The sequence below is a fragment of the Escherichia sp. 10290 genome (assembly GCF_030295155.1).
GTDB classification, from domain to species: Bacteria; Pseudomonadota; Gammaproteobacteria; order Enterobacterales; family Enterobacteriaceae; genus Escherichia; species Escherichia coli_F.
The window spans coordinates 346029-402378 of the sequence record NZ_AP025741.1 but is presented as its reverse complement, the minus strand read 5'-3'; the positions used below and the strand labels follow the sequence as shown (position 1 = coordinate 402378).

The following is a 56350-nucleotide window of genomic DNA, read 5'->3' as shown; positions in this document are numbered from 1 at the left end:
TGAAACCGTAACCGACACTGCTCATCCCGTTGAGGATGATGTCCTCCATATCCGGGATACCGTGCAGCCACTCATCCACGGCGGCGGCCAGCGCCTTTTCTGCCTTCGAGGCATTGCGGGGCGGCTCCACCGACCAGTCCAGCGTCAGCAACGCTTTTTTGCGCTTTTCCATCTCGGCGAACAAATGGCCATCACGTTCTTCCATATCCGCAAACAGCATCGCCTGCGCCGGAAGATAACCGCGTTCGGCAGCTTCCAGAATGCGCGGCAGTTTTCTGATGTTCAGACCACGGGACGGGTGGTCGGGATAAATGCGCAGCCGTTCCGCCACTCTGACCGACTGCGTGGTTTTGAGTGCCTCACGTTTCAGTGGGCGTCCATAAATATCAACAAGCTGTGCCATTAATTACCATCCTCCTGAACCAAAACGCCCGCCACGGTCACGCCCGCTGCTGCGTGGGGTGTGTATCTGAAATTTTGCGCTGCGCGATACCGCCAGCGTCCACAGCATGTGCAGACAGTCCGGGCCATCATCGTGGTCGGCTTTGGGGTAGTGGCGCAGCTGGTCAATCAGTGTCTGATGTGTGTGACTGATACGAATCAGACCGTTGGCCATATGCGGCTGAAGGGATTCAATACGCAGCGCCTTATCCTCCAGCGGGATGACCGGCAGCGCCGGAACCGGCACCCCCAGCGCCGCCGAACGCTCAACCAGCACGGTACGCAGAAACTCCTGAAACTGGACGGACTCAAACGACCAGCACAGGCAGTGATATTCCCGCTGATACTTAATCACGTCTTCGATAAGTTTATTCGGCAGACGTCGGCGGATATCGGCTTCAACCACATCCAGAATGCCGGTAAAACGGTTAAAGCCCCCCACGAGAATGGCCGACGGGTCGCGGTTTTTATTCTTCTTCCCGAGGCTGGGGTCAACCGCACCGTAGAACACCCATTCATCAAGACGGTTAACCCAGAAGTGAATGCAGCCCGCAAACAGCGCATCTTCACCGCTGACCGGGTCGTTCTGGTATTCAGAATCAAAGGTGTCATGGCCGTCACGGACACGAATTTTCATCAGCGCCAGCAGGGGACGCGCCGCCCATGACACCACCGACCCGGCGAGCATGTCGGCTTCGTTCTGCCGGTAAAGTGCCTCCGCTGCTTCCGGCTGTTTGTTGCGGATGAGTTCTTCCCACTCGTCCCACAGCTTCATATTGGCAGGCCACTGAATAACGGCCTTAAAGCGGGCTGTTTTCCACATCGGGTTATTGAGTGTGCGCGACAGTACGGAGTCGTAATGCAGGATGGTCCCGATATAAATAATATCGGTTTTACCGCCAGCCTCACCCAGCGGCATCACGGTTTTGGTGAGCCAGTCATGCAGCTTGTCGCGCTGCTCCGGGTTACGCACCATCTCGTCGTTCTCGATGTCGTCGAGGATAACCAGGTCAGGACGGTACGGACCGTGGCGCAGACCACGCAGTTTTTTACCACTACCGGCAACGGTCACCTTGATATTGTTGGCCGTGACGATGGTCCCCATACGCCAGACACGCCCCTGTCCGCACACCTCCGGGAAATCGTTTTTTAAACGGGGGTTAAATTCCAGTTCAGCCTTGATGGCTTCCAGCATCGGATAAGCCTGGTCGATACTGTCCATAATGATGACCGGGTAATGTTTAATGGCCCGGATAATGGTCCACAGGGTAAACAGCTGCGTCACCAGCGTGGATTTTGCTTCACCACGGGGCGCGGCGATGGCGTCGTTCTCCGGGTCCGGGCTTGCCACAACCTGTGGCAGACGGCTGAACAGGTATTTATGCAGCTCGCTTTTTGCCGGGTTGCGGACGTAGTGCGGGAAATAGTTTTCGACAAAATAATCGTAGCCCGTCACCGGGTCACAGACTGCCGCCCGGCGGGCCTGTGTGGCCTGCGGGTTAACATCGAACCCCAGACATTCAGCCTCAATGGTCTGGCGGAGGTTGGCGATGTACTCCTGTAAGCTTCTCTGAAACTCTTTAATGGAAAGTTTACGTTTTGCCACGTCACACCTGGTATACAAATATCAGACGGCCCGGAAAACCGGGCCGCTGTGGTTAACTGAAATTATCCTCAAGCTCTTTAGCGAAGCCTTCGAGCACCTCAAGAAACGGGGCATACTGTGCCGGATGACGCTCCTTGATGAACGCGCCGAGCCGCTGCACCACTTCCAGTGCCGTGGCGAGCCGGTCGGTTTCCGGCAGGATTTTTTTACTGCTGGCCACCGCCTTACTGAGACTGTCAGACAGACTCGCCAGCAGTTCGACGGACTCCTGCGGCGGGATGTCCGGGTTCTGGTTCAGCCGTTCAAGCGTCGTCTGACACTTCACCACCAGACTGATAAGCACGGTGCGGGCGACACTTTCCAGCCCGTCACCGGCGAGCGCGTGAGCGGCCCGCAGCTTGTCCCAGTCGTCACCGTTCTTCATCGCCTGCGTTTTCCAGCGCCGCGCGGTATCGTGCGGCACGGCGTACTTCATGGCGACGATATCCAGCGGAAGCTGGTCAAAGATGTACCCGTTACGGACTTTGTCCCTGATATCCTGTGACCACGCCATTAAGTGTCCTTCTGAGCCTGTTCAATCCTGCGCTGAACTTCGTCGGGATTTTCAAGAACGAACACGTTTTTCCCGGTATCCAGTTCAATGACAGTGCCATCATGTGTACCGTGCTGACGGTAAAAATGGGTGATGCGTTCAGCGAGCACCATGACAGCGCCTGCACCTCCTGAACCTGTGTATTCTGTAAATCTGATAACGCTCACTGTGCCAGACCTTCAAAAAATCAGTTCTGCGAACACTGCCGGATACCGTCGATAATCCGGCAGACCTGTGCCGCCGCGTCAAACAGCTGGCCCGCTCTGTTAATGTCAGTGCATCCCACCGGAAGCAACATCACCAGAAACAGGGCCAGAACACAGCGCACGGCTTTACGTGGCGTTCTGTGGGGCCAGTGACTTCTGTTCATAATCCCTCCCGCATCAGCGTTTTAACTGGAAATGAGGCCCGTCTTTCAGCGTTTTCCAGTCTCCGCCCCATTCGATGGCGACACCCAGCTCTGCGGCAGCCTGTTTAAAGGCTCGGGCGATTTTTTCGTATAACGGCCAGTCCCATGAAATGGTGCCACCAACGTAAGCCACGACATCAACAGCATCGCCAGTAAGGTGACGGCTGTTCATGGTCTGGCTCTTGCCTTCAGCGACAAGTTGTTTCTGACGTTCTTTCGTGCGTAAACCTTCGGTAATACCAAAATCGACGTCCGACAACGCCAGCGCACGGCGTACAACCGCCACCAGTTGTGGTTTTACGCCAGCCAGATTTTTCTCGCTACGTTGACTGAAACGGAATTTTTCCGACATATTCACCTCCGCAGTAACGAAAGGATTTTTGACAAATTCCCGTGCGCCCACACGATAAGCGCACAGAACACCAGATTCAGCGCCACAACCAGCCAGCTGGAGTGTGTGTATGTACCTGACAGCCAGCGGAACGGGATGATGATGTAGCCGAGCATCAGCCAGTACGCCAGCCAGGTAATCATCGGTTTATGCGCCGCACCGTGACGGCGATACACAAACAACCCCAGCACAATGGCGAGACACAGCCAGACATTCACGATACCGGCAAGGCTACTTTCCATTTCCACCCCCTCCGCCGCGCAGTCTGGAAAACAGGCCGAACAGCGATGAAATTTCCTGTTGATAAAGAAAGGTCAGTATCTTGATGGATAACGCCGAGACACCGACCGCACACAATGCATCGAGCGGCTTGTCGTTGTAGTGGGTCAGCCACTGCATCAGTGACGCAGCCACGCCAGCCCCCAGAACGCCAACCACAAACGCGACGAGCAGGTGGATGGCCATTCGCCACACCGGGATTTCTTTCTGTTGCGTGACAACAAAAAGCGCCCCGGCAAACGCGCCCACCACGACGCCAAAATCGGTATTGGTGAGAAGACCAAACACACTGGCACCACCGATGGTGACTGCCACAGCTCCGCCGCCTGATAAGGGTTCAGACATGAGTTTCTCCTGTAAATCTGAGCCACTGACGGCCCGTAAATAACACCCGGTCAAAGGCACAGAATGACTTTTGCCGGGCGCTATCCCTTAAGGTGCCTTGTGGTCTGAGTGGAGAGGGTAAACGGTCTGGTGTGGTGGGTACTGCTGGGGGAGTTCAGCACCCCGCCGCGGCGGGGTGCTAAATCAGAAGCGGGAAAGAGAATCCGGCGTAATAAGAGGTTTATTACAAAGCGGAGCAGAGGCGTTCGCCTTTTCCATCGCTGCGCGCATCTCGTTTTCGCTGGCGATGATGTCAGCAATGGCACACTGCAACGCTTCTTCCTGAACAACCATATCCGGTTGTTCGGCCATTCGGTTTAGCTGGCTGGCCAGATTTTTCATATAAGCGAAGCGGCGTCCGGCAGCATCCCGGGCCTGCTCTGAGTAGGCCGTATACTCGCCTGGTGCCGTATAGTTGGTCATAAGTGTCTCCTTTTTCTGAGGCCTGTTAATCAAAAAGCCCCACCTGGGTGGGGCTTTTCAGCGAAGTCTGTTTTTGTCGTCGGTGTATCAGTTGCCATGCGTACCGGTCTGAAATCCCGTAACGGGGACAGAGTAGTGCCAGCGCCTGCCGGTGTGAGCATCCGTCTTTTACATGCTGCTGTAAATCAGCCATAAAACGGGTGTTACGCAGGGCACGTAACGCATGATCGCAACGAGGAATGTAAAACGGTGCACCGCCAAGAAAGCGGATCAATTTGTTGATTTCGTCTTCGGTCAGCACGTCATGTAACAGGGCATGGACACCGCCGGTGCGTCCGGCGTGTGCGCCGGTTTTACCGCTTAACGTCACGCCACCAAAAGAACGGATTAACCGGGTCAGGGCGGGGAAGCCAATCACGCTAATCAGTTGCTGTACGGAATCGGGCAGCAGTACCTGCGCATCGCGAAGATCTGTTTCACTGAAGGTCTGCATGATGGCGTCTCCGGTAGTAACTTACTGTTATTATAGCCATACATGATCGCCTGTACAGTTCATAAAAAACCTCCGCGTTTGCGGAGGTTCCTGTTTATTCATCCCAGACATTAACAATGGCAAGGTCTTTTCTGGCCTCTATACGTTCTTTACCAAAGACGAATTGATCAAAGCAATCCATGCGATCCTGTATAAACAAACTTCTGGAACGCTCGAGAAACTGTTTGTTGTTGCCGAGGACGTTAGACCAGTAATCCTGTAGTTGAATCCCCATATTTACACAGGAACTATAAACAGGATCGAAGCCATTACCGCCAATTTTCTCTATTTGTTTATCGAATTCCTTCAGGCCTGTTATGACCTTACGCCATTTTTCAGGGTTACCGTTATTATATTCTGATGCAGCGTCTGGCATGTCATAATAGAGTTTCAGGCTTTCCCTCAGAAGTTGCTCAACCTGTGGTTTCATATCCTGATAACGTTTCAGTTCCTTTTGCGCCTGTTCCTCTGTCTGAGCCAACGCAGAACAAGAGAAAATAACCCCTACTAAACAAAACAACCATTTTTTCATCATTGATTTCTCCTTCTTGAATCTTTAACCAGCGCCACCATTACCCCAAAAAGCTGTTCATCCGTCAGCCATTCGATCACATGTTGCTTATACATGTGAGATGCCAGCCCTTCTGCATATGCCCAGGAACGACCGGCATCAGCCAGCAACGCTTCAATTTTGGATAATACTGATTTTCTGCTCATTGCAACACGGGGGCGGCGACCTTTACCGGCGGGTGCTTTGCGCGGAAATCCCTGTTCGTGCATGTATTCCCGGATGATGCGCAGTTCATCGAGGTTGCAGCGTGTGGTGCTGGTTTTACCGGTCAGGCGGGCCAGCGTCTGGCGATAAAGGACATCATCCCACCCCAGATACGCCTGACCGGCTTTAATGGCTCCGATCATCTTTTTCAGCATGTTTGTTATCCTCAAAACGCACGGTAAAACGTGAAACGCCAATCCCTGACAGGAACGCGGCGGCACGGTCAAGAGACAGCCACGTCTTGTAATCGCCACGGCGTTCCTGTAGAAAATAAGACACACCAGCGCGGCGATTCACAGCGAAGAGGTGATACACACCACCGAACCTCTGCACGACGAACTCATCCACGCCACCGCTTTCAGCCTGCTGCCGGAAGGCTGCCATTCCGATTTGTTCAATCTTCATAATGACCAAAACATCGCTTTTGGCAGACCAAAACATATATTTTGGTCTGCTATTGGTTATTATTTAATTACTTTGCGTTAGTGTGATTCTTCCAGCGGTTTTGCGCCGCGCTGGGCTTTTTGCAACAACTGTGCCCCATCACACCACGACACCCCGTCAACCTCACTCGTCTGTTACTAATCCTCAACCATCGCCAGACCCCAACACCGTTTCTGCGAGCTAACAGAATTTTTGCCTTACGGTTTTTCATCTGATTATTCCCCTGAAACCAGTTCTGAATAAATGACTGTTGTTGCAATACGCTCCCGTAATTGCTGCGTTCCGTGGTATTTGATTGCCACATCTCGTAACTGATTAACCAGCTCTCTGACCTGATGCTCCTTTACTCTCAGCGTCACTGGAATGATTCCAGCACTCCGGCGTTCCTGAAGTTCAACCAGGGACTGCCGTAAAAGCATCCACCACTCTCTGTCTACAATCGGTCCGCGCATATCAAGCATTTTGTCAGCATCGGCAATCAGTCTGGTCAGGCTCTTATCGCTTATTCTGGTTTGCTGGTTCACTGCGCCGCCTCCTGTTCATTTTTTTCACTCCGGTATACCAAAATCACGACATCTCCCTGGGTAATTACGCGTGCCGGGTCTCCCTGTTGCATACGGTCAATATCAAAAGCGTCATTAAACGCATTTAGTGCCTTCACGCGCTTGTCTTTGCGGCAACGTTTTTCACATTGCTTAAAGAACGAAGAAATCAACCACCTGAATGACATAAAAGTGATATAGCCATAACCGATAAGCGCCAGACCTGTATTCATGGCTACATCGATCGTTATCGTTTTATCAATGACCATTGCAAGCCTCCTGTTTTGCCACTTTAAACGCCCGTAACATCGGGACCGTTTTACCGGTGATGACGGTTTTCATTAAAAGGCCACCGCCACTCTGGTGGCGCACTTCAGGAGCCACAAACAACGCCGCATCCACAACCCGGCAATAGCGACGGAACTCCCAGAACCAGCAGGTAACAATGATTTTTGAGGTGACTCCGTAGTCATAAAATTCAATATTCATTTGCAGTTAAACCTTCTTTTGTGACGTTCTACAGCGGCTTTCATGGCGTTGTGCACGGTTCTTTTAATAATCCGGCGTCCCGCACTGTCATAGAACCGCCACCGGGAAGCCCCCGGATATTTGGGAAACTCAACCGCCGCGCTACCGTCATTCATCCTGTATTCGTGGCGTTCTCCGGGCGGCTGGTATATTGCTTCGGTGACACTGAGAAGTTTAAAAGCCATCGTTATCCCCTCCCAGCGCCAGCGGCCTGTTGCTCTGACCATTAACCCCCTGATGCAACCTGGCATTTTTCCCGGCGATAAAACCAGCAGTAGCGGCAAACTCTGCACCCCGACACGCTTTAGCTGTGCGCATATCCCCGTCGCGCCGCACTTTAGTCCTGTGCAGGTTTTCTCTGTAAAGCTCAAGGCGGCTTTTTTCTTCCGGGGAGACGTCATACACCGCAATGACATCACGGGCACCAAAGACCCAGCCTTCGCAGAACTGGTCGCCACGGGCCACCCGCGTGGATGGTTTGCAACGCTTACAGTGTTTATCCTGATATTGATTACGCTCTGCCATCATCTGACGGGAAAGCACATCAAACGCGTAGGCCGCAATTTCCGGGCGGCTGTCAGGACCATAAAAACGAACGTAACGTTTGAGTGAACCAGAAGCCCGGTATTCACCGGAGATGTAACACTCGACACCGAAGGCTTTACATACCAGGTCACACAGGATGTGCATATAACGCGGCGGCGTACTGGCATCACTCGGCGCACCCGCGCTGGCAGCTTCCTGAATGTCGAACAATTCAGCGTCGTTTTCGCTGATGCCATGCTGGCGCATATAAGCCTGGGCTTTTGCAATAGCGTTAGCGGCTTCTTCCGGGCTTGATGTCCCTCTGGCAAGGCGTAACAGTTTTTTGATTTTGGCAATGTATTTATCTTTCATAGTCGTCTGAATCTCAGCATCCTGAATTCTGAATTACGCAACTTCCGGTACGGCCTTCAGGAACGTGGGGAGTTCGTTCTGGCTGCGGCGCTGGATGAACATCTGCTGTCGACTGAGAACTGGTCGCAAGACGATTAAAACAAACGATTGTCAGATTAATTTCGCGGGCGAATTTTTTTTGCTTGGCGATATTCATAAATAAACTTCCTCAGATTCAGGCGTAAGCCAGCCCCGGCGGGTTTACGCCATATACAAATAAAATTAAAAACAGACTTATTAACTACGACGTTCAGCTTTCCGGTAATGACGGTCAACAGACTTTACGAACGCCTTCACATCACGGGAAATCGAATCCAGCGGATAATATTCATCCAGTAGTTCCATTCCACTGAATCGAATCTGAAAAAAATCAGGCTTATCTTTATATGACTCCATCAGGTCAATAAACCGCAGCTGACGCGGGAGGGATTCCTGCACGCCTGAAATAGTGAGCAAATCATCTTCAAGGATGTATGCGAGGTCTTCCATATCCTTACAGTCAGACAGCATGGATATTCTTGTCAGTATGTTCCGTGTGGCGATATACAGCGCGGCTGTGTCATTCGCCATCATGGCGAACAAATCCCCCTGAATATAAGCCCCCTTACTGGCCATAGCATTCCCGGCAATCTGCGCATCAAGTACCACATGCATAAAATCGGCAGGTGCTCCCAGATGGCCCAGCAATGATGACGCCCATAACGTTACATTGGTTAACTTCTCAGATGAACGGGTAGCAAAACCTTCAGGAGTAACAATAAAATCCCAGACTTTATCTTTCATATACAAATCCCCTTAATTCAGGCGTAAGCCAGCCCGGCGGGTTTACGCCTGTTTTAAATAACAATTAAAAACAAATTAAATTAATGCGGTGCTTTCAGTGTTTCGACTTTAACGAAATAAGGCTCGACATTAATTTCAACCACACAGCCACATTTAAAATCTCTGGCCGGTGCAACAGTTTTTACCACCCGCCCACCACGCACTGCCCGGTGTGCAATGTGCATGAAACGAGTACCTGGCGGATATAGCTGATTAAAGCGTTTCGCGTTCATGAGGCGGCTTCCATCCTTTCAGGTGAGCGTTAGCGCAGAACTCCGCACGATGTTCAGCCCAGATGCGGCGCAGGGTGCTACACGGGCTTTGCGCTGCCTTACGCCACAGCTTTTCAGCCTCAGCATAATCGCCGCGCTGTTCTGCTCTGGACGCGCCCAGCGAATACGCCGCGCAACTATTTCCGGCTCTGTACTCTTTGATATCCTGATGCATGTTAAACCCCTGCAATATCAAGCGGGATTGCGCGGTATTCAGCAGAATCACCGACGCGCTCATACACGCGGATATAGCTTCTGCTGCCAACCACCTGGACGGCTTCACCAATCAGTTTCATGGCGTTATCCCAGCGTTCCTCCGTAATATCGAGACGACGCAGAGCCAGAACGCGCCCGGTGTTAATGTTGCCTTCCTTGTCCGTGCTGAATGCCTCGCTGATGATGGCTTTAATTTCAGGGCGTGCACCTTCCGTCCAGTCAGCCAGACAGTCATCAATCAGCGCCTTCGCGGTCTGAATGCGTTCATCAAGCGCGATACGGTCCTGCATGGCGCGCTGAATCTTGTAACGCCCGTCAAAGCTGTAAAGCGTGATATTGCCTTTTTTGCCGCCTTTCACAGCGCCGTATTTCTCCGCCGACAGGTCAATAAATGCCTGAATATCACCAAACGCACGCAGTTTCAGTTCCCGCAGTGAGGCGGAGGCAGCAATCACCATCTCCACAAGCTCACCGACCAGCTGCTCGCGGTCGCGGTCGATATCTTTGATAAGGCTTTCAGGTGTCATTACGCCACGGGCATCCACCCAGTAACCTTCAGGCGCTTGAGTTTTCGTGTATTGCTTAACTTTATTTTCAGTCGTCATAATTAAATTACCTTAGTGATATTTACAGATTAATGTGTGTTATGTGCGCGAGGCGCAACGTTTTCAGAAAAAATATTCACGCCGTTGTAGTCATTTCTCAGTGCTTCCTTGATAACATCATGTAATCCTGTTGCCACCTGAAACTCCCTTTCGGAAGTGCCGTCCTTCGAATAACTCCCTGTAATCTGGGTTAAAGTCGCGCCTTTTTCATCGGTATAGATAATTACTTCTAACTTAACCCCCATGTTTTTCTCCTTTGAAATCAAACGATTTAAAAATAATTTCGTTCATAAAACAGTGAGTTTTTCTGATAATGTCGGAAACCTGCTCTCCCGTGACATCAGGCGGCAACTGATACGTCGCGACGACTTTCTCCGGTTTACCTGGCCTGTCCAGGCTGAAAGTTAATTCAAGCTCTAATGACATTTTTCAGCCCTCAATGCATTTGTGTTTCTTGAGGAATATACGGACATCCCTGTGCCAGTTGTTTCACGTAGTCATGGTAGATTTGCAGATCAAGCCGTTCATTTCCGTGTTTCTCCTTCAGAACCGTACAAATAGCGCCGACAGTCCCCAGAGTTCTTGCCGCTTCTTCGAGTGTGGCATTGTCGCCATTTTCCACCCGAATAAGGTTATGGCACTGGTTATTACCCAGGTCGGTAAATACTATTGTTAATTTCACGCTCACTTTTAATTCCTCGTTTTATTGCCATACGACGGTGCAGCCGTCGATACAGGACGTTTTAACCACGCGGCGCAGGCCGCTGAATGTCTGAACGATTTCCGTTACCGGCCATACAGGACCACCCACGGGCGGGCAGGCATAAACCACAGGTAAACGGTGATGCTGTCCCGTTACGCGACCACCGGTGGTGTGGATGGCCACACGGGCACGGGAACGGACGGCGTTAATGGTCTGCTTGTCCATCGTCTTGTTCTCCATCAGTGAATTAACATTTCTGCGAATTTATCAATGGCCTGCACACTGACCGGTGCATCGCTGATATCACAAATCCGGTACACACCGCGCGCCAGTTTGAACAGGCGGCGGGCATTACCCAGTGAGCGTGCGTAGAGCGCCTCGCTGATTTCCGGTTCTGCTGCTTCCGGCATCAGCCCGGTAGCTATCTGGTTAAAATCTTCCTGCGACAGCGTATCGCCCAGGTTAAGCGCCAGCGCCACACGGCTGTATAACTGGGCGAACTCACCGCGACGTCCCTTGAGGTTAATCAGAAGGCGTGGCATACCCGCCAGGACAATCCCGATACCCGCTTTGTCATGCAGACGGCGCAGAACCTCCAGTGCGCGATAGGGGAGCAGTTCAGCCTCGTCCACCATCAGCAGGCGACCGGAATCACGCAGTTCTCGCACACATGCATCAATCAGTTCGTGGATATTGCCGCGAACTTTTACCCCCAGCTGGCGGCACAGCTCCTCAAGCAGTGTTCTGGCTGTATAGCCCGGGTCGGCTTCAATCAGGACCGCATCCCGGTTTCTGGCGGCGTATTCACGCAGAATCATTGTTTTGCCAAGACCTGCTGCGCCATACAGCACACAGATTTCACATTCCAGGTGAGCGTAGGCCAGCACCTCCAGTCCTTTGGCAGCCATACCGGTGGTCACAAACTTTGCTTTAATACGGCGGCTGTTTTCTTTTTCCCGCTCACGGGTCACAAAGGCAGAAATGCGTTCTTCAATATCAGACATATCGCCCTGATATTTACCCTGCAAATACTGGCTGATAACGGCGCTGCTACGACCAATAGCACGGGCGACGTGGGTCTGCGTATAGCCGCGACGGGCCATTACGTCATTTAATTGCGTAATTAAACTCATAATTAAATACCTTTTAAATTAATGGTTGTTTGTGCCGTTTTTCTTTAAATTGCGCTCGCGTTCAGATGCGAATAAATAAAGTTCTTCTTTTTCCTTTTTCTCCGGGCGTTCCAGTCCATATCCCAGATTAAAGTCAGGCTTCTGCGTAATAGCCGGGGTAAGCTCGCGTTTAGCCTCTTCGATTTTCTGCGTGGCCCGTGCAATGCGGCCCCTGACGCGTTTCTCCAGTTTTTGTTCGATAACTGGTTTAGCGAAGGCATCAACCTTGTTACCGTTCCAGATGGCATCGCAGATATAAGAGCCATCAGCCCGCCGGACAATGACGCTGTTTGCATCATGAATATCGTAACTGACCCTGACTTCATTCCCGTGCTCTGCGGCCAGCTCATATGAGTAATAAATATTGTTGAATAACTGAATTTCCCCGCGAAATGTTTTGCGCGTCACTTCCGGTCTGAACATTTCATGCAGTTCTTCCGGCGACAGGAAATCAATTTCAACATTCTGCTCTTTTATCAGTTTCCGGCGATACGCTGCCGGGCTGTAATATTCGCCATCCTCTTTGCGGGGTAGGCTGCTGTGTGGCCGGTTGTTATAGCGTCTGACCTCCAGCTCTATGGCTGCCAGCAGTTGCTCAAAGGTGGGGATTTCATCCCTCGCCTTAACCTGCCGTTTTGTCAGTTCTTTCCCTTTGTGGGTGGCCTTAATGGCTGACTGCATAATCCGTTGCTGCATCATTACGGTTTCCTTGTCTGCATCCCTTGCGCAGTACGTCTGGAAACTCAGAGCCACGTCTTTGGGTATTCCTTTGTTTGCCCGTTCAATCACCCCGCGCCCCTGCGGGTTACCTGGTATCCCCGTGTGATGTTCCACACCCAGCCGGGGCAGAATCCCGGTAATATCGGCATCAAGCACCCGGTTTTTTTCACCGCCCCCGTTATCGGAGTAATAAATCAGCGGTATCCCGTGCTGCGCCATGCCGTAACGTAACGCATCAGCAACGGCTATCACGTTCTCCGACAGGGATAGTGACCAGCCCACAACAAAGCGTTGACCCGCATCCATAACCAGCGTCACTTCTGGCCGGAAAATATTGCCGGTCAGTGGGTTAAACGCAGTCATTTTCATACAGTGACCATCCCCGACCCATACCGCATTAACCGGTAATGTGCTCCAGTCGCGCCGCACAAAAGGATTGAGCGAACGCCAGGCTGAACCGGTGGAGCGGAAACGCTCCTTAACAATCACCGGGACGTTGCTTAACACCCGTCTTACTGCGTGAACTGAAGGCAGTGCCGCCAGCATTCCCGCATCATTCGCGTGTTTCTCATGCCACCAGGCTGAAAACTCGCGATAAGCGTATTCAACGGTCGGGCGCTTCCATGAGCGATAGAACATAAAGAAATCGCTCAACCACCAGACCTGCTCCCACGGTGTTCCCTTATGATGACCGGGAGCCAGTAACGCCAGTAACTGATTGGCATCACCGCGCGCCATCACCCAGCTGGAGTACCAGCTATCCAGGCTGCCGGTGCTGACACCGGTTCGCTTTCCCTGACGTGCATTTGCAGTATTCGCTGCTTCGATAATGCGGTCAGGCAACGCCCCCATGCGCACACCATCAACGATGTGCTTTAACGCGGCCTTCCTGGTCATTCCGGCGTATTCACGCAGTTTATGCACTTCAGTAGCCAGCAATATCCGCGCATCAGCAATGGCCTTTTGCTTGTCGGTCAGTGCCTGGACTTCGCGTAATGCCAGTTCCGGGCATTTGACCATCACTTCCAGTTCATCGCGAACGGCGACGTTTTTAACTGCTTTCTGCTCAACCACGGCGGGCAGTTGTGCATCTTCCAGGACCTGATTGGTCAGGCGCTTACGTAAAACTTTCTGCGCTTCAGCGGGCAGGCAGTCGATGTGATACTCGAATGCTTTGGTGCCTTCACGCTTGCGCTTCCATTCCGGGTTATTTTCAGCAAGACGATCCAGACGTGCCCGGATGTTTTTTTCTGCTGATGGAAAACCGGATAATCCCAGGCAATCCCGCACTACAAACCACACGATTCCACCTTACACCGCTATTTGCGATGTCTCATGCAAATAGCGACTTGGCCAAATCACATCAGGCGTTACGCCAACAGCCTGGGCAATTACCTGTTCGTATTTGGAGCACGGTCGATAAAACACATTCCGCATGGAACCGGGTTTCAATCCTTGTGCTTTTTCCAGCGAGGGTAAATCAATCCCTTTATTTTTTAACGCTGTTTGAATCGCCATTGCTGACCAGTCATGACCGCGACGAACAAACAGGTCGGTTAGATCTTGTCTCAACAACTGCATTGTGTGATCCTCTCACGTTTATCGAATTCGATAATCAAATTCGATTATCGAATGTGATAAAAGATATGCGATCAAAAGTACGCGGTCAATAACTTTTTGCGTATTTTTAGTCGCGCAAGCACAAAAGTACGCACATGCTTGTAACCTGTTAATTTATATGGTGAATTATGGAAAAGAACGGAAATGCGCCAATTAACGATAAACGTACTTTTTCTTATGATGGAATAGTACGCTTTAACGAACGTCTGAGAATCGCCATGGGAGATATGAGTAATCACGCTCTTGCACGGCAAAGCGGCTTATCCGAGGCATCTATAAGAAAGTATGTAAAAGGTGATAGCTATCCAACTATTGATAATGCAGCAAAAGTTGCTGATGCGTGTGGAGTATCTCTTGCATGGCTGTTAACTGGTGAGGATTGCGGTACTGATGATAATCACAAACGACCAGGTGCGAACAAAAAGACGCAAAAGAAAGCGTTAACTGATGCGTACAATGATGCGCAGAACGGATTACAACTTATATTGGCTAATCTTCTACCTGAAGATGCTGAAATGTTATTCTCGACGCTATGCAAAGTAGGTATTAACGGTGTGTTGGCACGATTACACGCAACAGGCGACCATGTTTTAAGTGCTGACCCAGAAACGGTCATCCGAAGCCTGAACATCAGAGAATCGCTCAAAGATGCCATTAGTGTGGCATTGGCTGGCAACGAAGAAACTGACAAAGAGATTTTGCAACGCGCCAAATCCTGTATCCGAGCAGGAACACCAGGTGATCGCGTTCCCGTCACACCGGAGCAAAAAACTAAGCCTATAAACAAGAAATCAGCATAAGCGCCTCGTTTTGGCGGGGCGTGTGCTGTTAGCTAATCAGCAATAACCACAACAAAACCGAACACAACAGATGAGAACAACTTGAGGAAAACGGGCAAGGATAAAACACTTTTTAAAAGCATTTAAAACCCGTTAAGTTTGTAGCAGAACCAGATCAAAAGCGCCCAGAATAAAGCGTAAAAAAAGGCACTTTTGGTCATTTCTCACAAATCCGCCCAGAATCACACTGAATCACCACACCCCGCGCCACGCAAGGCTTGCAGGTTCTACCAGGCTGCACGAACTCCACCCAGAATTGATCGCTACCCCACAATCGTTGTGTCGCTCATGTTGTCCTCGTCATTGTTATCATTTGTAGGGTCGAGAATGTTGTCGGATGCGACGCTATGCGTCTTATCCGACCTACAGTTCAGTTCATCCCGTAGGCCTGATAAGCCGCGTCAGCGGCGCATCAGGCATCGGTTGTCGAATACAACCAACGGGCGTTTGTTTTATTTCGTCTGGCTACGGGCAAACAGGTCGTCGAGCTTTTCTTCGTACTGGTAGTAGTTAATGCTTTCATACAGCTCGTTGCGGGTCTGCATGGTGTCGATGACGCTTTTCTGCGTGCCTTCCTGGCGCAGGACATTGTAGACATGTTCAGCGGCGCGGTTCATTGCGCGGAAAGCAGAAAGGGGATACAGCGCCATTGCGACATGGGCGCTGCGTAATTCGTCGGTGGTAAACAGCGGCGTGGCACCAAATTCAGTAATGTTGGCAAGGATCGGCACCTGCACCGCATCGGCAAACTGGCGGTACATGGCGAGTTCGGTAATTGCTTCCGGGAACAACATCTCGGCACCCGCTTCAACATAGGCCTGCGCACGCTCGAGCGCCGCATCCAGCCCTTCAACCGCCAGCGCATCGGTGCGCGCCATGATCACAAAATCAGGATCGGTTTTCGCATCCACCGCCGCGCGGATCCGATCCACCATTTCTTCTTTTGAAACGATCGCTTTGTTCGGACGATGTCCGCAGCGTTTTGCTCCAACCTGATCTTCAATATGTAAGCCCGCCGCACCGGCTTTAATCATCGATTTCACGGTGCGGGCAACGTTAAAGGCCGAAGAGCCAAAACCGATATCCGCATCCACCAGCAGCGGCAGCGAGCAGACGTCGGTGATACGACGAATATCAGTCAGCACATCATCAAGAGTAGAAATACCGAGATCCGGCAACCCCAGCGAACCTGCCGCCACACCACCGCCGGAGAGATAAATCGCCTGATATCCGGCACGCTGCGCCAGCAGCGCATGGTTGGCGTTAATGGTGCCGACAATCTGCAATGGATTTTCTTTAGACAGTGCAGCGCGAAACGCTTTACCTGGAGAGTGTAGAGACATAGCCCATCCTTTGTTATCAACTTGTTATTTACGTTGATAAACTCAGAGCAAGGGGTGTGCCACAATTACCTGGATGAAATTAAATGTTTTATTTCAATTTGTTATAGATAAAGCCATGAAGTAATCCGCAAATATGCGTTTCAGTTAACGTTTCAGGCAATGTTTCACTGCGTTTCATTGCAACAATTATGAAACAAGACTAAACCCATTATTCGGTTTCTTAACTTTGCGGTGCGCTATGGCACATCCACCACGGCTGAATGACGACAAACCGGTTATCTGGACGGTATCTGTAACGCGGCTGTTCGAGCTATTTCGCGATATCAGCCTCGAGTTTGATCACCTGGCAAACATTACTCCTATCCAGCTTGGCTTTGAAAAAGCAGTGACCTACATCCGCAAAAAACTGGCCAGCGAACGCTGCGACGCCATCATTGCCGCTGGCTCTAACGGTGCGTACCTGAAAAGCCGCCTGTCGGTACCGGTGATTCTGATAAAACCGAGTGGCTATGATGTGTTACAGGCACTGGCAAAAGCTGGAAAACTCACCTCTTCTATCGGCGTTGTCACCTATCAGGAAACCATTCCGGCACTGGTAGCGTTTCAAAAAACCTTTAATTTGCGCCTCGACCAACGTAGCTACATTACCGAAGAAGACGCACGTGGGCAGATTAACGAGCTAAAAGCCAACGGCACCGAAGCGGTGGTCGGCGCGGGGCTGATTACCGATCTGGCAGAAGAAGCCGGAATGACCGGAATTTTTATCTATTCTGCCGCCACCGTGCGCCAGGCATTTAGCGATGCGCTGGATATGACGCGCATGTCGTTACGCCATAATACTCACGATGCCACCCGCAACGCCCTGCGTACTCGTTACGTGCTGGGCGATATGCTCGGTCAATCACCACAGATGGAACAGGTACGGCAGACTATTTTGCTGTATGCCCGCTCCAGTGCGGCGGTGTTGATTGAAGGGGAAACGGGGACGGGCAAAGAGCTGGCGGCCCAGGCGATTCATCGGGAATATTTTGCCCGCCACGATGCGCGACAGGGCAAAAAGTCACATCCGTTTGTTGCCGTCAACTGCGGGGCGATTGCTGAATCTCTGCTGGAAGCGGAGCTGTTTGGCTATGAGGAAGGGGCGTTTACCGGCTCGCGACGCGGAGGACGCGCCGGGCTGTTTGAAATCGCCCACGGTGGCACGCTGTTTCTTGACGAGATAGGCGAAATGCCGCTGCCGTTGCAGACCCGGCTGCTGCGGGTGCTGGAAGAAAAAGAGGTCACCCGCGTCGGCGGGCATCAGCCTGTTCCGGTGGATGTGCGGGTTATTAGCGCCACTCACTGCAATCTCGAAGAGGATATGCAGCAAGGGCGTTTTCGCCGTGATCTGTTTTATCGACTGAGTATTTTGCGTCTGCAATTGCCGCCGCTACGCGAGCGGGTGGCGGATATTCTGCCGCTGGCGGAAAGCTTTTTGAAAGTGTCACTGGCGGCACTTACTGCGCCGTTTTCTTCCGCGTTACGTCAGGGATTACAGGCAAGTGAAACTGTGCTGTTGCGCTACAACTGGCCGGGAAATATTCGTGAACTGCGCAATATGATGGAACGACTGGCGCTATTTTTAAGTGTGGAACCGACGCCGGATTTAACGCCGCAATTTTTGCAGTTGCTACTGCCGGAACTGGCGCGCGAGTCGGCGGAAACTCCCGGTCCATGCTTACTGACGCCACAACAGGCACTGGAGAAATTTAATGGCGATAAAACAGCCGCGGCGAATTATTTAGGTATCAGCCGAACGACATTCTGGCGGCGGCTGAAAAACTGAAATGCCGAATCCAGCGCGAACGCCTTATCCGGCATAAATTTCAATAGATGATCACCGATAAACTTACGCATCGGGCATGTTTACATGGGGTGCAGAATTATTTCTTCTTATAAATATTTGCCGTGCCGTGGATCTTATTGTCAGTTTGACCAGAGGTCAGCACCAACACATCTGCCCCTTTTTCATCCGCTTTTTTGATCAGATCTTCTTTCGCATCTGCAGTCGACATTTCATTACTGGTTGAAATATCACCTATTTTTTCATATTGCGATGCAACTTTTTCAAATTCTGCTTTGGTCATTAATTCTGCGGCATAAACGTTGGTAACGGCAAACGCTAACGCACCGATTAACATTTTAGAGATTATTTTCATATTACGGCTCCAGAGTTGTTATCAAACTATCACCCCCCCATATTATTGGGCTGATTAATAATTAGTTCAGTCAGGGCATAAACGCCAGTAACCGGAAATAAGACACTTTGTGATCTCTCTCGCATCCGATTACTTTTTGTAGAAATATGATGAAGTTACTTCACTTATTTATGGATGAAATCACATGGATCCCTTGCACGCCGTTTACCTGACCGTAGGACTGTTCGTGATGACTTTTTTTAATCCGGGAGCCAATCTTTTTGTGGTGGTACAAACCAGCCTGGCTTCCGGTCGACGCGCAGGAGTGCTGACCGGGTTGGGCGTGGCACTGGGCGATGCGTTTTATTCCGGGTTGGGTTTGTATGGTCTTGCGACACTCATTACGCAGTGTGAGGAGATTTTTTCGCTTATTAGAATCGTCGGCGGCGCTTATCTCTTATGGTTTGCGTGGTGCAGCATGCGCCGCCAGTCAACACCGCAAATAAGCACACTACAACAACCGATTAGCGCCCCCTGGTATGTCTTTTTTCGCCGTGGATTAATTACCGATCTCTCTAATCCACAGACCGTTTTATTTTTTATCAGTATTTTCTCAGTAACGTTAAATGCTGAAACACCAACTTGGGCACGTTTAATGGCCTGGGCGGGAATTGTGTTCGCATCAATTATCTGGCGAGTCTTTCTTAGTCAGGCGTTTTCTTTGCCCGCTGTGCGTCGTGCTTATGGGCGTATGCAACGCGTTGCCAGTCGGGTTATTGGTGCAATTATTGGTGTATTCGCGCTACGCCTGATTTACGAAGGAGTAACGCAGCGGTGAGCAGATAATTTACTCTCTACGTAATCAACCTGATTTGCCGAATCCCGCTCATCGGCGATGATATCCCCCGTAATGCGTGGTCCTTATTTCCGATAAGTTTACTTGAGTCTTTAGCTTCCCATTTCAGCCCACTCTCCCCTGTGTGGGCTTTTTTCATTTGTCTGCTTCAGTGAGTAGCTGGCAATGCTCCATCCACTCTGCAAGGATGATAATAAGAGGATCTGATTCAGAAGAGTTTTGAAAAATTGGACCGCCATCGAGGCCTCGAACCCCGTACCATACAACAATCCTGGTTGTCGTCTGCTCTTCCTGATGAGCTAATGGCGGTTTGTGATATGAGCCTTACAGCATATTGTCTGTCAGGCTTGAGTGCGATGCGTAAGATACAGAAAAGACCCCACACAAACATGATGGAATTATGAATTTTTTCATATGAATGTCAACCAACACATTCATAAAACATTCGCACAAGTTCACTTTTTAAGCAACATGACGCCGATCACAACAAAATATCGGCGAAAAAGGAGGGTAAATGCCATTTGACGTAGAGATAAGCAGATGAAATGATTACCCGCTTTGCGATTCACTCTCTGATGGAATAACAAATTGGAGAGGGAAAAGTTTCTAAACTAAAGAGTGTAGCGTATTTTAACGTGCTTATTTACAGGATAATATTTGTCACCTAATTCCTGCACTCTATTAGATACCCATTGATTTAATCGTGCATCATCTCTGTATGTTTTCACGTTCAGAACGGAGAGCAATAACATCACTAGCGATTCAGGAAAAACAGGGTAAAAATTTTTTAAGTGCAATAATAATTCATACGCAAGCGCCTGCTTAATAGGTGCGTCTGCGTCCGGAATGCGCGACATTTCGCGAAGCCATTTTTCTACATGCTCACATTCTTTCCCTTCACGGAAAAGTCTCAACAAAGGCATATGGTGCTCAAGAAGAATGCATTTGCAATCTGTTCGTACTGAATCGATAAACTGCACTAATTTCTTAAGTCCGGTGAAGCGTCCGGCATGGATATTCTCTTTAATATCAAGAAACACGTCATCCTGATCATATACCCAAACGGTCCCTTTTTGATTTTCAAGTATCCGAAAAACAAACTTAATCGGGTAATCAGGGTAATCCACCCAGTCATAAACTCCAGGGAAATCATTAAACTGCACATTTATGGTAAGCGCATTGTCGGCTGCCCACTCGCAATCTCGTACGGCAGCCATGAGATAAATGAGTTTATCATCATCGACTAAATCATCACGACAATCATAAGGATAATCATAGTATTGTTTAATCAAAACCTTGAATATATCGACACAAGAAACCAGTGTACTTCTGATATCTTCAGGTAACTGATTGTTTTTAACCGTATTGTGTACGCTTTGTTTCGTATATAGCAACAAATTATTGTGCGGCGCTTTTAATGATATCATTGCGATCTCTCTTAAATAAAAATAAACGTCGCAGATAATAAAGCCCTGATTAAACCAGGCACTATCAGAAATCGCTCATAACTAATATATGCAGCATTGTGTACTGGAGGGAATTAATTTAACAATTTGAATTTACGTTATAGATTTTACTGCTACTTAGATAGTATTTCGCCCTTCTTAACTAAAAAGTTAAGTGGAGGGCGAAATTAATATGTTAAATCATAGAGCATTTATTAATTTTTTCAGTCTGTTAGTGTGCGATTATCGATAACAAAACGATATTTCACATCACCACGTAGCATTCGCTCATAGGCTTCATTAATTTGATCGGCCCGAATCATCTCTATATCAGCCACGATGCCATGTTCGGCGCAAAAATCGAGCATCTCCTGTGTTTCTGGAATGCCGCCAATCATAGAGCCGGCTATCGCGCGGCGTTTCATGATCAGGTTGAAAACTTCCGGCGATTTATGCGGTGTCGCAGGCGCACCAACCAGCGTCATGGTGCCATCGCGCTTCAGCAAGGTGGTAAAATCGTCGAGATTATGTGGCGCAGCTACGGTATTCAAAATGAAATCGAAACTCTTCAGATGAGCCGCCATCTCATCGGCATTGCGTGAGTTAACAACTTCATCGGCCCCCAGGGCTTTTGCCGCTTCGCGTTTTGACTCAGAAGTGGTAAATGCCACCACATGTGCCCCCATCGCGTGGGCCAGCTTAATCCCCATATGTCCCAGACCGCCGATGCCAACCACGCCCACTTTTTTACCCGGCCCGGCCTGCCAGTGACGTAGCGGCGAGTATGTGGTGATCCCTGCACACAACAAAGGAGCCACCGCCGCCAGCTGCGCTTGCGGGTGACGAATACGCAGAACATATCGCTCATGAACGACGATCTGTTGTGAGTAGCCGCCCAGCGTATGGCCCGGTTCGTCCGGCGTCGGCGAGTTATAGGTGCCGGTCATGTGATCACAGTAGTTTTCCAGCCCATCTTCACACTCTTCGCAATGTTTACAACTGTCGACAATGCAGCCGACACCGACCAGATCGCCCGGCGCATATTTTTCTACCTGATCACCAACGGCTACCACGCGCCCTACAATTTCATGGCCCGGCACGCAGGGATAAACCGTCCCCGCCCACTCGGAACGCACCTGGTGGATATCGGAATGGCACACGCCACAGTAAGCGATTTCAATTTTGACATCATGCGGTCCCGGTTCACGCCGGGTGATATCCATCGGTTCAAGTGGTTGTTTAGCGGAATATGCACCAACAGCTTTGATCTTCATTGTGTTTACTCCTGATTAGCTATATGTATTTGGCGATGACTGAAATGCCATCGCAGCAAAACGCGTCCATTGAATATAGCCAATATTTAAACCACCCGATCCAGCCCCAACATGCCGCGAGCCTGAATGAAACAGAGCAGCAACGTTCCCCATAAGGCCATCGTCAGGTAGGGGCTTATCCCGAGAATATTGAAGCCGCTTTCAATAATTTGCAGAAGAAACAGCGCCAGCACCATACCAATTATCCGCCCGCTGCCGCCGTCCGGATTAACCCCGCCGAGTACTGCCGCGAGGATTGACACCAGCAAGTACGATTCGCCATAAGAGGCCTTAGCCGAGTTGAGTTTCGACATCATCAAAAATGCCGCTACCGCACAAAGCAAGGCGGAAATGACATACACCCATATCAGCACCCGACGCGTGTTAATACCGGAGTAAAGTGTTGCTCGTTCATTAGAACCAATCAGATAAATGGATTTACCGAGCGGTGTTTTCTCCAGCAATATCCACAACCCCAGCGCCACTGCGGTAAACAACCACATCGGTAGCGGAATACCGAACCACTGTGCATGATTCAACCACAGCACCCATGAGGGATAATTAGCAATGGCGCTACCGCCTGTCACCAGAATATTTACTCCTTTGAGCAACGTCATCATCCCAAGCGTTGCAAGAATTGGCGACACTCGAATACCGGCAATCAATACGCCATTACATAAACCAATTATCACCGCCGCGCCAGCGCCCGCCAGCAGCGTAGCGACAACCGTAGCAATACCCGGTGGATACTGAGTCGCCACCCACGCCATCACCAGTGAACAGGCGTTAGCAGTGGCAATAATTGACAAGTTAATGCCACCGCAAAGCATGGTCACCGCCATAGCCAACGCCAGAATGCCCAGCACGGGCATTTGCGAAGCGACGGACTGGAAATTACTTATCGACCAGAAAATCTCCGGCATAGTAATGCTGAAGGCGGCAACAGTTAGCACCAGCAGGCCGATCAAGTAAAACTCAACGTTATTACGCCACGATTTTTTCATAGCAGACTCCGGTTCTGATGCTGACTCCACGCCGTGGCGCTAATGCTGGCAACGATGATGATGCCTGTGATCAATGTTTGCCAGTAAGACGAGACTCCCAATAAATTTAGCCCGTTTTGCATCACTGCCAACAACACCACGCCGAGCAAAGTACCGGTTAACGTGCCGCGCCCGCCGAGCAAACTAGTGCCGCCAAGCACCACCGCAGCCAGTACTGTCAGCTCATAACCCAGAAGAGAATCGGGGGCGACAGTCATCACCGTCCACGACTGCACTACACCCGCAGCACCAGACATCAATCCCATATAGCCGTAAACGAAAAGTTGCAGTTTCAGCACGCTAAAGCCGATGCGACTGGCTGATTCACGGTTCCCACCAAGGGCATAGATTTTGCGCCCCACACTGGTGAAATTCATGATAAATGCTGTTAGCAGCACCACCGTAATCATGGCGATCAGCGGCAGACCAAGGCCATAGTCATAGCCGTCAGCATCGGTGTACTTGAACAACATTACCCCCTGCTCAAACCACGGCGGAAAGTCGTACAGCCACACACCTTTACTCAACCATAACAGCAGGCCATAGAAAATATTCAGCGTCGAAATGGTGATGATGATAGAAGGCACCCGTAGGCGATTAACCAGTAAGGCGTTTATTAAGCCAAGTAAAATGCCGATGCCGCCCGCCAGGGCAAACGCGACAGCAAAGTTGCCACCCATTTTTTGTAGCAACAGCACCATGCCGTATTGCGCAATGATGGTCATTGCTGGAAACGAAATATCAATTCCACCGGAAATTAACACCACAAACAAACCACAGGCGAGAATAGTCAACATGGCATAGTTATTGGCGAGATCGTACAAATTACCGAATGTCAGAAACTCGTCGCTGCGCCAGGCAAGGCCGACAAACAGCCCCACAATCAGTAATGCCAGCCAGAATTCATGACGTTTTTTCAGTTCAGCCATTTACCACCTCCGCAATCCTGGCCTGAGAACTGCTGTCAGGCAGGAAGCTATGGGTGATCTGACCTTTTTGCATTACCAAAATCCGGTGGCTTTGATACCACGCTTCTTCAATTTCATCGCAGATCATCAATACCGCAATGCCATGAGCCGCCAGATCGCTGATAATGCCGTATATTCCTGCTTTGTTGGCGATATCAACACCGACAGTCGGGCTATCGAGAATCAACAGTCGTGGCCCAATCGCCAGCCATTTGGCGATCGATACTCGCTGCGCGTTACCCCCGGAAAGCGTATTCACCGGGAGATGTGGGTCAGAGACTTTGATGGTCAATGCCTTAATTAGCCTATCCACCAGGTCACGCACTTTAGCTTCACTCAGAAAGCCGAAGCGATCTTTTACCTTGTGAAAAACAGTGCTAATGATGTTGTCTTCAATAGATTGCGCCATCACCAAACCGCGCGACATGCGATCTTCCGAAACATAACCAATACCGTGGCGGATGGCGTCCTGGTTACTATGCAGTGTTACCGGCTGACCGTTGATGAGGATCTCACCAGCATCCGGTCGGGTCATACCAAACAGACTCAGACATAATTCCGTGCGCCCCGCACCAAGCAGGCCAACAATCGACACCACTTCGCCCGCTTCCACCCGCAAGTTAATATTTTGATATTCCCCATGACGACTTAAATTACGCACCTCCAGCACTGGGGTGCTGGATTTTCCCTGCCACAACTCTCGCACCTGATATTCAAACTCCTGGCCGGTCATCAGGAAACCGAGTTGTTTTGTGGTCATCTCTGCAGCCGGAAAGGTCCCGACCAGCTCACCATCTTTCAACACTGAAATACGGTCGGAAACTTCCATCACCTCTTCCAGACGATGACTGACGAAGACCACGCAAATCCCGCGTTCCCGCAATTGATGCACCACCTGCAATAACCCTTGCACTTCCTGATGGGTCAGCGAAGCGGTTGGTTCATCCATCACGATCAACCGTGCGTCCTGCGCCAGTGCACGGCAAATTGCCACCAGCTGACAGCGGGCAATTGAAAGCTCAGAAACGAGCGTATCCAGTGGCAATGTGACGTTAATACTGGTCATTGCCGCCTGCGCCACCTCACGCAGACGACGTCGGTTAACAAACAGACCGTGGTGATAGTGATTCACGGCGATATTCTCCCAGACACTCAGGTTAGGAAATAAAGAGAGGTCCTGATAAATCACCTGAATCCCCTGCGCCACCGAAGCGGCGGGTGTCAGCTTTGACCAGTTTTTCCCACCAAGCGTAATTTCCGCCCCCTCATCCGGGCGATAAACACCGGACATAATTTTAATCAACGTCGATTTACCACAGCCGTTTTGCCCGGCAAGGCAGTGCACCTCACCCGACATAAAGTCGAGAGAAACATCGCGCAGCGCTCGCGTGGCATGAAACGTTTTGTTGATATGACGAAGGGAAAGGAAGGTTTCCATAGCATCCCCTGGCAATAAGAATCGGGGCTTTCGCCCCGAAGAAATGGATTAATAAAGTGAGTCAATATTGTCTTTGTTGACCAGTAATACCTTATGGAAACGGATAATTCGCTTATCCATATCTACGTCGGCCTTACCGAGATTCTCCATTTCTAATCCAGGTTTGATCTCTTCACCCTTCAGCAACGTGCTGGCGACGGCCGCGAGTGCGTAACCTGCAGAGGCCGGATCGTAAGTAATCCCTTCGGTGATATCACCACTTTTAATCAGTGATGCCGCCTGTGAAGGGATCATCATGCCATAGACTGCGACTTTATTTTTCGCCCGTTTCTCTTTCACTGCACGTCCCGCGCCAATCGGACCGTTTGAACCAAAGGAGACAACCGCTTTCAAGTCAGGATAGGTTTTCATCAGGTCCAGTGTGGTACGACGTGAGTCATCCACACTCTCGGCAACCGGCATGCGGCGGGTAACTTCATGCATATCCGGGTAATGCTCTTTCTGGTATTTCACCAGCAAGTCAGCCCATAAGTTATGCTGCGGCACGGTCAAACTACCCACGTAAATCACGTAGCCGCCCTTGCCACCCATGCGTTTCGCCATATGTTCAACATATTCAGCGGCAAATTTTTCGTTATCAATGATTTCGATATCCCAGTTAGCACTTGGCTGACCGGGGGATTCGTTGGTCAGAACCACAATTCCGGCATCTCGCGCTTTTTTGAATACCGGTTCCAGCACGTTGGCATCGTTTGGCACAATTGTAATTGCATTAACCTTACGGGCGATTAAATCCTCAATGATTTTAACCTGTTGCGGTGCATCAGTACTTGAAGGCCCCACCTGTGACGCATTAACACCAAAGGCTTTACCCGCCTCGACCACACCTTCGCCCATGCGATTAAACCACGGCATACCATCGACTTTAGAGATATTCACCACGACTTTTTCCGCGGCCTGGAGCGGCGCAGAAATTAGCGCAGCGCCTAATAACAGCGAAGACACCATATTGATAACAAAACGTTTATTCATCATTTCAGCCTCATTGCAGGGTAGTCAGGAAGTGTTCGCCCAAATTAGCGCGCTGGAGAGAATAAGAATTTTCGAATATTTTTATGCAGAATAAACAGCCCTATTTCAGGCAGCTATTAAAAATTTGGTTGTAAATATGGACAAAACGGGCAGTAACAATAAGTGTGACAATCATCACGTAAAAAATAGCAAAATAAACAAAATTAGCGACACTTTATGTTTGTGAGCTTATTTCGCGTAGAAAAATAGTTATCTACACAACGTCAATAAGGGCATATTCTTCAAAGATAACGTCCATTTCGGGTGAATAGCATCCTTCTGCCTGGAAAAAACGACGGTGTTCATTACGCCAATATTCAAGACTGAGGTCACCTTCACCTTCCTTACGGGCAAGCTCCGCGGTGACATCAGAAAAGCGCAGTAAATGCAGGCCAATAACTCTGATAACACACACAGGCTCACCACGGCTATTTTCTACAATCTTATACTCGCCAATCATCGGAAATGCGTTGTCTTCAATACATCCCGCCAGCGAACCACAGGAAGCTGTTTTAACACCAGTCGCAATCAACGTTGCGAGGTAATCGGCCAACGCTGCTGAATCGCCAAAAGTACAAAAGGAAGCATGGGGATATTTTTGTGAGATTTTTTCTTTTATGGTCATGGCAATATTTTCGCGATAACAGAACAACAAATTACATCTTAATTACTGTCGATAACTATCAGCAAGAGGATCATTGGTTTTTCTATGTTTAATCTTTTTTATCCGAAGCAGGTCACATTTATGACTTGATAAATACCTTTGTTAAAACTCACTTTTGTGTATTTCTCTCAAATAATCCCCTGGAAATTATGCCGGGAGATTATAAAGTTCAGGATCATTCATTAACAAACCATTCCCGCCCCACTCCCTGGGGCTTAAATCTCTTACTATTCACCGTTGCAGGCGTTTCAAATTCGTATCAACCTGCCACACTCCCCCACACCAGTTGCCCTTTATGGAACGTTGCGGTTCTCGGCGAGATACGCGCCACCGCCTCGGCGGAACAGGAGGCGTCCACCAGCACAAAGCTGGCGTCATCCTGCGCTTTGGGCCAGACGCGCTCGCCTTTTTCGTTGAGCGGCAATACATCACCAGTGGCTAAAAACAGCGAGCGGGAGAGGTTCTGTTCGTTAGGACGAATATAGAGTTGCGCATACAGATTGGCTTTTTCCAGCATGTCACCCAGGCCGTAAGGCGACCAGTGGTCGATAACGCTGTCGGTGCCAGTCATGACTTTTACACCTTTGTCGTGCAGCTGTTTGAGTGGCATATGCAACGTGCCAATCGGTACCGTCGAGGCAATAGAAATTTGCTGCGCCGCCATCCGGTGCGCCAGTTCATCTACCTGTTGCTCATTGAGCGTTGCCAGCGCAAAGGCGTGGCTGATGGTCAGTTTGCCCTTCAGTTGCGGCGTTTTCTCCACCATTTCAACCATATAATTGATGGCCGCCACGCCTGCCGGAGTGGTTTCATGCAGATGAATATCGACGCCTTTGTCGTAGTCCAGCGCAATCTGGAACATGGTGTCGAGGGATTTTTCCATCGCGCCATCAACACTGGTCGGGTCCAGCCCGCCGACGTAATGCGCCCCTGCCTGCATCGCTTCACGCATCAAGGGTTCCGATTTCGACAGCAGCAAACCGTGCTGCGGGAAGGCGACGATTTCACACTCGAAGCCCGCCTGACGTCGCGCCAGCACCGCCTGCAAATTTTGCAGATTTTTCAGGCCGGAAACCGGTTCGATATTGCAGTGGCTGCGGGCAATGGTGGTGCCTTTCGACTGCAATAAATCGATCAGTTTTTCTGCCCGCTCCTGAGTGTAGGGTTGCAGTTCCGGCAGCATTTTCTGCTCAAGTTTGATCATGTCCTGGATAGTGGTGCCTGCAGGGCGATTGAGTGAGCGCCACGGTCCGCCGTAAAAGGTTTTGTCAAGATGAATATGCATGTCGCGAGTAGTGGGCAACATAAGCTTACCGCCAGCGTCATAGTGCGGTAGCGTGGCGTCCGGATGCTGCTTGTTCTCATGTAGCGCAACAATTTTACCGTCCTGAATCTCCACGGTCTGGCGCGCCGTGCGGGTCTGTACTGCCACACCGTTTTCGTAGTCAAAACCGGTTTCCAGCAGCACGTTGTCGAGATAGTAGTGCGGGTCAGTGATTTTCATTGTGTTATTCGCGTCGCAGTGGGTTGTGCCAGAGACCTCCGCATGGGCGAATGGCACAGAGGTACCAAACAGCGCGGCGGCGGTGACCATCTTACCGCTCTGGCTCAAAAACTCACGACGGCTATTGTTTTCTTTCATCTTACGTCCTTACGTTTTAATAATATGGGTGCCCGTCTCGCCACGCAGCGCCGCGGGCAGGCATTCCGGCGTGGTGATAATCACTTCTTTACCGCCCTGTTCCAGGAACGTCAGGCTGGCGATGATTTTTGGCAACATGCTGCCTGGCGGGAAATGCCCTTCCTGCATATAGCGGGTCATGGTGGCAATATCCACCCGATCCAGCGCCTGCTGCTGCGGTTTGCCAAAATGAATACACACTTTTTCGACGCCGGTGGTGATCACCAGAATGTCGGCGTGAATTTCGCGGGCCAGCAGCGCGGTGGAGAGATCTTTGTCGATAACCGCGTCCACGCTTTGGTAATCTCCCGCGTCAGTACGCACCACCGGAATTCCGCCACCGCCCGCACCAATCACCACAAACCCTTGTTGGATCAGCGCTTTAATGGCAGGTGCTTCAACAATACGTTTCGGTTCCGGCGAGGCGACCACGCGGCGATAGCCGCGTCCGGCATCTTCAACAAAACGCCAGTCAGGGTTTGCCTTTTGAAATTCGTTACGCTGGCTTTCACTGAAGAATGCGCCAATGGGCTTGGTGGGGTGAGCAAATCCCGGATCGTTTTTATCCACTTCCACCTGAGTCACCACGGTGACGGCTTTTTTCTCGCCGTGGCGCGCCAGCCGATTGTTCAGCGCCTGTTGGATCAAGTAGCCAATGCCGCCTTGCGTATCCGCCACACAGTTCGCCAGCGGCGTTAAGGGCAGCCCTTCGCGCTCGTGGGCAATCTCCGCGCGGCGTAAATCCAGCCCGACCTGCGGCCCGTTGCCGTGGGTCAGCACAATGTCGTAATCGGAAGCCAGCATTTCCAGCACCGTATCGGCGACGGCCTTCACCGCCTCCGCCTGATGCTCAATCGACTGGCTGGCGTTATCTTTGATAATGCTGTTGCCACCAATGGCAACGACCACAAGTTCTTTCATGTTGTTATGTCCGCTACAGAGGGTGATGGGGTTATGACCAACGCCAAATTGCCTGATGCGCTACGCTTATCAGGCCTACAGATTCTTGCGCCACTCGTAGGCCGGATAAGGCGTTCACGCCGCATCCGGCAGAGACAACGCGCACTTTGCAGGTCAGACGCCGTAACGTTCGCACCAGCCAAGAATGGCTTTTTCGAAGCAGGCGAATGGTGGATGCACAATGCCCGCGCCAATCATGCCGACGCCCGCATCTTTATGGGCAATGGCGGTGTTGATCACCGGCAGAATGCCACTGCTACCCACGCGGGTGATGTCGATTGCCGTCGGCACACCCATAAAACCGAGCAGCGGAATGGTCACGTTGGGGTTTTCGCCGAGGGTGATTTCGCGCATCTGACGGGAGAAATCGATAGCCTCTTCCACCGTACCGCCCACCAGCGCGACGATTGCAGGCGCGGTCGCCATAGCAAATCCACCAATGCCGTAGGTTTCGGTGATGGCGCTGTCGCCAATATCCAGCCCCGAATCTTCCGGCTTATAACCGGCAAACATCGGGCCGATGACCTGTTGCGCCGGGCCGGTAAACCACTGCCCCGGCAGGCCGCTGACTCGCAGGCCGAACTCGACACCGTTACGCGCCATGGTGGTCACCACGGTGCTGTATTCAATGCCGTGCGCCGCATCCATCGCTGCTTTACACATTGCCATCCACGTCGGGCCGGAGAAGTAATCGCTGCTGGCGACAAACTCAAACACTTCGCGCTGTTGCTCGACGGAATAACCCGCCTGAATAATCCCCGGCGTCAGCGCCTGAATCAGCAGCGTCGTCCCGGCGTTATTGCGGTTATGGCATTCATCGCCCATATGCAGCGCCTGCGCCAGCATTAAGCGCAGATCAATCTCACCGAGAATCTTCATTGCGTCGCGCAGCATGGGCCCCTGCACATCGCGCATCCAGTTCAGGCGGTCAATCACGCTCTGATCGTTAGCGCCCATACGCAAAATCTTCGCCATCTGCTCGCTCATGTTGGTGTAAGCGATGTTGCCGTAGGTTTTGTTTTTCACGATGTGTATAAACATCGAGGCCGAGGTAACACCCGCCATCGAACCCACGCAGTCGTGTTCGTGGCACGGCGAGAAAGTGATCTCCCCGGAGGCCGCCAGTTCAGCCGCCTCGTCAAGATCTTTCGCCAGTCCTTCGAACACCAGCGCCCCGGTGACCGCGCCTTTCATCGCGCCGCACATTTTTTCCCAGGTCACTGGTGGCCCGGCGTGAAGAATGGTTTTCGGCGTCATACCCGGCACCACGTTAATCGCCTGATCAAAACCAATCAGCACCGGATGCGACTGGATAATCCGCTCCAGCGCCTGCTGGTTAGCGGCGGCGATTTTGTCTGCCAGCGGCGAATCGGCAATGTTATCCAGCGCCTGCACCACCTGCATATTGCCCTGCCCCGGCGGCGTCCAGTCGAGTTGGGTCACTTCTACATGCTGCTTTTTCAGATCATCGCTAAACATAGCGATGCCGACATTAATAACGTTCAACGGTTGGCTAAACAGTGACTGGCTCATCAGGCTTCCTCCCCTTTGCAAATAAATTCACGCGCCAGCAATCCGGTATTGGTGCTGCTGCTGGCCAGAATCACCCCGGCATCAAGCAGCATCTGGCTTTGTTGTGCTAACGATGGCGTATCGAGATCGGTACCCAGCACATAGGCGAGAATGATCAACTCGCGGCCTTCGGCGGCAGCGATCGCTTTCGCTTCTTTGATCGCCTCGATGGTGGAACCGACCGGATCTTCATGCGATCCAAATCCGAGCACAAAATCCATCACGATCACCGCCACTTCTGGATCACGCGCTTCTTCGATCAAGCGACTGATGCGATTGGTGGGGTCAATCATTGGATGCGGCTTGCCGTTGGTGAAGTCGTCATCACCAAAGTCGAGGAAGGTGTGTTTGATGCTGCGGTTGATATCTTGCAGGCGGAATTCAGGATCGGGCTGGATGTTGCTGTAGACATCGCCGTGTTTTTCCATCACCGCGAACATGGTTTCGTCACACAGCGTGCCGCCGCAGAACAGGCCACGAATGTATTTCTGCCGCGGTTGCAGACGCGCCCGCACATCCGCAATCAACGGCTGGTTCAGCGTATGCAGCTCGAGATGTTCTTGTTTCACGCCGGAGAGCATCACCGCTTTCAATGCCGCCTCTTTGCTGCCGCGAGCAAACTGTAGCCCCTGCTCATCCACTGGCGTTTCGCCACGACCGAGGAAGCAGACCACCACCGGCTTGCGGCAGGCGCGTGCGCGTTCCAGCACTTTGCGGGCCACCGCAGGCGCAGGCGGTTTGGAGATAAGTACAATGATTTCAGTTTGCGGATCGTTTTCCAGCATCCCGATAGCGTCGAGCATCATCAGGCCGCCGATTTTCTCGCTCAGGTCGCGCCCGCCGGTGCCAATCAGTTGCGAAATGCCGCCACCAAATTCATGAATGCGGACGCTCAGCTCCTGGCTACCGGTGCCGGATGCGCCAACAATACCGATGTTGCCGCGACGCACAGCGTTACCAAAGCAGAGCGCCGCGCCGTTGATAATCGCCGTGCCGCAGTCTGGCCCCATCATCAGCAGCCCTTTTTCGTGGGCCAGTTGCTTGAGCGCCAGTTCATCTTCAACTGAGACATTATCGGAAAACAGCATCACGTTAAGATCGTTTTGCAGCGCCTGACGCGCTTCGCGAGCGGCAAACAGACCGTTGACCGAAATCACTGCCAGGTTACTTTCCGGGATATGCTTTTTGGCGCTGGCAATAGTGGCATAACGCGCCTCGTGCGAGCCGCTTTGCGCTTTGCTGTTGAACAGTTCTTCAATCTCCACCAGCAACTGCTCGTTGTCTGCGCCCGCTTTGCCGTTGATGACAATCATCAGGTCGCCGTTTTTCGCCTGCTCCAGCTCCGGCGTCAGCAGCCCTAAATTCTTCAGAACGCCTTTGTTCATTTCGGTCGCCATCGCCACAAATGCCTGCTCGACGCCGTCGAGTTTATTTGCACGCGTGGAGATAGACATCAGCGAGACAGAATCAAAATAGGTATTCGGTTTAATGACTATTTTAACTGACATAATTCCCTCCGTAGGTTTGGCTCAGCGCACAACCATCGGCCATGCCATACAGCATGTCGCAGCCGGAACTGGAGCCAATATGTTTAATTTTTTCTATTGCCTGAGTTGCGTTCCCAGGTATGTCATAAATAATGTTATGAATAAAACGATGAATATTTTCCCGGCAGCGTTGTTGTAATGCGGCTTCCAGCGTTATGGCACTTAATAACGTGGTATTATTTCTGCCGCGTTGCAGACCGAGATAAAATTCCTCTTTGTATTTTTCCGCCGGATGCCCGGGAATAAATGAAATAAGCGCCAGACCTGTTAAATAATCATCGGCTGATGGTGTAAGGCCAATCCCTAACCCCATCATACTGACGACCGCTGAGGCGATATTTTGTTTATCGTTTACGGCCTGAATAACTGCCCGTCGTTTAATATGTAATTCTTTTTTTAATGCCTGATAGAACGGGTTATCGCCACAATAATTAAACAGGGTTTCATTTTCCCCCAGGTGTTGATGAATAATGTCGTGCCACTGTTGCCAGGCGATAAGGTGAAAATTTTCAGCGGTCATTTGCAAAGCTGGGGACAGCCAACGCTGGCAATGACTCATCTCTATATGAAGATGTTGACCAACCGTAATACCTTGATCATCAAACTGAACCTTATCACCATGACGGAACAGACCATCAAAGTGAGTGAGTGCCAACCGACAACTGTTTGGCGCATTGTCGTACTCTTCACAAAGCAGTGTCAGCAACTGCTGGCGGGCCGGAAGTGCGATATTTACCGCTCTGGCAAAGACCTGTTCAACCTGTCCTTGCCCCCGCTGCGCCAGAAAATCAGCATCCGCAGTTAGCGCCCACACACACCGTCTTTCTGGTGTGTTGATAGCAAGCCTCCCGGTTTATGCACCTGCGGCAATCAGTAACTGCGCAATCTCTTCAAAGCCTCGTTCCCGCGCCAGTTCCAGCGGCGTTTTGCCATATTTATCCGTCATGTGCGGGCTGGCACCGTGTTCCAGCAATAACTGGACAATCGCCTGCTGTTTTATCCCGCCATCATTAAGCACAATTGCTTCCAGTAGCGGCGTCCAGCCAACATGGTTGGTCTGGTTAACGTTAATCTCCGTATGCGCCAAAAGCTCTTTTACAATACTTAAATGGCCTTTTTCACAGGCAGGCGTCAGGCCGACACCGCCAAAACGGGTGACGCAATTAAGATCGGGTTTAGCCGGTAAAATAATCCGTAACAGGGTTAAATCGCCGGTCAGGCAGCTAATTAAAAAAGGATTTGAACATATCTGATCTTGCTTATTAATATCCGCTCCGGCATCAATTAATGCCTGAACGCAAGCATATTGCTGATATAAACTTGCCAGCGTAATTGCCGTTTTCCCCTGACGATCGCAGGTATTAATATCGACCCCCAGCGCAAGGCAGGTTTTTACTTTATCGATATCACCCTGTTGCGCAGCCAATAAATAGTCGGCAGGTAGATTTTTTATAGTCATTCACATTCCCCTGGTTTTTGTGGCTGTTTTCGATGAATTGAGAATAGCAACGATAATCTGATAAAAGAACCCGCTTAAATTTAATTCGCCGTATTTCGCCTTTTTGTTGAATGATGTTCAACAATCTTTTCGCAGTGTGCGGTAGTGCAATATTTATTTCTTTGACCCGATACCCTTTCACTCAATCAGGTTTTATTTCTCTATAGTCTGCACATGTAAGAGTAGCTTTCGTCCATGTCTAACCAGAGGGGAACAAGATGAACGGACTCACGGCAACGGGTATAACCGTCGGTATTTGTGCAGGGCTTTGGCAGTTAGTGTCTTCACATGTCGGGCTCTCTCAGGGATGGGAATTATTAGGAACCATTGGCTTCGTCGCCTTTTGCAGTTTTTATGCCGCAGGCGGCGGTAAATCGGGGTTTATCAGAAGCCTGGCGGTTAATTATTCCGGGATGGTGTGGGCGTTTTTCGCCGCGCTGGCTGCCGGTTGGCTGGCCTCGGTGAGTGGGATTTCCGGCTTCTGGGCGAGCGTGATTATGACTGTACCCTTCTCGGCGGTGGTGGTCTGGCAAGGACGTTTCGGTTTACTGTCTTTTATTCCCGGAGGCTTTCTCGGCATGACGCTATTTTTTGCCAGCGGGATGAACTGGACGGTGACATTACTGGGTTTTCTGGCGGGTAACTGCGTGGGGATAATTTCAGAATATGGCGGACAAAAATTAAGCGAAGCGACGACTAAACGCGACGGGTATTAAAAGTTATTCAAAAATGATTATCTATCTTTAACCGATACCTCTACAGTCATAGCTGGAGAAATTCATAGTAGATAATGGCGGGAATGGTTTAATGAACTCAATTTTTACCGAAGAGAATCTGTTGGCATTTACTACCGCTGCGCGTTTTGGCAGCTTCAGTAAAGCTGCAGAAGAGTTGGGTTTAACCACTTCCGCCATTAGCTACACCATCAAGCGAATGGAAACAGGGCTGGATGTGGTGCTGTTCACTCGCAGTACCCGCAGCATTGAGTTAACGGAGTCCGGGCGTTATTTTTTCCGCAAAGCTACCGACCTGCTGAATGATTTTCACGCCATCAAACGCAGCATCGATACTATTTCGCAGGGCATAGAAGCGCGTGTGCGTATTTGTATTAATCAGCTGCTTTATACGCCCAAACACACCGCACGCTTATTACAGGTACTGAAAAAGCAATTTCCAACCTGCCAGATTACCGTCACCACCGAAGTGTATAATGGCGTCTGGGATGCGATTATTAATAATCAGGCGAATATCGCTATCGGCGCACCCGACACGCTGCTGGACGGCGGCGGCATTGATTACACGGAGATTGGCGCGATTCGCTGGGCTTTTGCTATCGCCCCGGATCACCCGTTAGCCTTTGTGCCGGAACCCATCGCCGAAAGCCAACTACGTCTCTATCCTAATATCATGGTGGAAGACACCGCGCATACGATTAATAAAAAAGTGGGCTGGTTGCTGCATGGGCAGGAGTCGATTCTGGTGCCAGATTTCAACACCAAATGTCAGTGCCAGATTTTAGGCGAAGGAATTGGTTTTTTGCCGGATTACATGGTCCGTGAGGCGATGGCGCAATCCCTGCTGGTTACCCGACAAATCCATAATCCGCGCCAGGATTCACGCATGTTACTGGCGACCCAGCACTCTGCCACCGGTCAGGTGACGCAGTGGATTAAAAAACAATTTTCGCCAAATGGCATATTAACAGGGATCTATCAGGATTTACTGCATCGGGAGAATTAATCGCTGCCAACCTCCCGATGCGCTGTGAATAGCGGTTTACCTCAACCACCTGCTTTCATTACCCATTCAGAGATAAATTTATTACCCGGTACTGGCGGAGAGTACAAATAGCCCTGCAAAAAGTGAACGCCTTTGCCGATCATTAAATCCGCCTGCTCCTGGGTTTCTACCCCTTCCGCCACGATACTCAGACCAGGCTTACGCGCCAGTTCGACAATATTGTCCACAATATGACCGGAAATTTCGTCGACACTCGCCATTTGCACAAACGACTTGTCAATTTTAATAAAATCGACCGGAAACGCCTGCAAATAACGATAGGTCGCATAACCCGTACCAAAGTCATCCAGCGCAAAGGTAATGTTGTGCTGATGAAGGCTGTCAAATATCGCTCTGGCTTCTGGCGTTACCGGAATGGGGTTGCGTTCCGTTAGCTCAAGAACCAGCTTGATTTTATCGTTACCTAATTTCTTGACCAGGTTCAGACACTCTTTTTCAAATCCTGCGGCCAAAAAACATCCTGCCGAGACGTTGATGCCAATATGGAAATTATCCGGCAGCAAATGTTTTACTGGCATCAGAATATCCGCAGTCTGTTTCATCAGCTGGCGAGTCATTATGACAATAAGACCGGATGACTCCGCCAGAGGAATAAACTGATCCGGTGGGATAATTCCCGTTTGCGGATGTTCCCAGCGAACAAGCACTTCACAGCCCGTCAGTACCCCTGTCTGCGCGCAGAAAACGGGCTGGATCCACGGTTTGAATTCGTGATTTTCCAACGCCAGACTGATGGCTTCAGGCGTGACGATATGGTGACAACGGTTATCAGGAATATAAAAATTATTTTTATTTCCCTTGCCACTGATGACTTGCGGATGATATTGAAAAAAGATATCCCGCCAGAAAGTAATATCACTCTGGATGCCTAATTTTTCATACAACTGCTTCTTCTGATGTGAAATTGTCTTTGCGCTACGATTTCTGTATTGTGATATTTCTGTAACCGACATTCCCTCCATTAGCAGCTTGAGTAAAAGCCGTTCTTTTTCGGACACGATACCAGGCAAGGTCAAATTAACCGTTGCCCCGAACTCTTCCAAAAAAACACTCAAATCATGCGAAGCCATTGAACACACCTTGATGAAATCTTGTGCGCCAGCTAAATCTGCTTGTCTTCACTCTAACTGATAAAGCTGACTGCAAGAAAATGACACAGAGAGCCGAATTATCTCCCGTTCGGCTCTCTCTCCTTTTACTCATTATTCAGATCAGAATTGCCACTTAATGCCCACCATTGCAGAGGTGTCATTATATCCTCTATCGGCAACCTGAACGCCCACATTCCCCCAGACATTCAGGTTGGCATTTAGCTGTCCTTCCACCCCGGTTTTTATCTCAGCAATATTGCGGGCTCCATCCTGAGTGACGGACACGCCATCCATACTGGTGCTGAAATCCTTACTGTTATGCAGCCAGTTCACTTCTACAAACGGCTGGAACTCGCGGGATTTACTGTCATCCATTTTATGGTGGCTCTTCAGCCAGGTTTTTACGCCAAGTCGGGTTTGAACATTGCCATCACCGTTGCTATGAACGAGGGTTCCGTTGCTTTCGCGGTGATTATCGGCTTTGACTCCCATCCAGGTAACCTGTGCTTGCGGCTGAACATACCATTCATTACGCGTTCCCTGGCTGCCATTAAATTCAGCTAATTTGTGTTTGTATCCAGCTTCCAGTGACGCGGTAAATCCTTTTGATTTATAGGATTCACTTTGTAAGTCATCCCCTTTCACTGTGTTATCAAACCAACTGTACTGCGCCCAACTGTCGAGATACGCGCCATTACGCGACTCGTCATCGGCATACCAGGTGGCATAGAGGCCTGTGCTATATCCGTTCACACTCGCTTTTGCACGATAACCAGTGCGCGAGGAGGTCGTTTTGCTGTCGCTGTTGCCATATCCCGCCATGACCCCAATATGCCAGCGATCGCTGTCGTTTTGGCTCCACTGCGCGATATCGCCTCCCAGTTGCAGAACATAGCGATTGCTTTGGGTTTTCAGCTGGCCGCTGCCATCACGCCATTTATTATGACCCCCTTCATGGCGCATCCACATACTGGTTTGTTTCTGCTCACCCGTCACCATGTCGGTATAGTATGTATTTCCCAGACGCTCATGCAGACGCGTGTTGAACATGGTATTCGCTGCTGCAAGGTTCGCAATGTAGCTACCCGCCTCCGGTCGCAGGTCATTATCCACATTCAGATCCGGACCCGGCGTAGGTGTCGGGTTAGGGTTCGGCTCTGGATTCGGGTTTGGCTCCGGATTCGGCATCGGGTCTGGCTCCGGCTGCAGTTCAGGAGAATCACTGCCGCTGGTCAGATACCAGTTACCACTATTTGCCCCTTGTCCACGCGCGAGAGTGTAGTCATATGCCCCCGCAACGATACGCCCAGCCTGAACAAATTCGCCCTCAGACTTACCGTCAACATGGATAAGTTCGATACCGTTAAGGGTTTTCGCACCTGTACCGCCAGCGTTATTCACCGTAACGGCAGTCGTGCCGCTAGTATCGCCCTCGACAACCAATTTATCAGTTACTGAATCATCGCCATTCAGTACCGTATTCATTACCAGTTGGCCGTTATTACCGTAGTAGTTCCCCTTCACCACCAACACGTTGCCAGCTTGCAGTCCTGACATCCCGGTCATCAGCGTACCGTTGTTGGTCAGATTGCCACCCAGGGTGTAATTCACTGGTGCAGCCGCTCTTTTTTCAGCGCTATTATTCAGCGCCAGGGTGCCGTTGTTCTCAATGTTTGCGTTACCCATTCCCTGCGCATGACTAACCAGGACATTAGCCGAGCTAGCAATGTTCACATTCGCCGTCAGGTTGCTATTATCGCCCGCGATATCCAGCGTGCCGCCCTGAATATTCAGCTCTCCGCTTCCCGTTAACGAACCGGTTGAAGTGCCCCCGTTGGTAACCGTCAGACTCCCGCCGTTCAAGCTCAGCAGTGAATCGGCGCTGCCATTGAGCGTGCCCACGATCTGGCTGTGACCATTCATATCCAGTTCAGTCTCTGCCGCCAGACGCAGTTCATGGGTATTACCCAACACGTTATCGTTATTCAACAAAAGCGTCCCGCTGCGCAGATCGGTAATACCGGTATAGTCGTTGTCTTTGTTAGAAAGCGATACGGTCTGACCTTTCTGGCTGCTGAAAGCCAGGTCACCACTGCCGGTAATCTTTGCACTAAGATCGGCGGCATTCTCGCTCTTACCGTTGGCACTCAGCACCAGGGCATCACTGTCGGTAGCCTGCAATTCAAGCTGGGTCAGGCCGTAACCGATATACAGACCGTCATTGTTTACCCCACTCGTCAGACGATAGTCGTAAGTGCCGACGGCCGCTTTTTGCCCATTCTGCTGAATATCACGTTGGGCGCTGCTGGAGAGGATTTGCCCATTTTTATCCTGCAATTGCAGATTGCCCGCATCGCCCAGAACTTCCGCACCTTGCGCATCAACCAACTTAATGGTGCTGTTACCATCATCGACTTCAGTGAGCGATAACGCAGAGTCAATATCACGAGATACTGAGCGGACAACGTCACTGTCAGAAACCTCAATCACACCCTCGCCGCGCAAATCCAGCGTTTTACTAACGTTGACTGTCCCTTCTGTCATCTGCGCGCCAGCGGTCAGGGCACCAAAATCAACGGTTCCGCCCGAGAATCCCAGAGTGCTAATGGAGTGAGCGCCCTTACCCACTGTTATCTGGCTTCCCTGACCCGCAGTGATCCCGCCTTTCTGCAGAAACTCAGCATTTTTTTCCAGGTTAAATGTCGTGTTCTGGAATGCCAGTGCCCCCTGAAACCAGTCTGTATAAGCAAACTCATCGAAGGAGAATTCGTGATTCCCCATGTTTATTTCAACAACGCCTTTACCTTCAAGATCGTTATCAAACACCCAATCTTTATTGGCATTAATTTGCAGTTTGCCATCAACATCCAGTTCTGCACGGCCGATGTTCTTATCTTCAGAAATAACAGCGACAGCATCGGAAGCGACATCAATATATCCGCTGAATGCATAGTTATTGCCGATCAACTCCACCGTCCCACTGTCGATACTTATTGTACCGTTGCCGGAAATCTTATTGGCAAAGGTCATGCTATCGTCAGCCTTCAGGTGTAATTTCCCGCGGTTGGTGATTTCTGCTGTACCTATATTTTGGGTGATCCCTAAAGCCCCGTTTTTCTCAATTTTGACTTTGCCGCTAAAGGCGGAGTTATCACCGGTTAAGTAAGTTGTACCATTGAGCGCATTGATATAGCCCAGGCCCTCGCTGCCACTGACAATATCCGCGGAAATAGTCGCGTTTTTATCCGTGTGGTTTAAAGTGATTTTCTTATCTGATGTCGAAGCCCACACAAACTCAATTTTTTCGGCATCAATAATCCCTGCCGCCTTCGCTGCATTTCCTTCCTGTGCACCTAACGCCAACTCAGAGTTGGTGCTTAAACTAATAGTCGGCGCAGATACTTTTCCGCCTTCTGAAACGGCAAGTGTTGTATCGGAGTTTTGATTATAATAGCCCAGGCTAATTTGCTTACTGGCATTAACTTCACCGCCGTTATTAACTGACAGGTACTGATTACCACCGTAACTGCTGTAAACGCCCATAAAGAAGGTTTCGGAATTTACCTGGCTACCTTCCCCACTGACATTTCCCTGCGTATAAGTCAGACGACTGGTGCCCTTAACATGGATTTTGCCGCCGTTGGAGACATTAAAATAGCCGCGATCGTGTCTCATGCCTGAGTTTGATTCATACAAATCATCAGCATATAACTCGCTGCCAGCATTGGAGACATTCAGGAACCCCGTACCTTTCAGCAAAAAGTTAAGTGGGCCATTGATTGTTACCTTTCCTCCGGTAATATCCAACCCACCACCAGAAGCGAGAGTCAGACGCGGACGGGAAGTATCTGTCGCATTGATTACCAGATTGGCATTGTCAGTCACCGTAATATGGTAATCGATGCTCTGGTTCTCTTTGCCAAAATCAATAGTTTTATCCTGGTTTACGATGACATCATCGGCGAATACCAGAGATGAATATAAACTTATCGCGCTAATTAAAACAGCCCGGGACTTTTTTCCTTTTACTCTGCTCCCCAGCTCAGAGCAAACGCTCCAACAGTTACGGGACCTGTTCCACTTTAGCCGATATATTTTATTCATCACAATCTCCAGCAATACATCCAAATAAAACTAAGATTGCATAAACAGCAACGCATTAAATGCCATTCCGGTTACTGTTCATCGCATATAAAAATTCAAAAATTTTGCATAGCATTGACAACCACATATCTGAGTATGTAGTTCAGAGGGTAATAAAATAGCAAGTTACTACTGAAAACTTATTTTAAGTTAACACTATTAACTTTATCATTACATTCCTCCCAGTCTCGAATACCTGCGCATTATATGTATCCAGGAACTCAAATCAACTCAAAATATAAACAAAAGCAGGAGGAATACACTTAATATACAGCCGATAAAAGTGGTAACTCTTATTAGGTATCAAAATATAAGAATCGTCTTATTAATAAATATATAACTCTATAGGACTGAATCCATTCAGCTAATACAAAATAAAATCGTTAATTAATAAAATATAAAATCATGAAGTGATACAAGAGGAATTGCAGGATATGACATGACAATCATATATAATATATGCATAATTTTTTACAGCGAGTCAATGATTTCCGCGCCATATGCAGACATGGCGCGGTTTTATGCAATAACAATCACGCGTCCGGGAACATCACGCTATGGCCCGGCGCTTCACGATGGAGATGGATAAAGTTAAGGTGCCGCTCGTACTGGTCGAGAATATCGGTGATCACCTGCTCTTTGCTGTAGTCCATCAGGTCGTTGCCCTGGCTGCCTTCTAACAGGAAGGTTTCCAGCCGGTAGTAGGTCGATTTACCGCTACGTGCGCGGTAGGTAAAGCCCGGCACCGAATATTGCTGCGGCCAAATCTGATAGACAAAGTTTTGCTCTTCGCCCATATGCACCAACAAATCCAGATGCCCCAACTGTTGTCCCTCTTCCGGCGGCAGGCTTTTTAGCTCCACGTACGCGCCGCGCAACCGCAGCTCCTGCGCCACTTCTTCCATTGCCGGGTAACAGACCGTCTCCATCATCTGTTTAGTGTAACGCGTGCCCGGATAATTCATCAGGCGCGAGAGACGCTTTTTCCAGCTCAGGCGATCCTGAACGCTCAATGGCCGCGGTGCAGTATCACGACTCGCACTTTCCCGGCGATAATCTTCAACTTTCAGCGATTTATACAATCCCGCCATGACGAAGAAAATCACAAAACTAAACGGCAGCCCCATGATGACCGTGGTGTTTTGTAGCGCGGATATCCCGTTGGTCATTAACATACCGAGCGTCAGCAGACCAATGGCAACCGACCAGAATACACGCAGCCAGCCCGGCGCGTCGCTGTTGATATCTTTAAGCTGCGAGGTGAAATTCCCCAGCACCAGCGCCCCGGAATCTGCCGAAGTTACATAGAACAGCAGACCCGTAATGGTGGCAACCGAGGCGCTAAAGGTAAATGCCGGATACTGCGCCAACAGGCTGTAGAAGCCGCGCTCCGGATGGACCATCGCTTCCTGGGCAAATGCCGCGCCGCCGTGGATGATTTCATACAGCGCGCTATTGCCGAACACCGAGAGCCATAACAGCGTGAAGGTAAACGGAATAATCAACGTCCCCAGCACGAACTGGCGAATGGTGCGCCCACGCGAGATACGCGCCAGGAACAGGCCGACAAACGGCGACCAGGCCACCCACCATGCCCAGAAAAAGAGCGTCCAGTTATTCATCCACTCCACCGGGCGGTCAAAGGCGAAACTGTTGAGCGTCATGCCCATAAAGCGGTTGACGTAATCGCCGACGTTCAGCACCAGCGCATTGAGCAGGAACGAGGTGTCGCCCATAAACAGCACGAACAGGATCAGCCCCAGCGCCAGTGCGACATTGAGTTCAGACAATACGCGAATGCCTTTGTCGACACCGGATGTCACCGAGATAGTCGCGATAATCACCGACAGCGCGATCAGCGCCGCTTTCGCCGCCATTGAATCCGGAATATCAAACAGTACGCTCAGGCCATAGTTAAGCTGCACCACGCCAATGCCGAGCGTGGTGGCAATCCCGAAGATGGTTCCGATCACCGCGGCAATATCCACCGAGTGACCAATCGGCCCGTTGATCCGTTTACCGAAAATCGGATACAGCGCCGAGCGGATGGTGAGCGGCAAATTATAACGATAGCTGAAGTATCCGAGCGCCATGCCCATCAGCGCATACATCGACCAGCCGGTTAAGCCGTAGTGAAACAGCGTCCAGACCATCGCCTGACGCGCGGCCTCAATCGTCTGACCCGCGCCTTCCGGCGGCTGCATATACTGCGTTACCGGTTCGGCTACGGAGAAGAACATCAGGTCGATACCGATCCCGGCAGCAAACAGCATCGCCGCCCAGCTCAGCAGGCTGAACTCAGGCTTAGACTGCTCGGGCCCGAGTTTCACCGAACCAAAGCGCGAACAGGCAATGCAGACCACAAAGACAATATAGAGCGTTGCCGCTAACAGATAGTACCAACCAAAAGTTTTAGAAACCCAGTCCAGCGTGCGGCCAATCCACAGGGCCGAGAAGTCGCGAAACAGGATCGTTGTCAGGGAAAACAACAAAATCAGTCCGGCGGAGGTGTAAAACACCACCGGATTGATTTTGTCCTTTTCCCTGCTGTGCGAAAGGTCTGTCATCCAGTATCCCCACTATTATTGTTACCATTTAAAATCAAATTCGTAACAATTAAGACACATTTTATATTGAACGTCCAATCAATAACCGCTTTAATAGATTAACAACGCTGATGAATGGAGTGGCAAAAATGCCCAAATTGGGGATGCAGTCGATCCGGCGCAGACAACTGATCGACGCCACGCTGGAAGCAATAAATGAAGTAGGTATGCACGATGCGACGATCGCGCAGATCGCCCGCCGGGCGGGCGTTTCCACCGGGATCATTAGCCACTATTTCAAAGATAAAAATGGTCTGCTGGAAGCAACCATGCGTGATATCACCAGCCAGCTGCGTGACGCGGTCTTGAACCGCTTACACGCGCTACCGGATGGCAGCCCTGAGCAGCGATTACAGGCGATTGTTGACGGAAATTTCGATGAGACTCAGGTCAGTAATGCTGCGATGAAAGCCTGGCTGGCGTTTTGGGCCAGCAGTATGCATCAGCCGATGCTTTACCGTTTGCAGCAGGTGAGCAGCCGCCGCTTGTTGTCGAATCTGGTGAGCGAATTTCACCGCGAGTTACCGCGCAAAGAGGCACAGGAGGCAGGTTATGGCCTGGCCGCGCTGATTGACGGTTTATGGCTGCGCGCGGCATTGAGCGGTAAACCGCTGGATAAACCTCTCGCACACTCGCTGACCCGTCACTTTATTACTCAGCATTTACCCACCGATTAACCGAGGAGACGTGATGTCCCGAATGGCAGAACAGCAGCTTTATATACATGGTGGTTATACCTCCGCCACCAGCGGTCGCACCTTCGAGACCATTAACCCGGCCAACGGTAACGTGCTGGCAACCGTGCAGGCCGCCGGGCGCGAAGATGTCGATCGCGCCGTGAAGAGTGCCCAACAAGGGCAAAAAATCTGGGCGGCGATGACCGCCATGGAACGCTCGCGCATTCTGCGTCGGGCCGTTGATATTGTGCGCGAACGCAATGACGAACTCGCTAAACTGGAAACCCTCGACACCGGAAAAGCGTATTCAGAAACCTCAACCGTCGATATCGTTACCGGCGCGGACGTGCTCGAGTACTACGCCGGGCTGATCCCGTCGCTGGAAGGCAGCCAGATCCCGCTACGCGAGACGTCGTTTGTTTATACCCGCCGTGAACCGCTGGGCGTGGTCGCCGGAATTGGCGCATGGAATTACCCGATTCAGATTGCTTTGTGGAAATCCGCACCGGCGCTGGCGGCAGGCAACGCGATGATTTTCAAACCGAGCGAAGTCACCCCGCTTACCGCGTTAAAGCTGGCCGAAATTTACAGCGAAGCGGGCCTGCCGGACGGCGTATTTAACGTGTTGCCGGGCGTGGGCGCAGAGACCGGGCAGTATCTGACCGAGCATCCGGGCATTGCCAAAGTGTCATTTACCGGCGGCGTTGCCAGCGGTAAAAAAGTGATGGCTAACTCGGCGGCCTCTTCCCTGAAAGAAGTGACCATGGAACTGGGCGGTAAATCACCGCTGATCGTTTTCGACGATGCAGACCTCGATCTCGCCGCCGATATCGCCATGATGGCGAACTTCTTCAGCTCCGGCCAAGTGTGTACCAACGGCACCCGCGTGTTCGTTCCGGCGAAATGCAAAGTCGCATTTGAGCAAAAGATTCTCACGCGCGTTGAACGCATTCGCGCGGGCGACGTTTTCGATCCGCAAACTAACTTCGGCCCGCTGGTCAGCTTCCCGCATCGCGATAACGTGCTGCGCTATATCGCTAAAGGCAAAGAGGAAGGCGCGCGCGTACTGTGCGGCGGCGATGTGCTGAAGGGTGATGGCTTCGATAACGGCGCATGGGTTGCACCGACCGTGTTCACCGATTGCCGCGACGAAATGACTATCGTGCGCGAAGAGATCTTCGGCCCGGTGATGTCGCTCCTCACGTATGAGTCTGAAGACGAAGTGATTCGCCGCGCCAATGATACCGACTACGGTCTGGCGGCGGGTATCGTCACGGCGGATCTGAACCGCGCGCATCGCGTCATTCATCAGCTGGAAGCGGGTATTTGCTGGGTCAACACCTGGGGAGAATCCCCGGCGGAGATGCCCGTTGGCGGCTACAAACACTCCGGCATTGGTCGCGAGAACGGCGTGATGACGCTCCAGAGTTACACCCAGGTGAAGTCCATCCAGGTTGAGATGGCTAAATTCCAGTCCATATTCTAACCAGGAGGTTTATTTGCAATTTGACTACATCATTATTGGCGCCGGCTCTGCCGGCAACGTCCTCGCGACACGTCTGACTGAAGATCCGAACACTACCGTGCTGCTGCTTGAAGCGGGCGGCCCGGACTATCGCTTTGACTTCCGTACCCAAATGCCCGCTGCGCTGGCGTTCCCGCTACAGGGTAAACGCTATAACTGGGCCTATGAGACCGAGCCGGAACCGTTTATGAACAACCGTCGCATGGAGTGCGGACGCGGTAAGGGGCTTGGTGGATCATCACTGATCAACGGCATGTGTTACATCCGTGGTAACGCGCTGGATCTCGATAACTGGGCGAAAGAACCCGGTCTGGAGAACTGGAGCTACCTCGACTGCCTGCCCTACTACCGCAAGGCCGAGACGCGCGATGTGGGCGAGAACGACTACCACGGCGCTGATGGCCCGGTAAGCGTGACCACCTCAAAACCGGGTGTCAATCCGCTGTTTGAAGCGATGATTGAGGCGGGCGTGCAGGCGGGCTATCCGCGCACAGAAGACCTTAACGGTTATCAGCAGGAAGGTTTCGGCCCGATGGACCGCACCGTCACGCCGCAGGGCCGTCGCGCCAGCACCGCGCGGGGTTATCTCGATCAGGCCAAATCGCGCCCGAACCTGACTATTCGAACTCACGCCATGACCGATCACATTATCTTTGACGGCAAACGCGCGGTAGGCGTCGAGTGGCTGGAAGGCGACAGCACCATCCCAACCCGCGCAACGGCCAACAAAGAAGTGCTGTTATGTGCAGGCGCGATTGCCTCACCACAAATCCTGCAACGCTCCGGCGTCGGCAACGCTGAACTGCTGGCCGAATTTGATATTCCGCTGGTGCATGATTTGCCCGGCGTGGGCGAAAATCTTCAGGATCATCTGGAGATGTACCTGCAATACGAGTGCAAAGAACCGGTTTCCCTCTACCCTGCCCTGCAGTGGTGGAATCAGCCGAAAATCGGTGCGGAGTGGCTGTTTGGCGGCACCGGCGTGGGTGCCAGCAACCACTTTGAAGCAGGCGGATTTATTCGCAGCCGTGAGGAATTTGCGTGGCCGAATATTCAGTACCATTTCCTGCCAGTGGCGATTAACTATAACGGCTCGAACGCAGTGAAAGAGCACGGCTTCCAGTGCCATGTCGGATCGATGCGCTCGCCAAGCCGTGGGCATGTGCGGATTAAATCCCGCGACCCGCACCAGCATCCGGCGATTTTGTTTAACTACATGTCGCACGAACAGGACTGGCAGGAGTTCCGCGACGCGATTCGCATCACCCGCGAGATCATGCATCAACCGGCGCTGGATCAATACCGTGGCCGCGAAATCAGCCCCGGCGCGGAATGCCAGACAGATGAGCAGCTCGATGAGTTCGTGCGTAATCACGCCGAAACCGCCTTCCACCCATGCGGTACGTGCAAAATGGGGTACGACGAGATGTCCGTTGTGGATGGCGAAGGCCGCGTGCACGGGCTGGAAGGATTACGCGTAGTCGATGCGTCAATTATGCCGCAGATTATCACCGGCAATCTGAACGCCACGACCATTATGATTGGCGAGAAAATGGCGGATATGATTCGCGGACGAGAAGCGTTGCCGAAGAGCACGGCAAGATATTTTGTGGCAAATGGGATGCCGGTGAGAGCGAAAAAAATGAGTCGTGATTTGAACTAACTCAGGAACCTATCAGATTGAGAGTTACCGTTCTACGATAAGGACCGAATCCTTATATAAAAAACATAGGTAACTCTCATGCTTCATATCCAGTATTCATGATGCTGTTTTTTTGCTGATGTTTTTACCAGAATATTCCTGATACAGACTATTAATTCAAGCTTATCTGCGACAGATTTCATTTTCTGGATATATTATGAGTGACAAATCAAACAGGATATCGATCTGATTGAAATTTTATTTTATCTGAAGAAAAAGATTCGTGTTATTCTGTTTATTATAGCTGTTTGTATGACAATGGTGCTATTATTTCTGTACATCAATAAAGACAATATAAAGCTGAGTTACAGCCTAAAAATAAACCACACAACATCAGGCATACTTGTAAGCTGTGATAGCAATAATAACTTTGCCTGTCAGACCACAATGACTGAAGATGTTATTCAGCGAATTACGAGTTTTTTAGACCAGTACTAATGCTAAAAATTGCCTTGTCAAAAAAATGGTAGATGAATACCAACAAAACTCTGGGCAGTAATAAACAGCATTCTGATAGAGAGTGCCTGTATATAGCTGAAGTGACAATGACCGGGAAGGGAACCCGTTTTCAGGAATGGATGCCTGTCTTTTTCACTGTAAATATCCTGGCATTACTAATGCCAGGATATTTAAAGAAGAGGAGCATAACCATGACAGAACGGGGTTAAGTCAGGTTGTCCTTAGCGCTATTCGCAACTTCGTGCCGCCTTCAGGTTTATGTCCAGACTTCATATCTCTCTCAGCAATCCTCAATAATCAGATACACCGCTTTCACCGGACCATGAACCCCGACGACTTTGATAAGCTCAATGTCCGCCGTTGAACTAGGACCACTGATGATGTTAATACATGACGGCATTCGTTCACCGGCCTGCGCTTTCTGATGCAATTTTTCTGCGAGTTGCGCTACACGCGGCAGGATTGTGCTTTTACGCAGGATAAAAAGAGAAGATTCCGGGAGCAGGCTCAATGAACGCCCGCGCCCGGCGGCGGAAAAAAGAACCACGCCACCCGATTCGGTTAAACCATATTCAGCATATACGACGCCCACTTTAGCCTGCTCTGCTTGTGATATGTTCTCAATACCTTTCGCCGGATCCCAAACAACGGCATTGCATTCCTGCTGCAAACGTTCGCTAATCCCCAATTCCTCCAGCCTCGTGTCACCGCTAATCACGACCGACTGCTCTCCCAGCTCTTTACACAGACATATTGCAGCTTCTGCGGCCTGCGCCTCGCTGGTCAGTTCACAGCGCGTCAACATAACATCGCTGGCAAACTGGATAAACGCGTCACAGCGCTGCTGTTGGTTAAGTTCGGTAAGCCGCTCGTTAGCATAGTTGTTAAGCGGCGCATCTTCTGCTTGCGGTTCAAGTCGCTGCGGGCGACCCAGTGCCTGAGCAACGTTACTCAAAAATTCGCTCCGATTATCCATTCTTTTTCTCCTGCGCCTGATGTTTCTTAAACCAACTACGGAAACTCTCTCCGTCAGCTTCAGGAAGATCGCGTGCTTCCATCCAGTCGCTAATCGCGCCAAATTTGAGTGGTGTTTTGCCGCCATTGATAAACCAGCTTGCCGCATGAGCACCAGCCATCATCCCGACTTTCCACAATCCTGGATGACTATTGGCATACGCGAACATTTTTATCGCCCGTTGCTCTGCTTTTGCGGTGATCCCTTTTTCAGCCATCACCCGACGATGACGCAAAATCAGTTTTGACAGCGGAATACGCACCGGACACACGCTGTCACAAGCTGTGCATAAAGAGCAGGCGTAGGGTAAATCTTTAAAATCTTTATAGCCGCCAAGTAACGGGGAAATCACCGCACCAATTGGCCCTGGATAAATAGAGCCATATCCATGACCGCCAATATGGCGATATGCCGGACAAGTATTCATACAAGCCCCGCAGCGAATACAGCGCAGCACATCCCGAAATTCAGAAGCCAGCACCTCAGAACGCCCGTTATCGACAATAACCAGATGAAACTCTTCAGGACCATCAACGTGCCCCGCTTCGCGCGGTCCTGTCAGCCAGGTGTTGTATCCCGTCAAACGTGCACCAACGGCACTGCGCGCCAGCATGGTGATCAATACATCTACCTCGGCAAACGTGGGGGCAATACGCTCCATTCCCATCACTGCAATATGCGTTTTAGGCAGCGTGGTACACATTCGCGCATTACCTTCATTGGTCACCAGGCATACCGAACCGGTCTCTGCCACCGCGAAATTACAGCCGGTAATACCTATTTCAGCACTGAGGAAATCTTCGCGGATTTTTTGCCGAATGAATAAGGTCATCGCTTCAGGCGTTTCCGGCCCCTCATAACCCAGACGTTCGTGTAGCACTCGACGGATCTGATGGCGATCTTTATGAATTGCCGGGACCACAACATGAGAGGGCGGATCTTGATCCAGCTGGAGAATGTATTCACCCAGATCGGTTTCAATCACCTGAATGCCTGCATCCTGCAACACATGATTGACACCAATCTCTTCGGTCACCATCGATTTAGATTTCACCACCTTCCGGGCATTTTTGCGTTGGGCGACCTGTAAAATGTAGCGGGTGGCGTCTTCTTTAGTTTTTGCAAAATAGACGTGACCGCCGTTTTGCGTCACTTTTTCAGAGAGCTGGTACAGATAAGCGTCGAGATTACTCAGAACATGATCACGTATCTGGGCGGCCCGGTCGCGCCACTCCTCCCAGTGCCCTAATTCATCGACCATTTTTTGCCGATTTGCCCCAATACGCTGCTGCGCGTTTGCCACCGCTTTGCGCATGATCGGATCTTCAATTTGCTGACGGATGCGTGTCTTAAAATCTGTATTACTGGTTTTGATCGACATCTTTATATCCTCAGCGGCTCATCAGCACTTCAGCAATATGCATCACTTTGACTTTCTGCCCTTCCCGTTGTAATCGTCCACTGATGTTCAGCAGGCAACTCACGTCAGCACCAATTAAATACTCAGGGCGGACTTCCATCAGGTGCGAAACCTTTTCTTTCACCATCTCGCCGGATATTTCGGCCATTTTGACCGAGAACGTGCCGCCAAATCCGCAGCAGGTATCCTGTTCAGCAAAGGTCAACAGCTCCAGTCCACGCACATTTTTCAGCAGCGTAAGTGGCTCGTCCTTCACCCCCAGCTTACGGGCCAGGCTACAAGATGGGTGATACACCGCTCTCCCTTGCAAACTGGCACCTACATCGACTACCCCTAATGTATTAACAATAAAAGAGGTGAGATCCTGCATACGCGCGGCAACCTTTTCGGCACGTGATGCCCATTCAGGCTCATCCGCCAGATACGTTGGGTAACTTTTTACGGCATAGGTACAGGAGCCAGCCGGTGAAATAATGGGATCGTCGTTATCCTCCAGTGCGGCGATCAGATTTTTCATCCCTGGAATCGCTTCTTTGATATAACCACTATTGATCGCAGGCTGACCGCAGCATCCCTGTTTCTCCGGGAAATTTACGCGACAGCCGAGTTTTTCCAGTAGCAGCACGGAGTCTCGTGCCATTCTTGATTTCAGGGCGTCACCAATACAGGTGACAAAGAAATTGACATTCACAACTAATACTCCATTACTTCATGCCCATTTATGCCCGATGGTTCCCCCCACAAGGGGATCAATCATCAATAAATATGGCGTTCTTTTTTAATTGGCTAGCAACATACCACCCCTCATTTGTATGACAAATGATAATCTTTCATCCAAACTTCAAATGCAATAACTAATTTTATTTCTTTCGGCATCGCTCACATTTTATAGGGAAATCGACGATCATTTTGGGCATAAGAAATTCATTTAAAAAGGCCACATCCCTTATACCTATTCAGAGCTACTTATTCAGGGGTTGTTGAGATATACAATGATGGTGTACTAACAAAATCACCGGCAATAATCAGGTATCAAGTAATAGTCGGCATTTTATTTAATTAAAGCAATTTAGTTTGCGTTTTTATTTACATACTGGGCCAGCATTCTTCAAAAAAACATATAAAACACAGTTGGAAATAGAAATAGTTGAAAGGCTCACAACACCCGGAATGCTGATTATCTTTGCTCCGATTCCTGGCGGTTTTATTCAGGGTGCAAGCTGTCTGACTCTTTCCCGATATTCTCCCGGGGTACAACCAAACTCGCGGACAAACGCCTTGTGAAAAGATGATTCACTGGCATAGCCTACTGACTCAGCAATCACCACAACAGGGAACGTTTCCCGGGAAAACATCTGGGCCGCTATTTGTAGACGCAACTTTGTTAATACAGCCAGCGGCGTGGTTCCGGAAACATCACGGAAAAGCTGGGCAAAACTTGCCCGGGACATGTGGGCGATGCTGGCCAGCGATTCGACGGTCCAGGCGTATCCTGGCATTTCCAGCATTTGCTGTATTACCGCACCAAGACGTGGATGCAGAAGCAAACTGAGAATGTTTTTCTCTGTATTAACCTGTGCAATCCACTCACGCACCGCGAGGGTAAAGAATGTAGCGCAGATCTGGCTACACAGAGCATCCACTCCCGGCATTGCCGATCTCGATTCCTGTTGTAAAAACGGGATCGCCTCCCTCAGCCAGTTATATTCCACGCTGTGGTTAACCGGTGCTACAAACAGCGTTTCCGGCAAAGACGTTAAAAAATAACGCGCCGAATGTTGCAGTCGAAGAGTGCCACAGACAATACAGGTCGATTCATTATCGACATGACTCAGGCGATGAGCTGAATTTTGTGGTAGCAGGACCACATTTCCCGGGCGTAATGTAAAAATCTCTCCCGTCGGCATTTCCAGCTTCGCCGCTCCTTGCGTTAACGCATGCCAACGAATAACCGACAATTCCCCGGCACCATGTGGAAGTTGCCAGTCACTTCCTAACACGCAATTCTTATCGATCGTTCCTTGTGGAGCGTTAAGCATCAACAAACGGCTAAGAGCATCCATACCAGACTCCTGAGTGGTTTTTGATTACAAACACCAACAATCTTAGACAATAATTAATCTAATACCATCAAATGGTTAATCATGATTTTTGTTTTGTGATTCTGATTAAGAAAAAGAAAATACCAGACGATAAGACAAAATATCAAGCGTTGTGAAGAAATGTTATTTGCTATTTTGCGTCTATAGTCATGATGTCAAATGAACGCGTTTCGACAGGAAATCATCATGAATAAATATCAGGCAGTTATTATTGGTTTTGGCAAGGCTGGAAAAACATTAGCCGTCACGCTGGCAAAAGCAGGTTGGCGTGTGGCTCTCATCGAACAATCAAATGCAATGTATGGCGGGACCTGTATTAATATCGGCTGTATCCCAACCAAAACATTGGTTCATGACGCACAGCAGCACACAGATTTTGTCCGTGCCATACAGCGTAAAAATGAAGTGGTTAATTTTTTACGTAATAAGAATTATCATAATCTTGCGGATATGCCCAATATCGACGTGATCGACGGCCAGGCGGAGTTTATCAATAATCATAGCCTGCGTGTTCATCGGCCTGGGGGAAATCTGGAGATTCATGGCGAGAAAATTTTTATTAATACCGGTGCACAAGCCGTGGTTCCGCCAATTCCTGGAATTACCACCACGCCTGGTGTATATGACAGCACCGGATTACTTAATCTAAAAGAATTGCCTGGGCATTTAGGTATTTTGGGCGGCGGATATATTGGCGTTGAGTTCGCCTCTATGTTCGCTAATTTTGGCAGCAAAGTAACCATTTTAGAGGCAGCTTCGCTGTTTTTGCCTCGGGAAGATCGGGATATTGCTGATAATATCGCGACGATTTTACGCGATCAGGGCGTCGATATGATCCTCAATGCCCATGTGGAGCGAATCAGTCACCATCAAAATCAAGTGCAAGTGCATAGCGAGCACGCCCAACTGGCGGTGGATGCACTGTTAATAGCTTCCGGTCGTCAACCGGCTACCGCTTCGTTACATCCAGAAAATGCCGGTATCGCAGTAAACGAGCGCGGGGCAATTGTCGTTGACAAGCGATTACATACCACCGCAGACAATATTTGGGCGATGGGAGATGTTACCGGCGGGCTGCAATTTACTTACATATCACTGGATGATTACCGCATTGTGCGTGATGAGTTGCTGGGAGAAGGCAGACGTAGTACTGATGATCGGAAAAATGTGCCTTATTCCGTATTCATGACACCGCCCCTGTCCAAGGTTGGTATGACAGAAGAGCAAGCCAGAGAGAATGGTGCTGATATTCAGGTGGTGACATTGCCTGTAGCTGCAATTCCGCGCGCCAGAGTGATGAACGATACCCGTGGGGTATTAAAAGCAATTGTTGATAATAAAACCCAACGTATATTAGGGGCATCACTGCTGTGTGTTGACTCCCACGAGATGATCAATATAGTGAAAATGGTGATGGATGCCGGGCTGCCTTATAGCATATTACGCGATCAGATATTTACTCATCCGTCGATGAGCGAATCACTCAATGATCTATTTTCATTAGTCAAATAAACTCAAAATCAGACGCCAGGACAAATATTCTGGCGTCTCAGAGAAAAGAATCTTATTAATTCCTTGTTATTATATAACTTCTTAATCACTTCATTGATGGTATTTTATATGTTTAAAAAACCTGTTTTATTTGCAACACTATTATCTGGCGTTATGGCATTTTCCACCAATGCAGATGATAAAATAATTCTGAAACATATCAGCGTCTCGTCAGTATCAGCATCACCGACAGTTCTGGAGGATGCCATTGCTGATATAGCCAGAAAATATAATGCTTCATCCTGGAAAGTCACATCGATGCGAATTGATAATAATTCAACCGCAACAGCAGTATTGTATAAATAAGGATGTTCACAATGGAAAAATACCTGCACCTGTTAAGTCGGGGAGATAAAATTGGCCTGACATTGATTCGCCTGAGTATTGCGATTGTTTTTATGTGGATTGGGTTATTAAAGTTTGTCCCTTACGAGGCAGACAGCATTACACCATTCGTCGCAAACAGTCCACTAATGTCGTTCTTTTATGAACACCCGGAAGACTATAAACAGTATCTGACTCACGAAGGCGAATACAAACCAGAAGCAAGGGCATGGCAATCGGCCAATAATACCTATGGTTTTTCCAACGGTCTTGGCGTCGTGGAGGTGATTATTGCTCTGCTGGTTTTGGCTAATCCTGTCAATCGCTGGTTAGGTTTATTGGGAGGGCTGATGGCATTTACCACACCGTTGGTAACACTCTCATTTTTAATCACCACCCCGGAGGCATGGGTACCCGCATTGGGTGACGCTCATCATGGTTTCCCTTATTTATCTGGTGCTGGTCGCCTGGTATTGAAAGATACTCTGATGCTGGCAGGTGCTGTCATGATAATGGCAGATTCGGCGCGGGATATTCTTAAACAACGCAGTAATGAATCCAGTTCAACGTTAAAAACTGAATATTGATAATCCGAACACTGTCTGTTGTTCACTTTTTCAGGCGTCAGGCTCCCTTTCTGATGATGAAGCCTGACGCCATATTACCGGAGATATGACAGAGTGAAGATCAATATCACTCCCCTGTTAAAAGATTCTTGTCGTCTCAGGTAAAATAAGTGATTAATATCAATCATGTATTTTTACAGCAAGACAACCACGAACAAACTTAGGATTAAAATGTTTTACCGATTCCCCAACATAACCCAAATCAAGCGAACTAATTTGCGCCATTTCTTTCTCTGTCAGTGAGAAATCCCAAATAGCAAAATTTTCTTCGATACGCTGTTGATGTGTCGATTTCGGAATAACGACCACTCCCCGTTGAATATTCCAACGCAGAATGACCTGAGAAATCGATTTTTGATGGGCATCTGCAATATTCTGAAGCAGACTATTTTCAAAGGGTTTATGTCTTCCACCGCCTAACGGAGCCCATGCTTCAGGCTGCACGTTATAATACTTCATGGTTGCCAGCGCCTCTGGTTGGG

The 56350-nt window shown here is 50.1% G+C and carries 66 protein-coding genes and 2 pseudogenes (2 of these 68 only partly in view); 12 read left to right on the top strand and 56 right to left on the bottom strand.

The window, feature by feature from the left end; all coding sequences use genetic code 11:
* From QUE74_RS01935 to QUE74_RS01790, 32 genes are all read right to left on the bottom strand, one after another.
* On the bottom strand, positions 1 to 403 hold the start of the coding sequence (locus QUE74_RS01935; protein ID WP_097759602.1) for a DUF935 domain-containing protein. The gene continues 1193 nt to the left of window position 1, outside the view; 403 of the gene's 1596 nt are visible here — the first part of the coding sequence; the start codon lies at positions 401 to 403; its stop codon lies off the left edge, out of view.
* Between the two features lie 3 nt (positions 404 to 406).
* Positions 407 to 2047: a phage terminase large subunit gene (gene terL, locus QUE74_RS01930; RefSeq protein WP_286331890.1), complete on the bottom strand. Its 1641-nt coding sequence runs from the start codon at positions 2045 to 2047 to the stop codon at positions 407 to 409.
* A gap of 52 nt (positions 2048 to 2099) precedes the next feature.
* Positions 2100 to 2600, bottom strand: coding sequence for a DUF1804 family protein (locus QUE74_RS01925; RefSeq protein WP_000312575.1), 501 nt, complete (start codon positions 2598 to 2600; stop codon positions 2100 to 2102).
* Positions 2600 to 2752, bottom strand: coding sequence for a hypothetical protein (locus QUE74_RS01920; RefSeq protein WP_162838175.1), 153 nt, complete (start codon positions 2750 to 2752; stop codon positions 2600 to 2602). Before QUE74_RS01920 ends, QUE74_RS01925 begins: the two co-directional genes overlap by 1 nt.
* On the bottom strand, positions 2739 to 2888 hold the full coding sequence (locus QUE74_RS29525; RefSeq protein WP_157839881.1) for an SPASM domain-containing protein: 150 nt from the start codon (positions 2886 to 2888) through the stop codon (positions 2739 to 2741). The genes QUE74_RS01920 and QUE74_RS29525 overlap by 14 nt, the downstream gene beginning before the upstream one ends.
* A complete protein-coding gene (locus QUE74_RS01915; RefSeq protein ID WP_042966123.1) occupies positions 2827 to 3009 on the bottom strand; it encodes a hypothetical protein in 183 nt (60 codons plus the stop codon). Before QUE74_RS01915 ends, QUE74_RS29525 begins: the two co-directional genes overlap by 62 nt.
* 13 nt (positions 3010 to 3022) lie before the next feature.
* Positions 3023 to 3400: a M15 family metallopeptidase gene (locus QUE74_RS01910; RefSeq protein ID WP_042966122.1), complete on the bottom strand. Its 378-nt coding sequence runs from the start codon at positions 3398 to 3400 to the stop codon at positions 3023 to 3025.
* Between the two features lie 2 nt (positions 3401 to 3402).
* The gene (locus QUE74_RS01905) at positions 3403 to 3681 is read right to left on the bottom strand and encodes a phage holin family protein (RefSeq protein ID WP_000445984.1); all 279 of its coding nucleotides are present in this window, start codon (positions 3679 to 3681) and stop codon (positions 3403 to 3405) included.
* Complete coding sequence (locus tag QUE74_RS01900; protein ID WP_001372993.1) at positions 3671 to 4063, bottom strand: phage holin family protein; 393 nt, start codon at positions 4061 to 4063, stop codon at positions 3671 to 3673. The genes QUE74_RS01905 and QUE74_RS01900 overlap by 11 nt, the downstream gene beginning before the upstream one ends.
* A 183-nt stretch (positions 4064 to 4246) precedes the next feature.
* The gene (locus tag QUE74_RS01895; protein WP_042971158.1) at positions 4247 to 4525 is read right to left on the bottom strand and encodes a hypothetical protein; all 279 of its coding nucleotides are present in this window, start codon (positions 4523 to 4525) and stop codon (positions 4247 to 4249) included.
* 25 nt (positions 4526 to 4550) lie between these two features.
* Positions 4551 to 5018, bottom strand: coding sequence for a Mor transcription activator family protein (locus QUE74_RS01890; RefSeq protein ID WP_047087262.1), 468 nt, complete (start codon positions 5016 to 5018; stop codon positions 4551 to 4553).
* A gap of 94 nt (positions 5019 to 5112) precedes the next feature.
* A complete protein-coding gene (locus QUE74_RS01885; RefSeq protein WP_042970930.1) occupies positions 5113 to 5592 on the bottom strand; it encodes a hypothetical protein in 480 nt (159 codons plus the stop codon).
* Positions 5589 to 5987, bottom strand: a complete 399-nt coding sequence (locus QUE74_RS01880) for a gp16 family protein (protein ID WP_047087260.1) — start codon at positions 5985 to 5987, stop codon at positions 5589 to 5591. Before QUE74_RS01880 ends, QUE74_RS01885 begins: the two co-directional genes overlap by 4 nt.
* Entirely contained in the window at positions 5959 to 6237 is a 279-nt protein-coding gene (locus QUE74_RS01875; protein WP_021564522.1) for a hypothetical protein, read from the bottom strand. Before QUE74_RS01875 ends, QUE74_RS01880 begins: the two co-directional genes overlap by 29 nt.
* Positions 6238 to 6304: 67 nt before the next feature.
* Entirely contained in the window at positions 6305 to 6487 is a 183-nt protein-coding gene (locus QUE74_RS29420) for a hypothetical protein (RefSeq protein ID WP_071940939.1), read from the bottom strand.
* A gap of 4 nt (positions 6488 to 6491) precedes the next feature.
* Positions 6492 to 6800: a hypothetical protein gene (locus tag QUE74_RS01870; protein ID WP_042970913.1), complete on the bottom strand. Its 309-nt coding sequence runs from the start codon at positions 6798 to 6800 to the stop codon at positions 6492 to 6494.
* On the bottom strand, positions 6797 to 7087 hold the full coding sequence (locus QUE74_RS01865) for a DUF4752 family protein (RefSeq protein ID WP_042970909.1): 291 nt from the start codon (positions 7085 to 7087) through the stop codon (positions 6797 to 6799). The genes QUE74_RS01870 and QUE74_RS01865 overlap by 4 nt, the downstream gene beginning before the upstream one ends.
* Positions 7077 to 7307 carry a hypothetical protein gene (locus QUE74_RS01860; RefSeq protein ID WP_042966114.1) on the bottom strand — a complete coding sequence of 77 codons (231 nt, stop codon included), beginning with the start codon at positions 7305 to 7307 and terminating at the stop codon, positions 7077 to 7079. Before QUE74_RS01860 ends, QUE74_RS01865 begins: the two co-directional genes overlap by 11 nt.
* Positions 7304 to 7531, bottom strand: a complete 228-nt coding sequence (locus QUE74_RS01855; protein ID WP_000874677.1) for a hypothetical protein — start codon at positions 7529 to 7531, stop codon at positions 7304 to 7306. The genes QUE74_RS01860 and QUE74_RS01855 overlap by 4 nt, the downstream gene beginning before the upstream one ends.
* Entirely contained in the window at positions 7521 to 8243 is a 723-nt protein-coding gene (locus QUE74_RS01850) for a DUF2786 domain-containing protein (protein ID WP_286331889.1), read from the bottom strand. Before QUE74_RS01850 ends, QUE74_RS01855 begins: the two co-directional genes overlap by 11 nt.
* Before the next feature lie 13 nt (positions 8244 to 8256).
* On the bottom strand, positions 8257 to 8439 hold the full coding sequence (locus QUE74_RS01845) for a hypothetical protein (RefSeq protein ID WP_157839748.1): 183 nt from the start codon (positions 8437 to 8439) through the stop codon (positions 8257 to 8259).
* Positions 8440 to 8519: 80 nt separating this feature from the next.
* Complete coding sequence (locus QUE74_RS01840; protein WP_042970516.1) at positions 8520 to 9065, bottom strand: hypothetical protein; 546 nt, start codon at positions 9063 to 9065, stop codon at positions 8520 to 8522.
* An 80-nt stretch (positions 9066 to 9145) separates the two neighbouring features.
* A complete protein-coding gene (locus tag QUE74_RS01835) occupies positions 9146 to 9337 on the bottom strand; it encodes a hypothetical protein (RefSeq protein WP_012578964.1) in 192 nt (63 codons plus the stop codon).
* The gene (locus tag QUE74_RS01830) at positions 9318 to 9551 is read right to left on the bottom strand and encodes an ANR family transcriptional regulator (RefSeq protein WP_042970513.1); all 234 of its coding nucleotides are present in this window, start codon (positions 9549 to 9551) and stop codon (positions 9318 to 9320) included. Before QUE74_RS01830 ends, QUE74_RS01835 begins: the two co-directional genes overlap by 20 nt.
* A 1-nt stretch (position 9552) precedes the next feature.
* The gene (locus QUE74_RS01825) at positions 9553 to 10197 is read right to left on the bottom strand and encodes a DUF3164 family protein (RefSeq protein ID WP_042970511.1); all 645 of its coding nucleotides are present in this window, start codon (positions 10195 to 10197) and stop codon (positions 9553 to 9555) included.
* Between the two features lie 29 nt (positions 10198 to 10226).
* Positions 10227 to 10442 (bottom strand): hypothetical protein, encoded by a 216-nt coding sequence (locus QUE74_RS01820; protein WP_042970509.1) that lies wholly within the window; start codon positions 10440 to 10442, stop codon positions 10227 to 10229.
* Entirely contained in the window at positions 10432 to 10623 is a 192-nt protein-coding gene (locus QUE74_RS01815) for a hypothetical protein (RefSeq protein ID WP_042970507.1), read from the bottom strand. The genes QUE74_RS01820 and QUE74_RS01815 overlap by 11 nt, the downstream gene beginning before the upstream one ends.
* A gap of 10 nt (positions 10624 to 10633) precedes the next feature.
* The gene (locus tag QUE74_RS01810) at positions 10634 to 10885 is read right to left on the bottom strand and encodes a hypothetical protein (RefSeq protein ID WP_042970505.1); all 252 of its coding nucleotides are present in this window, start codon (positions 10883 to 10885) and stop codon (positions 10634 to 10636) included.
* Between the two features lie 15 nt (positions 10886 to 10900).
* Positions 10901 to 11125, bottom strand: coding sequence for a hypothetical protein (locus QUE74_RS01805; RefSeq protein ID WP_000361029.1), 225 nt, complete (start codon positions 11123 to 11125; stop codon positions 10901 to 10903).
* Between the two features lie 14 nt (positions 11126 to 11139).
* Positions 11140 to 12033 carry an AAA family ATPase gene (locus QUE74_RS01800; protein ID WP_000053172.1) on the bottom strand — a complete coding sequence of 298 codons (894 nt, stop codon included), beginning with the start codon at positions 12031 to 12033 and terminating at the stop codon, positions 11140 to 11142.
* A gap of 18 nt (positions 12034 to 12051) precedes the next feature.
* Positions 12052 to 14094, bottom strand: coding sequence for a Mu transposase C-terminal domain-containing protein (locus QUE74_RS01795; RefSeq protein ID WP_042970503.1), 2043 nt, complete (start codon positions 14092 to 14094; stop codon positions 12052 to 12054).
* Between the two features lie 9 nt (positions 14095 to 14103).
* A complete protein-coding gene (locus tag QUE74_RS01790) occupies positions 14104 to 14373 on the bottom strand; it encodes a helix-turn-helix domain-containing protein (protein WP_077781711.1) in 270 nt (89 codons plus the stop codon).
* 167 nt (positions 14374 to 14540) lie between these two features.
* On the opposite strand from QUE74_RS01790, the gene QUE74_RS01785 reads away from it, so the two are divergent.
* Positions 14541 to 15212: a helix-turn-helix domain-containing protein gene (locus tag QUE74_RS01785; RefSeq protein ID WP_052319567.1), complete on the top strand. Its 672-nt coding sequence runs from the start codon at positions 14541 to 14543 to the stop codon at positions 15210 to 15212.
* Between the two features lie 491 nt (positions 15213 to 15703).
* Here QUE74_RS01785 and prpB read toward each other — a convergent pair whose 3' ends face one another.
* Complete coding sequence (gene prpB / locus QUE74_RS01780; protein ID WP_000052179.1) at positions 15704 to 16594, bottom strand: methylisocitrate lyase; 891 nt, start codon at positions 16592 to 16594, stop codon at positions 15704 to 15706.
* 238 nt (positions 16595 to 16832) lie between these two features.
* Between prpB and prpR the strand changes: the two genes are divergently transcribed.
* A complete protein-coding gene (gene prpR, locus QUE74_RS01775) occupies positions 16833 to 18419 on the top strand; it encodes a propionate catabolism operon regulatory protein PrpR (RefSeq protein WP_000941086.1) in 1587 nt (528 codons plus the stop codon).
* 97 nt (positions 18420 to 18516) lie between these two features.
* Here prpR and yahO read toward each other — a convergent pair whose 3' ends face one another.
* A complete protein-coding gene (gene yahO / locus QUE74_RS01770) occupies positions 18517 to 18792 on the bottom strand; it encodes a DUF1471 family periplasmic protein YahO (RefSeq protein ID WP_000691948.1) in 276 nt (91 codons plus the stop codon).
* Between the two features lie 184 nt (positions 18793 to 18976).
* On the opposite strand from yahO, the gene QUE74_RS01765 reads away from it, so the two are divergent.
* Entirely contained in the window at positions 18977 to 19609 is a 633-nt protein-coding gene (locus QUE74_RS01765) for a LysE family transporter (protein WP_000371335.1), read from the top strand.
* Positions 19610 to 19625: 16 nt separating this feature from the next.
* Here the strand turns inward: QUE74_RS01765 and QUE74_RS01760 are convergent.
* The 14 genes and pseudogenes from QUE74_RS01760 to QUE74_RS01690 all read right to left on the bottom strand — a co-directional run bounded on the left by QUE74_RS01760 (position 19626) and on the right by QUE74_RS01690 (position 34788).
* Positions 19626 to 19866, bottom strand: a pseudogene (locus QUE74_RS01760) (hypothetical protein).
* 372 nt (positions 19867 to 20238) lie between these two features.
* Positions 20239 to 21054, bottom strand: coding sequence for a hypothetical protein (locus QUE74_RS01755; protein WP_001355155.1), 816 nt, complete (start codon positions 21052 to 21054; stop codon positions 20239 to 20241).
* Between the two features lie 242 nt (positions 21055 to 21296).
* On the bottom strand, positions 21297 to 22346 hold the full coding sequence (gene yahK, locus QUE74_RS01750) for an NADPH-dependent aldehyde reductase YahK (RefSeq protein ID WP_000692718.1): 1050 nt from the start codon (positions 22344 to 22346) through the stop codon (positions 21297 to 21299).
* 86 nt (positions 22347 to 22432) lie between these two features.
* Positions 22433 to 23389: an ABC transporter permease gene (locus QUE74_RS01745; RefSeq protein WP_000750346.1), complete on the bottom strand. Its 957-nt coding sequence runs from the start codon at positions 23387 to 23389 to the stop codon at positions 22433 to 22435.
* Entirely contained in the window at positions 23386 to 24357 is a 972-nt protein-coding gene (locus QUE74_RS01740) for an ABC transporter permease (protein ID WP_000818890.1), read from the bottom strand. The genes QUE74_RS01745 and QUE74_RS01740 overlap by 4 nt, the downstream gene beginning before the upstream one ends.
* On the bottom strand, positions 24350 to 25834 hold the full coding sequence (locus tag QUE74_RS01735; RefSeq protein WP_000447340.1) for a sugar ABC transporter ATP-binding protein: 1485 nt from the start codon (positions 25832 to 25834) through the stop codon (positions 24350 to 24352). The genes QUE74_RS01740 and QUE74_RS01735 overlap by 8 nt, the downstream gene beginning before the upstream one ends.
* A gap of 48 nt (positions 25835 to 25882) precedes the next feature.
* Complete coding sequence (locus QUE74_RS01730; protein WP_001042105.1) at positions 25883 to 26866, bottom strand: autoinducer 2 ABC transporter substrate-binding protein; 984 nt, start codon at positions 26864 to 26866, stop codon at positions 25883 to 25885.
* A 253-nt stretch (positions 26867 to 27119) separates the two neighbouring features.
* Positions 27120 to 27530 carry an ASCH domain-containing protein gene (locus QUE74_RS01725; RefSeq protein WP_001355154.1) on the bottom strand — a complete coding sequence of 137 codons (411 nt, stop codon included), beginning with the start codon at positions 27528 to 27530 and terminating at the stop codon, positions 27120 to 27122.
* A 298-nt stretch (positions 27531 to 27828) separates the two neighbouring features.
* A complete protein-coding gene (locus QUE74_RS01720) occupies positions 27829 to 29211 on the bottom strand; it encodes an amidohydrolase family protein (RefSeq protein ID WP_000662405.1) in 1383 nt (460 codons plus the stop codon).
* Between the two features lie 9 nt (positions 29212 to 29220).
* Positions 29221 to 30171, bottom strand: coding sequence for a carbamate kinase family protein (locus QUE74_RS01715; RefSeq protein WP_000661653.1), 951 nt, complete (start codon positions 30169 to 30171; stop codon positions 29221 to 29223).
* 153 nt (positions 30172 to 30324) lie between these two features.
* Complete coding sequence (locus QUE74_RS01705; RefSeq protein ID WP_286331888.1) at positions 30325 to 31743, bottom strand: YlbE family protein; 1419 nt, start codon at positions 31741 to 31743, stop codon at positions 30325 to 30327.
* Positions 31743 to 33290, bottom strand: a complete 1548-nt coding sequence (gene fdrA / locus QUE74_RS01700; protein WP_000111783.1) for an acyl-CoA synthetase FdrA — start codon at positions 33288 to 33290, stop codon at positions 31743 to 31745. The genes QUE74_RS01705 and fdrA overlap by 1 nt, the downstream gene beginning before the upstream one ends.
* A complete protein-coding gene (locus QUE74_RS01695) occupies positions 33280 to 34143 on the bottom strand; it encodes an oxamate carbamoyltransferase subunit AllH family protein (RefSeq protein WP_001355153.1) in 864 nt (287 codons plus the stop codon). Before QUE74_RS01695 ends, fdrA begins: the two co-directional genes overlap by 11 nt.
* 39 nt (positions 34144 to 34182) lie before the next feature.
* Positions 34183 to 34788 (bottom strand): ankyrin repeat domain-containing protein, encoded by a 606-nt coding sequence (locus QUE74_RS01690; RefSeq protein WP_000153102.1) that lies wholly within the window; start codon positions 34786 to 34788, stop codon positions 34183 to 34185.
* Positions 34789 to 35045: 257 nt separating this feature from the next.
* Between QUE74_RS01690 and QUE74_RS01685 the strand changes: the two genes are divergently transcribed.
* The gene (locus QUE74_RS01685) at positions 35046 to 35543 is read left to right on the top strand and encodes a DUF1097 domain-containing protein (RefSeq protein WP_001013856.1); all 498 of its coding nucleotides are present in this window, start codon (positions 35046 to 35048) and stop codon (positions 35541 to 35543) included.
* Positions 35544 to 35634: 91 nt separating this feature from the next.
* A complete protein-coding gene (locus tag QUE74_RS01680) occupies positions 35635 to 36567 on the top strand; it encodes a LysR substrate-binding domain-containing protein (protein WP_001084390.1) in 933 nt (310 codons plus the stop codon).
* Between the two features lie 41 nt (positions 36568 to 36608).
* Here QUE74_RS01680 and QUE74_RS01675 read toward each other — a convergent pair whose 3' ends face one another.
* The 3 genes from QUE74_RS01675 to betT all read right to left on the bottom strand — a co-directional run bounded on the left by QUE74_RS01675 (position 36609) and on the right by betT (position 44428).
* A complete protein-coding gene (locus tag QUE74_RS01675; RefSeq protein WP_000146382.1) occupies positions 36609 to 37697 on the bottom strand; it encodes an EAL domain-containing protein in 1089 nt (362 codons plus the stop codon).
* A gap of 141 nt (positions 37698 to 37838) precedes the next feature.
* Positions 37839 to 41822, bottom strand: a complete 3984-nt coding sequence (ehaA, locus tag QUE74_RS01670; RefSeq protein ID WP_001034068.1) for an autotransporter adhesin EhaA — start codon at positions 41820 to 41822, stop codon at positions 37839 to 37841.
* Between the two features lie 572 nt (positions 41823 to 42394).
* Complete coding sequence (betT, locus tag QUE74_RS01665) at positions 42395 to 44428, bottom strand: choline BCCT transporter BetT (protein WP_000131054.1); 2034 nt, start codon at positions 44426 to 44428, stop codon at positions 42395 to 42397.
* 128 nt (positions 44429 to 44556) lie between these two features.
* Here betT and betI point away from each other — a divergent pair, with 128 nt between their 5' ends.
* The 4 genes and pseudogenes from betI to QUE74_RS01645 all read left to right on the top strand — a co-directional run.
* Complete coding sequence (betI, locus tag QUE74_RS01660; protein WP_001355152.1) at positions 44557 to 45144, top strand: transcriptional regulator BetI; 588 nt, start codon at positions 44557 to 44559, stop codon at positions 45142 to 45144.
* A 13-nt stretch (positions 45145 to 45157) separates the two neighbouring features.
* Positions 45158 to 46630 (top strand): betaine-aldehyde dehydrogenase, encoded by a 1473-nt coding sequence (gene betB, locus QUE74_RS01655; RefSeq protein ID WP_000089108.1) that lies wholly within the window; start codon positions 45158 to 45160, stop codon positions 46628 to 46630.
* Between the two features lie 13 nt (positions 46631 to 46643).
* The gene (betA, locus tag QUE74_RS01650; protein ID WP_001159119.1) at positions 46644 to 48332 is read left to right on the top strand and encodes a choline dehydrogenase; all 1689 of its coding nucleotides are present in this window, start codon (positions 46644 to 46646) and stop codon (positions 48330 to 48332) included.
* Positions 48333 to 48539: 207 nt separating this feature from the next.
* Positions 48540 to 48794, top strand: a pseudogene (locus QUE74_RS01645) (hypothetical protein); the annotation flags it as partial.
* A gap of 316 nt (positions 48795 to 49110) precedes the next feature.
* On the opposite strand, the gene QUE74_RS01640 reads toward QUE74_RS01645, so the two are convergent.
* From QUE74_RS01640 to rclR, 4 genes are all read right to left on the bottom strand, one after another.
* Positions 49111 to 49806: a LutC/YkgG family protein gene (locus QUE74_RS01640; RefSeq protein WP_001355151.1), complete on the bottom strand. Its 696-nt coding sequence runs from the start codon at positions 49804 to 49806 to the stop codon at positions 49111 to 49113.
* Complete coding sequence (locus QUE74_RS01635; RefSeq protein WP_000023919.1) at positions 49799 to 51226, bottom strand: LutB/LldF family L-lactate oxidation iron-sulfur protein; 1428 nt, start codon at positions 51224 to 51226, stop codon at positions 49799 to 49801. The genes QUE74_RS01640 and QUE74_RS01635 overlap by 8 nt, the downstream gene beginning before the upstream one ends.
* A gap of 10 nt (positions 51227 to 51236) precedes the next feature.
* The gene (locus QUE74_RS01630; RefSeq protein ID WP_001102124.1) at positions 51237 to 51956 is read right to left on the bottom strand and encodes a (Fe-S)-binding protein; all 720 of its coding nucleotides are present in this window, start codon (positions 51954 to 51956) and stop codon (positions 51237 to 51239) included.
* A 517-nt stretch (positions 51957 to 52473) separates the two neighbouring features.
* Positions 52474 to 53328 (bottom strand): reactive chlorine-specific transcriptional regulator RclR, encoded by an 855-nt coding sequence (rclR, locus tag QUE74_RS01625; protein ID WP_000339605.1) that lies wholly within the window; start codon positions 53326 to 53328, stop codon positions 52474 to 52476.
* Positions 53329 to 53553: 225 nt separating this feature from the next.
* On the opposite strand from rclR, the gene rclA reads away from it, so the two are divergent.
* From rclA to rclC, 3 genes are all read left to right on the top strand, one after another.
* On the top strand, positions 53554 to 54879 hold the full coding sequence (rclA, locus tag QUE74_RS01620) for a reactive chlorine resistance oxidoreductase RclA (protein ID WP_001046342.1): 1326 nt from the start codon (positions 53554 to 53556) through the stop codon (positions 54877 to 54879).
* Between the two features lie 108 nt (positions 54880 to 54987).
* Positions 54988 to 55224, top strand: coding sequence for a reactive chlorine resistance periplasmic protein RclB (rclB, locus tag QUE74_RS01615; protein ID WP_000474001.1), 237 nt, complete (start codon positions 54988 to 54990; stop codon positions 55222 to 55224).
* Between the two features lie 11 nt (positions 55225 to 55235).
* Positions 55236 to 55829 (top strand): reactive chlorine species resistance protein RclC, encoded by a 594-nt coding sequence (gene rclC / locus QUE74_RS01610; RefSeq protein ID WP_001355150.1) that lies wholly within the window; start codon positions 55236 to 55238, stop codon positions 55827 to 55829.
* A gap of 159 nt (positions 55830 to 55988) precedes the next feature.
* On the opposite strand, the gene QUE74_RS01605 is transcribed toward rclC, so the two are convergent.
* Positions 55989 to 56350 carry the final stretch of an aldo/keto reductase gene (locus QUE74_RS01605; protein WP_001355149.1) on the bottom strand. It continues 508 nt past the right edge of the window, so only the last 362 of its 870 coding nucleotides appear in the window; the start codon falls outside the window, past its right edge; it ends in the stop codon at positions 55989 to 55991.

Excerpts from the sequence above, each read along its gene's own strand:
- QUE74_RS01925 (WP_000312575.1), bottom strand. The coding sequence starts at position 2,600 with ATGGCGTGGTCACAGGATATCAGGGACAAAGTCCGTAACGGGTACATC.
- QUE74_RS01920 (WP_162838175.1), bottom strand. The coding sequence starts at position 2,752 with ATGGTGCTCGCTGAACGCATCACCCATTTTTACCGTCAGCACGGTACA.
- QUE74_RS01915 (WP_042966123.1), bottom strand. The coding sequence starts at position 3,009 with ATGAACAGAAGTCACTGGCCCCACAGAACGCCACGTAAAGCCGTGCGC.
- QUE74_RS01910 (WP_042966122.1), bottom strand. The coding sequence starts at position 3,400 with ATGTCGGAAAAATTCCGTTTCAGTCAACGTAGCGAGAAAAATCTGGCT.
- QUE74_RS01905 (WP_000445984.1), bottom strand. The coding sequence starts at position 3,681 with ATGGAAAGTAGCCTTGCCGGTATCGTGAATGTCTGGCTGTGTCTCGCC.
- QUE74_RS01900 (WP_001372993.1), bottom strand. The coding sequence starts at position 4,063 with ATGTCTGAACCCTTATCAGGCGGCGGAGCTGTGGCAGTCACCATCGGT.
- QUE74_RS01895 (WP_042971158.1), bottom strand. The coding sequence starts at position 4,525 with ATGACCAACTATACGGCACCAGGCGAGTATACGGCCTACTCAGAGCAG.
- QUE74_RS01890 (WP_047087262.1), bottom strand. The coding sequence starts at position 5,018 with ATGCAGACCTTCAGTGAAACAGATCTTCGCGATGCGCAGGTACTGCTG.
- QUE74_RS01885 (WP_042970930.1), bottom strand. The coding sequence starts at position 5,592 with ATGATGAAAAAATGGTTGTTTTGTTTAGTAGGGGTTATTTTCTCTTGT.
- QUE74_RS01880 (WP_047087260.1), bottom strand. The coding sequence starts at position 5,987 with ATGCTGAAAAAGATGATCGGAGCCATTAAAGCCGGTCAGGCGTATCTG.
- QUE74_RS01875 (WP_021564522.1), bottom strand. The coding sequence starts at position 6,237 with ATGAAGATTGAACAAATCGGAATGGCAGCCTTCCGGCAGCAGGCTGAA.
- QUE74_RS29420 (WP_071940939.1), bottom strand. The coding sequence starts at position 6,487 with ATGAAAAACCGTAAGGCAAAAATTCTGTTAGCTCGCAGAAACGGTGTT.
- QUE74_RS01865 (WP_042970909.1), bottom strand. The coding sequence starts at position 7,087 with ATGGTCATTGATAAAACGATAACGATCGATGTAGCCATGAATACAGGT.
- QUE74_RS01860 (WP_042966114.1), bottom strand. The coding sequence starts at position 7,307 with ATGAATATTGAATTTTATGACTACGGAGTCACCTCAAAAATCATTGTT.
- QUE74_RS01855 (WP_000874677.1), bottom strand. The coding sequence starts at position 7,531 with ATGGCTTTTAAACTTCTCAGTGTCACCGAAGCAATATACCAGCCGCCC.
- QUE74_RS01850 (WP_286331889.1), bottom strand. The coding sequence starts at position 8,243 with ATGAAAGATAAATACATTGCCAAAATCAAAAAACTGTTACGCCTTGCC.
- QUE74_RS01845 (WP_157839748.1), bottom strand. The coding sequence starts at position 8,439 with ATGAATATCGCCAAGCAAAAAAAATTCGCCCGCGAAATTAATCTGACA.
- QUE74_RS01840 (WP_042970516.1), bottom strand. The coding sequence starts at position 9,065 with ATGAAAGATAAAGTCTGGGATTTTATTGTTACTCCTGAAGGTTTTGCT.
- QUE74_RS01835 (WP_012578964.1), bottom strand. The coding sequence starts at position 9,337 with ATGAACGCGAAACGCTTTAATCAGCTATATCCGCCAGGTACTCGTTTC.
- QUE74_RS01830 (WP_042970513.1), bottom strand. The coding sequence starts at position 9,551 with ATGCATCAGGATATCAAAGAGTACAGAGCCGGAAATAGTTGCGCGGCG.
- QUE74_RS01825 (WP_042970511.1), bottom strand. The coding sequence starts at position 10,197 with ATGACGACTGAAAATAAAGTTAAGCAATACACGAAAACTCAAGCGCCT.
- QUE74_RS01820 (WP_042970509.1), bottom strand. The coding sequence starts at position 10,442 with ATGGGGGTTAAGTTAGAAGTAATTATCTATACCGATGAAAAAGGCGCG.
- QUE74_RS01815 (WP_042970507.1), bottom strand. The coding sequence starts at position 10,623 with ATGTCATTAGAGCTTGAATTAACTTTCAGCCTGGACAGGCCAGGTAAA.
- QUE74_RS01805 (WP_000361029.1), bottom strand. The coding sequence starts at position 11,125 with ATGGACAAGCAGACCATTAACGCCGTCCGTTCCCGTGCCCGTGTGGCC.
- QUE74_RS01800 (WP_000053172.1), bottom strand. The coding sequence starts at position 12,033 with ATGAGTTTAATTACGCAATTAAATGACGTAATGGCCCGTCGCGGCTAT.
- QUE74_RS01790 (WP_077781711.1), bottom strand. The coding sequence starts at position 14,373 with ATGCAGTTGTTGAGACAAGATCTAACCGACCTGTTTGTTCGTCGCGGT.
- QUE74_RS01785 (WP_052319567.1), top strand. The coding sequence starts at position 14,541 with ATGGAAAAGAACGGAAATGCGCCAATTAACGATAAACGTACTTTTTCT.
- prpB (WP_000052179.1), bottom strand. The coding sequence starts at position 16,594 with ATGTCTCTACACTCTCCAGGTAAAGCGTTTCGCGCTGCACTGTCTAAA.
- prpR (WP_000941086.1), top strand. The coding sequence starts at position 16,833 with ATGGCACATCCACCACGGCTGAATGACGACAAACCGGTTATCTGGACG.
- yahO (WP_000691948.1), bottom strand. The coding sequence starts at position 18,792 with ATGAAAATAATCTCTAAAATGTTAATCGGTGCGTTAGCGTTTGCCGTT.
- QUE74_RS01765 (WP_000371335.1), top strand. The coding sequence starts at position 18,977 with ATGGATCCCTTGCACGCCGTTTACCTGACCGTAGGACTGTTCGTGATG.
- QUE74_RS01755 (WP_001355155.1), bottom strand. The coding sequence starts at position 21,054 with ATGATATCATTAAAAGCGCCGCACAATAATTTGTTGCTATATACGAAA.
- yahK (WP_000692718.1), bottom strand. The coding sequence starts at position 22,346 with ATGAAGATCAAAGCTGTTGGTGCATATTCCGCTAAACAACCACTTGAA.
- QUE74_RS01745 (WP_000750346.1), bottom strand. The coding sequence starts at position 23,389 with ATGAAAAAATCGTGGCGTAATAACGTTGAGTTTTACTTGATCGGCCTG.
- QUE74_RS01740 (WP_000818890.1), bottom strand. The coding sequence starts at position 24,357 with ATGGCTGAACTGAAAAAACGTCATGAATTCTGGCTGGCATTACTGATT.
- QUE74_RS01735 (WP_000447340.1), bottom strand. The coding sequence starts at position 25,834 with ATGGAAACCTTCCTTTCCCTTCGTCATATCAACAAAACGTTTCATGCC.
- QUE74_RS01730 (WP_001042105.1), bottom strand. The coding sequence starts at position 26,866 with ATGAATAAACGTTTTGTTATCAATATGGTGTCTTCGCTGTTATTAGGC.
- QUE74_RS01725 (WP_001355154.1), bottom strand. The coding sequence starts at position 27,530 with ATGACCATAAAAGAAAAAATCTCACAAAAATATCCCCATGCTTCCTTT.
- QUE74_RS01720 (WP_000662405.1), bottom strand. The coding sequence starts at position 29,211 with ATGAAAGAAAACAATAGCCGTCGTGAGTTTTTGAGCCAGAGCGGTAAG.
- QUE74_RS01715 (WP_000661653.1), bottom strand. The coding sequence starts at position 30,171 with ATGAAAGAACTTGTGGTCGTTGCCATTGGTGGCAACAGCATTATCAAA.
- QUE74_RS01705 (WP_286331888.1), bottom strand. The coding sequence starts at position 31,743 with ATGAGCCAGTCACTGTTTAGCCAACCGTTGAACGTTATTAATGTCGGC.
- fdrA (WP_000111783.1), bottom strand. The coding sequence starts at position 33,290 with ATGTCAGTTAAAATAGTCATTAAACCGAATACCTATTTTGATTCTGTC.
- QUE74_RS01690 (WP_000153102.1), bottom strand. The coding sequence starts at position 34,788 with ATGACTATAAAAAATCTACCTGCCGACTATTTATTGGCTGCGCAACAG.
- QUE74_RS01685 (WP_001013856.1), top strand. The coding sequence starts at position 35,046 with ATGAACGGACTCACGGCAACGGGTATAACCGTCGGTATTTGTGCAGGG.
- QUE74_RS01680 (WP_001084390.1), top strand. The coding sequence starts at position 35,635 with ATGAACTCAATTTTTACCGAAGAGAATCTGTTGGCATTTACTACCGCT.
- QUE74_RS01675 (WP_000146382.1), bottom strand. The coding sequence starts at position 37,697 with ATGGCTTCGCATGATTTGAGTGTTTTTTTGGAAGAGTTCGGGGCAACG.
- ehaA (WP_001034068.1), bottom strand. The coding sequence starts at position 41,822 with ATGAATAAAATATATCGGCTAAAGTGGAACAGGTCCCGTAACTGTTGG.
- betT (WP_000131054.1), bottom strand. The coding sequence starts at position 44,428 with ATGACAGACCTTTCGCACAGCAGGGAAAAGGACAAAATCAATCCGGTG.
- betI (WP_001355152.1), top strand. The coding sequence starts at position 44,557 with ATGCCCAAATTGGGGATGCAGTCGATCCGGCGCAGACAACTGATCGAC.
- betB (WP_000089108.1), top strand. The coding sequence starts at position 45,158 with ATGTCCCGAATGGCAGAACAGCAGCTTTATATACATGGTGGTTATACC.
- QUE74_RS01640 (WP_001355151.1), bottom strand. The coding sequence starts at position 49,806 with ATGGATAATCGGAGCGAATTTTTGAGTAACGTTGCTCAGGCACTGGGT.
- QUE74_RS01635 (WP_000023919.1), bottom strand. The coding sequence starts at position 51,226 with ATGTCGATCAAAACCAGTAATACAGATTTTAAGACACGCATCCGTCAG.
- rclR (WP_000339605.1), bottom strand. The coding sequence starts at position 53,328 with ATGGATGCTCTTAGCCGTTTGTTGATGCTTAACGCTCCACAAGGAACG.
- rclA (WP_001046342.1), top strand. The coding sequence starts at position 53,554 with ATGAATAAATATCAGGCAGTTATTATTGGTTTTGGCAAGGCTGGAAAA.
- rclB (WP_000474001.1), top strand. The coding sequence starts at position 54,988 with ATGTTTAAAAAACCTGTTTTATTTGCAACACTATTATCTGGCGTTATG.
- rclC (WP_001355150.1), top strand. The coding sequence starts at position 55,236 with ATGGAAAAATACCTGCACCTGTTAAGTCGGGGAGATAAAATTGGCCTG.